This is a genomic window from Acidithiobacillus sp. AC3, from assembly GCF_050261095.1.
Lineage (GTDB): Bacteria > Pseudomonadota > Gammaproteobacteria > Acidithiobacillales > Acidithiobacillaceae > Igneacidithiobacillus > Igneacidithiobacillus copahuensis.
In genome coordinates this window covers 1,998,923-2,056,465 of the sequence record NZ_CP189838.1, presented here as the reverse complement: position 1 = coordinate 2,056,465, position 57,543 = coordinate 1,998,923, and the positions used below count along the sequence as shown (strand labels likewise).

Below are 57,543 nucleotides of genomic sequence, written 5' to 3'. Positions count from 1 at the left end.
CATGCCGCGCACCACATGACCAGCGGTGACGATGTAGCCGTTGGGGGAAATGATAAAGCCCGAACCAAGGGCCTCTTCCTTTTCTTTCTGTGGTGGCTGGGCGCCGGGAAAGTTGCGGAAAAATTGATAGAAAGGGGAATTCTTCGGGAACGGATTTTGTCCCTGATGGCCACCTACTACCTTGGTATCGGAATCATCGATCTTGACAATGGCATTGCCATACTTGTCGACGATCGGTGTGAAATCTGGAACCGGTACCATTTTTGGACCCGGCGCATGCAGAACTGGCTTGGGGATGGGCATTTCCTCGTTGGCGGCAAAGGAGACACCAACGGCTCCCAGACCCAAAGCAAATACGGCGCTGCTGACAGCGAGGAGCATTTTGCGAGATTTTGCGGTCATAATCGGCTGTTCCTTTTCTGTTTACCGAAAGCTATGACGGGCAGGCTACGAGGGAAGTTCCCGGGTACCCTGTGAACATCGATGAATATCCCTGTAGGCTCTGGGAACTCTTTGCCCTTTCTATCCTCTATCCCTTGCACATGGATACGCATCGGGACGAATCGCGCCAATTTCGCCGGCGCCTAGGGTGGGCGGCGCTGCTGTTGCTGGCGCTGCTGTTGCTTCTTGCCGCACGGGTAATCGACCTGCAGATCTTTCACTATCGGCGCTTTCGCCAGCTGGCGCGTGCCAATCACACGGCCATTGTCCCGCTGGCACCGCCGCGCGGTCTGATTCTGGCGGACCATGGGCAGGTTTTGGCGGCCAATCGGGCGCGCTATGTCCTCGAACTGTTTCCGGATGAAGTCCATCACCTGCATGCGACCTTACGCCGGCTGCAGCGGGACTTCCCGATCTCGCAAAAGACGGTGCAGCATCTCTTGCATACCATCGATGACAAACCGGCCTATTTGCCGCGCGTCCTGCTGACCAAACTATCGCCGGAACTGCTGGCGCGTTTTGCCGTACGGGAGGAAAGCTATCCCGGAGTTCGTCTTGCTGTGCGCTGGCACCGTTACTACCCTTATGGCAGCCTCTTTGCGAATACCATTGGTTATGTTGGGCCAGTCACCCAGAGAGATTTACAAGGGTTTGATCCGCAGCAGTATCTGTACCGGCACACCATTGGCGTCAGTGGCCTGGAGTACACCCTGGAACGGCAATTGCGCGGACATTTTGGCTATGACATCCGCAGCGTGAATGCCTTGGGGGACCCGGTGGCGCCTCTGCGCCGGGTGCCGCCCAAGCCGGGCGACGTTCTGCGCACCACCCTGCGTCTGCGGGTGCAAAAAGCCGTTGCCCACGTCATGAAAAAGGAGCACTACCGGGGTGCCCTCATCGCCATCAACCCCGATACCGGTGCGATCCTCGCCAGTGTCAGTAATCCCAGTTTCAATCCCAACTGGTTTGTCGGAGGCATCAGCAGCAAGCATTGGCAGGCGCTGTTGCATGATCCCGATCACCCCTTACTCAACCGAACCCTTGCTGGATTGTACCCTCCAGGCTCCACCATCAAGCCGTTTTATTCCCTGGAAGCTCTACAGAACGGTGTGATTGCTCCCAACTTCCATACCTACTGCCCGGGCTACATCAAGGTAGGAGGGCATGTCTTTTGGGACTGGTATCGCTCGGGTTTTGGCGAGACCGGACTGCGCAAGGCGTTGGCCTGGTCGGTCGATGTCTTCTTTTATAAATTAGCGCTGAAGATGGGGATTCAGCTGCAGGACCAGACCCTGTGGCGCTTTGGTTTTGGCAAACCGGCACCTATTGACCTCGTCGGCAGTGCCGCAGGATTCGTCCCTACACCCGCCTGGAAGGTCCGCCAACTCCATGCGCCTTGGTATACTGGTGATACGGTGATTCTGGGGATTGGTCAGGGGTATCTGTTGGTCACCCCGACCCAGTTGGTGCGCGGGGTCGCCGCCATTGCCAATGGGGGTAGTTTGCCCTATCTGCATGTACTGAGGGATGTGAAAAACCCGCAAACGGATCAGATCATCAAGCCGGATTTTCCGGCGGCACGCGAGTTACACCTTCCCGGATTTGCCCTACGTGCCGTGCGCGCGGGGATGCGCGCCTGTGTTACCTCAGGCACCTGCAAGACCGTCGCCTATCCGGGCCTGAGCGTGGCGGGCAAGACTGGCACCGCCGAGGTACCGGTGGGCTACAGAGACGGACGCACGATCTATAACGATGATTCCCTCTTTATCGGTTGGGCGCCTTACCATCACCCGAAAATTGCGGTAGCGGCGGTGGTAGAGGATGGCGGCGGCAATGCGTGGCAGGCCCTGCCACTGGCGAAGGCCGCGATCCTCTCCTATTTGCGTCCCAAGCTGAAATTGCATACGTTTACCAATATCGTCGTCAATCCGGCCCAGGCCTTCGGTTAAGCTCGATTGGAACTTGAGTCTACGCTTGTGTTCTAATATAGCCTCTAGTCAATAGTAAGAATGTAGGAGAGTAGCCATGTTTTATGCGTTGTTCATCGTTCTTAGCCTGCTCTGGGTCATCGCCATGGTCATGGGGATGAAGAGTACCTTCACCAGTGATGATGGTAGCGAGCGCTCCTAAAGGGACATTGGGTAGTGGGTATTCTGGTTCATGATGCGCGCTACTGAGCTGTTTCACTTTTCCCCCTGGCAGCGCTTGCGCCGTTGGGGTACGCGCATGCGTGCCGTTTTGCGTCTCGATCGCTGGTTCCCCCAAATTCCTTTGGCTTTGGCGGTGGCGGCGCTGGGCGCACTTTCTTTGCTACATGCCCTGCCTGCCTTGAAGTCGTTGATCCCGGAATTATCGGTGATCACTCCCAGCAGCAGTCTCACAGATCTGCCGATCATGTCGGAGCTTGGCGCTGTTCCAGCACTGGTCGTGGGTGCGGTGCTCCTGATCATGGCCTTTGGTCTGGTCTTCCGTTCCCGACTGTCCTGGGCTCTGACGCTGATGATTTCGGCCATCAGTCTGGCCCTCCTTCTGCACCGGTACCAGCATCTCAGTATCGCCATGCTGATATTCAACGGTCTGATTCTGCTCGGATTGCTGATCTTCCGGCGCCATTTTTCCCGGTCGAGTGTCGCCGCAGGTACCCTTTTTGCCTTTCTCTCCATCGTTTTACTGCTGAGCTATGCCGTCTTTGGTTCCTATGTCCTGGGAGCTGGTTTCAGTCCGCAAATCAAATCGTTGGACTCGGCTCTGTATTTTGCTGTGGTGACCATGTCTACCGTCGGCTACGGCGACATCGTGCCCAAAAGTCCGGAAGCGCGCTACTTTGTCATCTCCATCATCATCCTCGGGATCACCGTTTTCGCCACCTCGATCTCCGCCGTAGTCGTGCCGCTGATCAATGGGCGAATGCAACGCCTGCTGCTGGGCGAGAAAAAATCCGACTGGAGCGACCATTATGTCCTCATCGGTGACAATCTTTTCGCGCAGAATACCTACCGGGCCCTGCGCCGCCGCCACCTGCGCGTGTTGGTAGTAGCGCCGGCGCGACCGGAACCTCTGTGGCTACCAGAAGAAGACCTTTTCGTGGGTGATCCTACCGATCCCGAGATCCTTCGCCGCGCTGGTGCGATGCGGGCCCTGGGAGTCCTGGCGCTGCGCAACGATGATAGTGAAAACGCCTTCATCATTCTCACGGCCAAGGAGATGGCAGTTCCCGGCAAAACCGTGGCTCTGGTGGGAAACCAGCGGCACTTGCAACGTCTGCGTCAGACGGGCGTAGACCTGATCATTGCCCCGGAGGTTCTGGGTGGACAGCTACTCGTAGAAAGCCTCATGGGAGAGGAGTTTCACGGCGACGCGGTACTCGATACCATTTTCAGTACTGGCGCCAAGGTCTGATCAGTCAACTCCCTTCTGACTGAGCTGAAAATCGCCCAACTGCAGGCGGCGCAGGCTGTGCACGTAGCCCGCAGTGTCGTCGGTGCTTGCCAGCGGACCGATCTTAACGACATAGCCCTGGGCGGCGGGGACCAGATGCGCCGTCGTAATTCCGAAAGCCTGCAATTTTTGCTGTTCCGCACGGGCGCGCTGCAATTCCATGGGTTGGGTACTGATCAGGTAAATGACATCTTCCAGTTGGGGGGCGGAAAGCACCGGCCGTACAGTCGTCGTGACTGGCGTTGCGACTGGCTTTGCTGGAGCCGATAGCGGTTGCTGGGGACTGGCAAAAGCGCTGGCGACTACCGAGCGCAGTTTGGCCTGGGAATGCTGTACGCCAGAACCAGGCGACTGCAGGGTGGAGGGCACACTGGGTACGACGGCTCGAATGTTCTGTACCGGAACCAGTTGCTGCATTACCTGCGGACGATAGGGCGCTGGTGCGGGAACGCTACTTTGCACCGCCTGGATGTTCACTTGCGCCGTTCCCTGGTTGACGATGCCCAAGGCACGCGCACTGCCAATCGATAAATCCATGATTCGCCCAGCAACGAATGGGCCGCGATCATTGACCAGAACGAGAATGCTGCGACCATTTTGCAGATTGGTGACGCGTACGCAGGAGGGTAGGGGCAGCACCCGGCTTGCAGCAGTCAGGCGGTTGTCGTGAAAGGTGGTGCCCATAGCCGTGACGTGACTGGAGGAAGCGATGTCATACCACGAGGCGGTGCCCGTCTGGTTATACCCCTGGGCAATTTGCAGCGGGTGGTACCACTGCCCATTAATCTCGTAAGGCTGATTGTAGGCCGCCTGCAGATTGGGAGAAGGTGCGTAGCAGGTGGTGCCGGTGGAATAGGCCACTCCGGAACTCGAACTACGCGCCATGGAAGATGATGGCGGTGGTGTGGAGACGCTGGCACAGCCGGCCAGGGTCGCGAGCCCGGCGGCAACGCAAGACCAGCGCAGCAGACGGTTGGGTGCCCATTCCTGCATTCTTCTTTTCACCTCCATTTTTTCATGGCGAACTGGCGCGCCGCGATACCTATGGTAATACGCGAGATATGGATCTTAGTAAAATGAAAGATAGAAGAAAAAAATAGACTTGCCAAGGTGCTTGCAAGTATCGGCACGGATACGAGCGGGTTACCCGCTGACAGTCAGATATTTTTGTCGGCTCTGCAACCAGCCTTGCATGTTCTGCAGATCCCGCCGCAGCAGGCTGGCCATGATTGCCAGCGAAAAGCCGAGCACGCCGAGCGCCGTCCACCACAAAAAGGTAGGCATACCAAAGATGAGGTTTACCAGAAAAACCCCCAATATCGGTCCGAAGAGGAACAGGCTCAGCATCCATTCGCGCCGCAGTAATTCGATACTTGCCCCAAAACGATCGAGGCACAGGGGGTGCACCTCACCATCGGTGTTTTTCAGCGCAACGACTTCATTGCTGTGCAGCAGAATTTCACAATGCTCCTGCGCGGTTTTCTGCCCCGCTGAGGGAATTTGCATGACCATCTGTCGTCCATTGAGCTCAAGGCGCGCCCAGCGAAGCGGCCCAGAACCGGCAACGACGATCCCCTGTCGTTGCCAGAACGGAACGGCTTTCTGCCAGGTAAGGACGGCTCGCTGCCATATTTGTTGGTCAGGCCGCGCGTTGTCCCTTGCCAAAGCGTCGCCTGCTCTCAATTGGGGGTGCAGTTATAACCAGGGGGACAGCTGGGTGGCGTCTGATACTGTGGCGCGGTCGGTGTACAGGTATATCCTGGCGGGCACTGCACATTGTTGGCAGGCGGGGCGTAATAACTCGGCTGCGCTGGCTGGGGGGCCTGCTGTTCCTGCGACCGGGAAATGCCGTAGCCGGCCAGGCCACCGAGCCCTGCCCCGATGGCAGCGCCCGCCAATGGTGAACCGGTCTGATTGCCAATGACCGCGCCGGCAATGGAGCCCAGAAGTGCCCCGCCGGTGGCATTGGCCGTGGTCCCGTTACTGGCGTAGGGATTATTGGCACAGCCCGCCAGGACGGCAGGAACCATTGCGATGACTATCCAACGTATTGTCGTCATTGATAACTCCCTCTATCTATACCGTTACAATTGGCTTTACCCACAGTCAATATGGTAGCATTTTGTGACATGCGCAAGTAGGTGCCTTGGAGCTTCCCCAAGGTGATCCAGATCCCCTGCAGAGAGGATGTTTCCGTGAAGAAGAACATGATAATGGTGGCACTGTTGCTGGGAATGGCGGGTTCTCTCAGTGCCTGTAGTTCCACTGTTGCCCCGCAGATCAATCCGGTGCCGTACTACACCTACTATCCTGCCTCCCTTGCGACAGTCGTGAGTGCCACGGAGCGCGCCCTACCGGCCGCCGGTATGCGTTTTACCGGGACGAAGACCGTCAATGCGCAAACGGTGGAGTTGCGCGGATACACTGCAGGAGGGGACGCAATCCTGATCACCTTGCATGGACTTGGGGCGTCGGTCACAAAATTTGATGCGCGGATTGGCCTGTATGGTCACCTGCGCGACGTGCAGGACATTGAGCATTGGGTCGGTAAATATGTGGGAGAAGCGATCTCAGCTCCTGCCAATTAAAATGTGCAACGACTTGGACGTCGTCAGGCCGACACAAACCGTCAGGAAGATCCTGATTGCCGGTCATGTTGGGGCTGGCAAGACCACGGTATTGCAGACTCTCTTCGGCGATCAGGCCCTGACTACCGATGCGCTCCATAGTGAGGCGGTCTCGGATAGTAAAACCACGACCACGGTTGCTATGGATTACGGGGTGATCGATTGCCCGGTGAGCAATGACCGTTTGCACATCTATGCTATTCCGGGACAGGAGCGTTTCCAGTTCATGTGGGAAATTCTGAGCCGGAATGCCAGCGGGATACTGCTGCTGATGGATGCACGCATACCCAAACCGCTGCAGGCAATCCATCTCTACTTGGATCGGATTTTGCCCTATCTGCACCAGCCCTCCGGCGTAGTTGCGCTCAACAAGCTTTCCGGAGCGGAACGCGAAGAGCTGCGTCTTCCGCCCTATCTGCGACACGGAGACCTCCGCTTGCGTCTCACTACCACGGACGTCCGTGATCGCGAAGAAGTGCTGACATTACTGCGACTCCTCGTTGGTGAGATTGGACAGAGGAACGCTATGCACGACGAATTTTCTTTGGGCGGCATCCAACGCGGGGTGCCACAATCTCCTTCCCGGTAAATTTTCCATTTTCGACTAAGTGCCTACGCACAGAGTGGCAAGTCAGGAGCGTGATCCGTGCAGGGTTTGATGTTGATCCTGGAAATCGTTGTGGTGGTGCTGGTCGCTATTGAAGTGTACATCCGCTTCACGGGGCGACGTAAGGGTAAGAAACCGGCGCATAGCACCGAATTTCCCTTAGCCCCGCCTGCGCCCGAAGAGAAGCCCGTCGTCGCGGTGTCTCCTTCCGTCTCGGCGACGCCTGCGCCGCAGCAGGTCGTGCAGGAAGAAGCCCTGAGCGGGGAGGATCTGCTGCGGGAAGCGGACATCTATATGCAGTACGGCCATTATTCACAGGCCGCGACGGTCTTGCGTTGGTATGTGGATCTGCAGCCTGGCGATGGCCGAGCGATCAATCAACTCCTCGACGCTTACCTCGCCCTCGAGGATATGAATGCCTATACACAGTTGCTCGAGAGCCTTGGCGAATCGAGTGCCGTGCCCGGCGACGAGCTTTGGTGGAAGCAACGGGTGGGCGATGGCTTGCGACGCGATCCGGGAAATCTGGAATTGCTCGTCCTCGCGGAAAAGATGGGCATGCCCATTCCCTCGCCAGAGGCACAACTGCAGGAGCCAATGACGGCGGCCAAGGCACTAGCTTTGGTGTCACGCAATACCGATCCGCACTATGGCATTGCCATATTGCAAGCCGCCATCCAGGAAGAACCACTGCGTTTGCCGCTGTATGCAGAACTGCTGCGCATCACTCACAATCAAAGAGATATCGATGGCTATATCGACGCCCTGATCCTGATGAATCTAGCGCTCGCTAGTGGTGGCGGCGGCATTCGCGAGCGGATGTTGCGGGCCGGCATGAATCTAGGGCCTCACCCACTGTGGGAGCGCCTGGCCAGAGATGGCAAAAACCCGGCAGCCCTGCGGCAACTCGCCGCAGAGCGCTCACTCCGTTTATCGCCGAAGCTACCGGAATAAATTAGATCCGCGCACGCAAGACTGGGTTGTCGAAGTGCTGTTCGTGGACCTGAATCTGGCGCAACGGGGCGGATTCCTCGAAGTTGCGGATTACCTCCAGCACGTCATGGTCGACGAATGCCACTTGCGCACCGTCTAGGGTGAGTACGCTGCCGTTTGGTAGAGAGTCCAGCAGATGTGCCAGACGAGCCTTGTTCACAAAGGTCAATTCGCGTTTGAAGCGCAACAGATAGTGATTGGGATCTTCCTGACAGAGCTCCAATGCACTGCGATAGTTGGCGCGCAATACGAAAAATAGACCTACTACCAGCCCGACAGCGACGCCGATCAACAGATCGGTAAAAAGTATGGCAACAATGGTAATGACAAAGGGGAGCAGCTGTGTCTTGCCCAGCGAATACATGTGGCGAAAGACTTTGGGGTGGGCGAGCTTGAAGCCGACCATGATCAACACCGAAGCCAGGGCCGCGAGCGGGATCTGGTTGAGGAAAGACGCCAACAGCAGCACGGCAAGCAGCAGAAAGACACCGTGCAGAAATGCCGCCGCCTTGGTCCTGCCGCCGGCGCTGATGTTGGCGCTGGAACGCACGATGACCGACGTCACGGGTAGCCCGCCAATCAGTCCACTGATGATATTGGCCACTCCCTGGCCGTAGAGCTCGCCATCCAGAGGCGTACGCCGCTTGAAAGGATCGAGTTTGTCGGCGGCTTCGATGGACAGTAGGCTCTCCAGGCTCGCGACGATGGCGATGGTCACGCCAACGATCCACACCTGCTGCTTACCCAGGGCCGACCAATCGGGAAACTGCACGAGCTGGCCGAGTTCTGCCGTAGAGTGGATGACGGGCAGTTGCACCAGCTTGTCGGTGTCAAGTTGCAGCCATGGGAGTACAGCACCAAAAAGCAGGTTGAGTAGTGTACCGGCAAGTACGGCCATGAGGGGGCCAGAAAACCAGGTTTGTCTTTTCAGGACCGGAACCAAGTCCCAGAGCAGAAGAATGGTCAGGCAGACCACGCTGATCAATACTGCACCCCACTGCAGGTGCCCCAGCGCGCTGAAAATGCCGGAGAAAGTGTTTTCCGTTCCACCGCTACTGAATTCCTGGCTGCCAAATTGTCCGAGATCGAAGCCCACTGCATAGGGAAACTGCTTCATGATCAAAATGATGCCGATGGCTGCAAGCATGCCTTCGATGACTGCAGAAGGGAAAAAATAGGCAATGCCACCGGCGCGCAGAACGCCCATCAGGATCTGCAGACCACCGGCGATGATGACCGCCAGCAGGAAAATGGGAAAGCTGTGCAGGTCTTCGATGGCAACAACAATGATGGCCGTGAGTCCGGCAGCGGGCCCGCTGACCGAGAGGGGCGATTTGCTGAACAGCGGTACGATCAAGCCGCCGACGATGCCCGCCAGAATACCCGCCATCAGCGGCGCCCCCGATGCTAAGGCCACGCCCAGACAGAGGGGGATGGCCACTAGGGCGACGACCAGGGCAGCAGGAACGTCGAAACGCAAATTGGCAAGGGGTGAAAGATTGAGTTTCTGGACAGCAGGCTGCTGCCCGGCGGAGGAGGTCTGTGGCAGACTCATCCATTGGCTCCCTTTATCAGATATGGCGAGCCATTAGAGTAACAGCGGGCAAGCTAGTTCCCTAGCCATAAAAAACCCCCGCAGGGCGGGGGTTGTTGGGTTTGGAAAACCTCTGTGCTCAGGCCAGGCGCTGGCGAATTTCCTGGGTGGCCTTGACCATGTTCTCCAGGGCTGGGGTCACCTCGGCCCACTTGCGGGTTTTCAGGCCGCAGTCGGGGTTGACCCAAAGACGCTCGGCAGGGACCACCTTGGCGGCCTTTTCCATGAGCTGCACCATCTCTTCCACACTGGGTACCCGCGGAGAGTGGATGTCATAGACGCCCGGCCCGATCTCGTTGGGGTAGTTGAAGGTGGCAAAGGCATCGAGCAGCTCCATCTGTGAGCGGGAGGTCTCGATGGTGATCACATCCGCGTCCATCGCCGCGATGGCCGGCAGGATGTCGTTGAACTCCGAGTAGCACATATGGGTATGGATCTGCACGTCATCGGGGGCGATCTGCGCCGAGATGCGGAAGGCACGCGAGGCCCAGCCCAGATACTTGTCCCAATCCTTGCGCTTGAGGGGCAGACCTTCGCGGTAGGCCGGTTCGTCGATCTGAATGATGCCGATACCGGCATCGATCAGATCCTTGACCTCATCACGGATGGCCAGGGCGATCTGCAGCGCGGTGCGCTCGCGCGGTTGATCGTCACGCACAAAGGACCATTGCAGGATGGTGACCGGACCGGTGAGCATGCCTTTCATCGGCTTGCTGGTGAGGGACTGGGCGTATTTGGCCCATTCCACCGTCATTGGGTGCGGACGCGAGACATCCCCGAAGATGAGTGGCGGCTTCACATAGCGGGAGCCGTAACTCTGCACCCAGCCGTGACGGGTAAAGGCGAAGCCGGCGAGCTGCTCACCAAAGTATTCGACCATGTCGTTGCGCTCGGGCTCACCATGCACCGGCACGTCCAGGCCTAGACGCTCCTGTTCCTTGACGACCAGGGCGACCTCCGCCTCCATCATCTTGTGGTATTTGGCGTCAGACAGCTCACCCTTGCGGTTCTGCAGTCGTGCCTTACGAATTTCCGGTGTCTGCGGAAAGCTGCCGATGGTGGTGGTAGGGAAGGGAGGCAGTTTGAAACGCGCGGCCTGGGCCTGGGCACGGGCCGGGAAGGGACTGTGGCGTTGGCCATCATCGTTGCCCAGCTCCTGCAGGCGGGCGTTGACGGCGGCGTTGTGGATGCGTGGCGAACTCTTGCGCGAGGCGACGGCCTTGCGCGCCGCTTCCAGTTCCTGGGCAACCGCCGACTCGCCCTTGTCGATTGCGCGGGCGAGCACCGAAAGCTCGTCCAGCTTCTGCACGGAGAAGGCCAGCCAGGATTTGAGTTCGTCATCCAGTTCTGTTTCCTGGGCCAGATCTACCGGACTGTGCATCAGGCTGCAGGAAGGCGCGATCCACAGACGATCACCAAGGGCTTTGTGCGCTGGCGCCAACAATTCCAGAGCGGCGTCGAGATCGGTTCGCCATACGTTCCGTCCATCCACAACGCCCAGAGAGAGGATCTTGTCGGCTGGGTAGTTCTGCAAGAAAACGTCGCGTTGCGCTGGCGTCCGCCGCAGATCCAGATGCAGTCCCGCCACGGGCAGGGCCTTGAGCCGTGCGGCATGATCGGCGACGGACTCAAAGTAGGTGGCAAGCAGGATCTTGGGTGTCTTCCCCTGAGTCAGCTGTGCATAGGCCGTGTCCAGCGCGTCCAGCCACTCCTGCGGCAGATCAAGGACCAGTGCCGGCTCGTCCATCTGCACCCATTCGACGCCAGCCGCGGCCAGCTTGGCAAGGATTTCGGCGTATACGGGCAGGACTTTGGGCAACAGACTCAGGCGATCGAAGCCGCTGTGGCGGGGCGCCTCGCCGTGACCAGCGCAGCCCTCATCGTGGCGATGACCAGCCTCGCCATGGGCGATGTCCAAGTCTTTTTCCTTCCCGAGCCACAGGTAGGTCAGCGGACCCACCAGCACCGGCTTGGCCTTCACGCCCAAGGCCTGGGCCTCTTTCACCTGGGCAAAAATCCGCTCGCTGCTCAGCCGGAACTCCATATCCTCATGGAATTCGGGGACGATGTAATGGTAATTGGTATCAAACCATTTGGTCATTTCCATGGCCGGCTGCGTCTTGGACCCACGCGCCATGGCAAAGAAGGTGTCACGATCGACTTCGCCACCTGCAAAATCGTAGCGCGGCGGGATGGCGCCCAGGGTGCAGCTCATATCGAGCATTTGATCGTAAAAAGTGAAATCGCCCACAGGGACGAGATCGACGCCGCAGGTCTGCTGGATACGCCAGTGACGCTCCCGCAGCTGCGCACCTCGTGCCTCCAGCTCGGCGCCGTCGATTTCGCCAGACCAATAGGCCTCGGTGGCCTTCTTCAGCTCACGCTTGTGGCCGATGCGGGGAAAACCAAGATTGTGCACCCGGGTCATGTCATCACTCCTCTGCCAAAATTGCAGCCATCATGCCCCGCTGGTGGGTGCGGCTCAAGTGGGAAATTTTACGCCCGGGGATGAATCCCCTTCACTGGCCGGATCAGTCGAGACGAAAACCGCGGTGGATGGCGACGATGCCACCGGACAGATTATGCACGTCGACCCGCGCAAAACCGGCATCCTCCATCATCATGCGGAAGGTGTCCTGATCGGGAAAGCGGCGTATGGATTCCACCAGATACTGATAACTGTCGCGGTCCTTGGCGACGATTTCGCCAATCTTTGGCAGGATATTGAACGAGTAAAGATCGTAGATCTGCTGCAGGCCCGGCCAACGCGGATGCGAAAACTCGAGGATCAAGGCGCGGCCGCCAACCTTGAGTACCCGGTAGATCTCCGCCAGGGCGCGTTCGGGATGGGTCATATTGCGGATGCCGAAAGCCAGGGTAACGAGATCGAATTGTTGGTCGGGGAAGGGCAGCTCTTCGGCATTGGCCTCAACGAATTCGACGCCGGCGAGCATGCCTTTGTCGGCGAGGCGCTTTTCGCCGACCGCCAGCATCTCCGGGTTGATGTCGGAGACGACAATGCGACCATTTGGCTGTAGACGTTTATAGAGAAGCGCCGCCAGGTCTCCGGTGCCGCCGGCCAGATCCAGCACCTGCTGCCCTGGGCGGGGCCGAGCCAGGTCTACCGTGTAGCGCTTCCACAGCCGATGCACCCCCAGCGACATCAAATCGTTCATCAGGTCGTAGCTGCTCGCAACGCTGCTGAACACCCCGCGCACCAGCTTTTCCTTTTCCGCCTCCGGAACTTCCTGATAGCCAAAATGGGTGGTGGTAGACTCTTGCTCGTTTTCCGGCAGGTCGTGATCGGTCATCCCTCTCTCCATTAGATTGAACGCAGCAGTAAACTGCCTTTCTCGCTCAAATAGTTACGCAGCAGGCTGGCAAAATCCGCCCGCACCGAGCTGGCGACTTCCGGCAACTCCATGAGTTGCGCGGTCCACCGCCGTAGTTTGCCGAGACTTTCCCAGCTCGGCAATGGTCGCAGGGCATGGAGGATTTCCATGCGCATGAAGAGCGGGGCGATGGCGGCGTCGACTAGGCTGAAGCGCTCTCCTGCGAAAAAAGGTCCGTCGCCCATTGCCGTTTCCAGTCGCTGCAGTTTGTCGAAGAGCTGCCGGTGCGCCGCAGTAAAGCGTTCCTCTCCCTGCGCCACCATCATCTGAAACTGATCTCCCAGCGCCTCGCCCCCCAGGGCGATCCACGCCCGGTGCCGGGCCCTTTCCAGGGGGTCCGCAGGATGCAATGGCGGCGGCAGAGTCTCGTCGAGATACTCGTTGATGACCTGTGATTCAAAGAGCACGGTATCGTTATCGATACGCAGGCAGGGAACCTTACCCAGAGGCGAGATGGCCAGAAACCACTCAGGTTTGTGGGCTAGGTCGATATGGGTCAGGGTGAAGAGAACCTCTTTATGCAGCAGGGTGATGACCGAGCGCTGCACATAGGGGCATAGAGGAAAGCTGATCAATTCCAGGGTCATGGCTGGCTCCAGCGGCGTGCGCTCAGTCCGCCTTGGCGCATCGATAGAGTGCCACTTCTCCGAGAAGATTGGGCAGAATGCGGTTACTCGCGGTGTTGCGACGGCGATCGTCCAACACTACGCGCTCGCGCACCTCGATGCGATTTTTGTGGCACAGGGCGTCAAAGTCGCGAAGGGTACAAAGGTGGATGTTAGGGGTATCGTACCACGTATGTGGCAAAACGTCGGTCATGGGCATGTGCCCGCCGACCCCGAGTTGCCAGCGCGCGCGCCAATGGCCCATGTTGGGAAAGGTAACGATTCCCTCGCGGCCCACCCGCAACATTTCCAACAGAAGATCGAGTGGGTAATGCACCGCCTGCAGGGTCAACGACAAAACCACCGTATCCACGCTACCGCTAGCAAATTGCCGCAGGCCACTATCCAGGTCTTGTTGCAGGACCGGCACGCCCCGCCGCAAGGCCGCCGCCACCCGCTCATCGTCCAGTTCGATACCGTAACCCTTGACCTGTTTTTGCTGCTGCAGATGAGAGAGCAATTCCCCTTCGCCGCAACCCAGGTCGAGCACGCGACTCCCGGGACGAATCCAGTCGGCAATGATCCGCAGGTCGTGTCGCAATGTCTGGCTCATACGCCGAGCTCCTCTGCCATACGCTCCAGATAAGAGCGCATGACCCGTAAGTACTGGGGAATCGGTAGCAGAAACGAGTCATGCCCATGATGGGATTCAATTTCGGCATAGCTCACATGCGCGCCGGCGGTATATAGGGCCTGCACGATCTCGCGCGATCGCTCGGGCGAAAAGCGCCAATCGCTGCTGAAGCTGGCGACAAAAAATTTTGCTTGGACCTTGGCGAGGGCTGCCGCGAGATTGCCTCCGTAAGCGGCAGCGGGATCAAAGTAGTCGAGTGCCTTGGTGATGTAGAGGTAGCTGTTGGCATCGAAGTGCTCGACGAAGCGGGATCCCTGATAGCGCAGGTAGCTTTCGACCTCGAAATCAATGTCAAAGCCATAGGAAAGAGTCTTGCCTAGCCGTGTTTCCCGACCGAATTTCTGCCCCATGGCATCGTCGGAGAGATAGGTGATGTGGCCGATCATCCGCGCCAGGGCAAGGCCGTGGCGTGGCTTGCTTTCGTAGCGGTAATAGTGCCCGCCGTGAAAATCGGGATCGGTCATGATCGCCTGACGACAGACCTCGTTGAAACCGATGTTCTGCGCACTCAGATTGGGCGCTGCAGCAATGACCAGGGCATGTCGCAAGCGCTCCGGGTAATCGATGGCCCACTGCAGGACCTGCATGCCACCCAGACTTCCGCCAACGATTGCCGCCCAGCAATCGATGCCGAGATGATCGCTGAGGGTGACCTGGGTACGAACCCAGTCCGACACGGTAACCATGGGAAAGTCCATCCCCCAAGGCTCGTTGCTTGCCGGATTGATGCTCGCCGGTCCGGTGGAGCCCTTGCAGGAGCCAATGAAATTACTGCACACCACAAAAAAATGTCGCGTGTCGATAGGTTTGCCGGGCCCGATCATGCTGTCCCACCAGCCTGGTTTTTTGTCTGTTGGGGAATGGTAACCGGCAGCATGATGGTCGCCAGACAATGCGTGACAGATCAAAATGGCGTTGCTGCGAGCGCTGTTCAACGTACCATAGCACTCGTAGCGCAGAGTGTAGCCGGGCAGACTGCGGCCACATTCCAAGAGTAGATCTTCTGTGATGTGAAGGTCCTGGTACTCTACCAGTCCCACGCAATCATCGGGTATGCGCTCCGGCATCAACGTCCCGCCTGGCTTGTAAGAAAGGCTGAGTCTACTCAGGGGGCGCACGGCGGACAAGGACTCGATAGGCGTCCGAAGGAAAAACTCCGCGAGCCACAGGATCCGCCTCTGCATGGCGAGTTCTTCCACGGCCCACTCTTTGGAAGCAGCATCGCACCAGAGGATCGGGACTTCCTTCAGCAAAGAAAAGGGCCTGAACCTATGTTCAGACCCTTGCTTTGTATGGGGTGACTGATGGGGCTCGAACCCACGACAACCGGAATCACAATCCGGGGCTCTACCTGCTGAGCTACAGTCACCGAAGAATAAGAATGATAACGCCCGCAGGCCCTCCTCTGCAAGATCTTCGGCGGGGCCTCCGGGCGAGAGATCAGTCCCAGCTCAGGGCGCCACCGGTTTGATATTCGGTGACTCGGGTCTCGAAGAAGTTCTTTTCCTTCTTCAGATCCATCATCTCGCTCATCCACGGGAAAGGGTTTTTGACCCCCTCCCACTGCGGCTTGAGACCGATCTGGCTGAGCCGGCGATTACCAATGAAATGCACATAGTCCTTGAACATTGGCGCATTCAGCCCGAGCACGCCACGCGGCATGGTGTCGTCGGCGTAGGCGCATTCGAGTTCCACACCCTGATGAATCAGGGCGATGATCTCTTCCTGGAATTCCTCGGTCCACAGGTGCGGATTTTCGATCTTGATCTGGTTGATCATGTCGATGCCGAAATTGCAGTGCATCGATTCGTCGCGCAGGATGTACTGGTACTGTTCGGCGGCACCGACCATCTTGTTCTGCCGCCCCATGGCCAGGATCTGACTGAACCCCACATAGAAGAACATGCCTTCCATGATAGTGGCGAAAACGATCAGGGAGCGCAGCAACAGCTGGTCATTTTCTGGCGTACCGGTCTTGAAATTGGGGTCCGCCAGGACTTCGATGAAGGGGATGAGAAAATCATCCTTGGCGCGTACCGAGGGGACTTCATGATACATATTGAAGATCTCCCCTTCGTCGAGCCCCAGGGATTCGACGATGTACTGGTAGGCGTGGGTATGAATGGCCTCTTCAAAGCCCTGGCGCAGCAGATACTGGCGGCACTCGGGCGCGGTGATGTGACGGTAGGTACCGAGCACAATGTTATTGGCTGCCAGACTGTCGGCGGTCACAAAAAAGCCGAGATTCCGTTTGACGATGCGGCGCTCGTCCTCCGTCAAGCCCTTGGGATCCTTCCAGAGGGCGATGTCGCGGGCCATCTGGACCTCTTGCGGCATCCAGTGATTGGCGCAGGCCGCGAGATACTTGTCCCAGGCCCACTGGTACTTGAAGGGTACCAATTGGTTGACATCGGCCTTGCCATTGATGATGCGTTTGTCTTCGGCGCGCACACGGGCAAAGCTGCTGGCCTGGATGCCAATATCGGCGCCGGCCTGACCTTGTTCGTGGTAAGCAGGCAGGGTGATGGACTGCGGTTGTTCTTCTGCAAAATCTAGCATCGGTCTCTCCAGTTTTCGGCTGCCTTACTGGCAGGCCTCGCAGGTGGGGTCGTCAATGGCGCAGGCCTTGAGGCTGCCGGGCACCGCATTGAGGGTACCGGTCTGCACCGTGGATTTTTCTGCCGCGGTGGCTCCCAAAGAGCGCAGGTAATAGGTGGTCTTGATACCGCGCCGCCAAGCCAGGCGATAGGTATCGTCGATCTTCTTGCCCGAGGGCGTACCGAAATACAGATTCAGGCTCTGCGACTGATCCAGCCACTTCTGCCGCCTGCCGCCTGCTTCGATCAACCAGTCGGGATCGGTCTCGAAGGCATTGGCATAGAGGGGCTTCAGGGCAGCCGGGATGCGGTCGATGGGCGCGACCGAGCCATCGAAGTACTTGAGGTCGTTGACCATCACCTCATCCCACAAATCCAGGCGCTTGAGGTCCTCCACCAAATACTGATTGACCACGGTGAACTCGCCGGAAAGGTTCGATTTGACGTAGAGGTTCTGGTAGATCGGCTCGATCCCCTGGCTGACCCCAACAATATTGGAGATCGTCGCCGTCGGAGCAATGGCCAGGCAGTTGCTGTTGCGCATGCCACCGCGCACCTTCTCGCGCAGGCCCGACCAGTCGAGCTGCTGGCTACGGTCGAGATCGACCCCCTGACTGCGGCTCTGCGCCAGAATCTCGATGCTGTCGATGGGCAGCACCCCCTGGCTCCAGAGGGAGCCTGCGAAACTTTGGTAGGTACCGCGCTCGCGGGCGAGGTCGGCCGAGGCATCGATGGCATGGTAGCTGATCAGTTCCTGGCTGATATCCGCAAAGCGCACCGCAGCATCCGAGGCATAGGGAATGCGCAGGGCGAGAAGGGCGTCGGAGAAACCCATCAAACCCAGTCCTACGGGGCGGTGACGCAGATTACTATTGCGTGCCTTGCCGAGGGCGTAGTAGTTGATGTCTATGACATTGTCGAGCATGCGCATGGCCACCCGGATGGTGCGCGCCAACTTTTCGCCATCGATGGCGGCGAGGATCTGCTCCGCGCTCAGGTCAGGGTTCAGGGCTAGCGGATCCTGCCCCGCCGGCTGACGCAGATGCGCGACAAGATTCACCGACCCCAGGTTGCAGACGGCGATTTCCTTGTCGCTGGTGTTCAGGGTGATTTCCGTGCAGAGATTGGAGCTGTGCACCACGCCTACATGCTGCTGCGGGCTGCGCAGATTGCAGGGGTCCTTGAAGGTGATCCACGGATGACCGGTCTCGAAGAGCATGGTCAGCATCTTGCGCCACAGTTGCACGGCCGGCAGTCGTTTGTAGAGCTCGATCTTGCCCGCCAGTGCCTGCTCTTCGTATTCCTCGTAACGGGCGCGGAAGGCAGCGCCGGTCAGATCATGGAGCTCGGGGACGTCGTTGGGGCTGAAGAGCGTCCAGTCGGCGCCCGCCTCTACCCGTTCCATGAATAGGTCAGGGATCCAGTTGGCGGTGTTCATATCGTGGGTGCGGCGCCGATCATCGCCGGTGTTCTTGCGCAGCTCGAGAAATTCTTCGATGTCCAGATGCCAGGTTTCGAGATAGGCGCAGACGGCACCCTTGCGCTTACCACCCTGATTGACGGCAACCGCGGTGTCATTCACTACTTTGAGGAAGGGGACCACGCCTTGGCTCTTACCGTTGGTGCCCTTGATGTAAGAACCCAGGGCGCGTACCCGCGTCCAGTCATTGCCAAGGCCACCGGAATACTTGGAGAGCAGGGCATTGTCCTTGATCGACTCGTAGATGCCATCGAGATCATCGGCGACGGTGGTGAGGAAGCAGCTCGACAACTGCGGTCGTAGCGTACCGGAATTGAATAGGGTAGGAGTGGAGCTGACGAAATCGAATTGAGAAAGTACCTCATAGAAGGCGATGGCCTGCTCCTCGCGATCGATCTCCTCGATGGCGAGGCCCATTGCGACGCGCATCCAGAAGGCCTGCGGCAATTCGATGCGCCGCTCGCGCACGTGCAGGAAATAGCGATCATAGAGGATCTGCAGGCCCAGATATTGAAAATTCAGGTCACGCTCTGGGCGTAGCGCTGCGGTGATGCGATCGAGGTCGAACTGCGCCAGACGCGGGTCGATGAGTTCGTGCTCGATACCCGTGGCTAGATAATCGCGAAAATAGTCGCTGTAACGCTCTGTCATCTGCGCCTGGGTACATGGCTGCCCGACCACCTCGCGACGGATGCGGTCGAGGAGCAGGCGCGCCGACACGTAGGCATAGGCGGGGTCGCGCTCGATCAGGATGCGGCTGGCAAGAATGGGAGCTTGATAGAGTTCAGCCTCACTGATTCCATCGTAGAGATTTTTCAGAGTGGATTGCAGGATCAGTTCTGGGGAAACCGCTGCACCCAAACCGGCACAGGCTTCGTCGATGACGGCCCGCAAGCGCTCGCGATCGAGGGGCTGGCTGCTGCCATCGGCCTGACGCACCTGCAATTCCGTGCATAGCTCCTGCTCCTGCTGTTTCTGCCGAGCGCGTTCCCGTGCGCGCTCTTCCCGGTAGAGAACGTAAGCGCGCGCCACCTCATGCTCCCCGGCACGCATCAGCGCCAATTCGACCTGATCCTGGATATCTTCGATGTGGAAGGTGCCGCCGCCCGGTTGCCGACGCTCCAGTGCGCCGAGCACCTGTTCCGTGAGTTTTGCTACCTGTTCCCGGACACGCGCACTGGCGGCTCCGCCCGTGCCTTGCACCGCGAGGAAGGCTTTGGTCATGGCGACCTGAATTTTGCTGGCATCGAAGGGCACCACCGCTCCATTGCGGCGGATGACGCGGTGACGGGAATCGGACAGGTCCGGGACAACGGCTGTGGCAGTGCTGGGCATGGGCTCCTCCTTGGTGATAGCACAAAATATAGTTATCCCAGTGCCATTGTCAACACTATATATAGTGTTGACAAGCTGTGGATGACCTGGGGATAGGCAGTGCAGAAATTGCATAAAAAATTTAGACTTGTTCTATATCGCTGGCCGGCGCATACTCTTTCGCAACATTCAGTCGGAGAAGCACGTCATGACGAATAACGCCCTCGATCTCGCCCGGGAAAATTTGCTGCAGCCCGCAGGAATCGACGAGACGGCACTGGAGCGCACCTTTACGCAGTTGCGCCGCCGCGCCCTTGACGATGCGGATCTGTACTTTCAATACAGCCGTAGCGAGGCTTTCAGCCTGGAAGAAGGAGTGGTCAAATCGGGCAGTCACAGCATTCATCAAGGAGTGGGGGTGCGTGCTATCCAGGGAGAACGCCAGGGTCTGGCCTACTCCGATGAAATCGCGGTGGAGGCACTGCTGGGAGCAGCGGAAGCGGCGCGCAGCATCGTTCATCACCCGGGCGAGCAGCGGGCGCTGCAGTGGCGCTCCCGCAGCGGTCTGGATTTGTATCCAAACGTCGATCCTCTGGCGAGCATCGAAAATCGCGAGAAAATCGCCCTTCTCGAGCGTCTGGAAGTGGCTGCACGGGCAGCCGATCCGCGTGTGGTGCAGGTAATGGCCAGTCTGGCCGCGCGCTACGAGGTGGTATTGGTGGCGCGTCTGGATGGCAGTCTGGCTGCCGATTTGCGACCGTTGGTGCGACTGAACGTCACGGTGATCGCCGAGGAGAATGGTCGGCGGGAACAGGGAAGCGCCGGTGGAGGGGGACGCCACGACTATCGCGCATTTCTTGCCAGCGACGTGGCCGAGGAGTATGCCCGTGAGGCAGTGCGGCAGGCGCTGGTCAACCTCGAGGCGGAGGCCGCTCCGGCCGGCGGTATGGAAGTTGTCCTCGGGCCTGGTTGGCCGGGTATTCTGCTGCACGAGGCCATCGGTCATGGTCTGGAGGGGGATTTCAACCGCAAAGGCACTAGCGCTTTCTCTGGTCGCGTTGGGCAGCGGGTAGCCGCGCCCGGGGTCACGGTGGTGGACGATGGCACCCTGAGCGGCCGGCGGGGAAGTCTCAATCTTGATGATGAAGGGCATCCAACCCAATGTACCGTACTGATTGAAGACGGCATTCTGCGCGGGTATCTGCAGGACAGTCTGAATGCCCGGCTTATGGGGGTTGCCCCTACCGGTAACGGTCGGCGTGAATCCTATGCGCATCTGCCTATACCGCGTATGACTAATACCTACATGCGCAATGGTCAGCACGATCCGCAGGAAATTATCGCCAGTGTCAAGAAGGGGCTATATGCCGTGAACTTCGGCGGTGGGCAGGTCGACATCACCAGCGGCAAGTTCGTGTTCTCGGCCTCGGAAGCGTATCTGATCGAGAATGGCCGCATCACGCGTCCAGTCAAAGGAGCGACCCTGATTGGAAACGGGCCGGATGTGCTCACGCGGGTTGAAATGATTGGCAACGACCTCCAATTAGATCCAGGAGTGGGGACCTGTGGGAAAGACGGACAGAGCGTGCCGGTGGGAGTCGGTCAGCCAACATTGAAAATTCGTGATCTCACGGTTGGCGGTACCCAATGATGCTGGGTTATCCGCTATGCGCGGGGTGCGCTATTGTCAGTTTTTCTGCAGAGGTCTAAGATCGCACATGTTGGGGTATTTTGTACCCGATCTAAACTCCCGATGGGGGAGGTGAGGAAATGAATAACGTTTTCAAAAACGTACTCTTGTGGGTGGCGATTGGGGTCATTCTCATTTTCGTCTTCCAGAATCTCAATTCGTCGAGTTCGACGCCAGCTCAGGCAATGAACTTCTCGACCTTTGTCAATAGCGTCAAGCAGGGGCAGGTTGCCGATGTGACTATGGACGGCAACCATCTGACCGGTGCGCTCAGTTCCGGGCAGCAATTCAGTGTCTACACCCCGCCCAACGATACCCAGTTGGTGCCGCAGTTGCTGGCCGCCGGGGTCAAGATCTCGGTCAAGCCGCCGCAAGGCCAGTCGTTGCTGTTGGCTTTGCTGATCAACTGGTTCCCGATGCTGTTGCTTATCGGTGTGTGGATCTTCTTCATGCGCCAGATGGGGGGCGGCGGTGCTGGTGGACGGGGCGCCATGAGCTTTGGTCGCAGTCGGGCACGCATGCTGAGTGAGGAAAACAACAAGATCACCTTTGCCGATGTTGCCGGTGTGGAAGAGGCTAAGGAAGAGGTGGCCGAAATCGTAGATTTTCTGCGGGATCCCTCCAAGTTCCAGCGTCTTGGTGGCCGTATTCCCAAGGGTGTATTGCTCATGGGTTCGCCTGGTTCGGGCAAGACCCTGCTCGCACGCGCCATTGCCGGCGAGGCCAAGGTGCCCTTCTTCTCGATCTCTGGATCGGACTTTGTTGAGATGTTTGTCGGTGTGGGAGCCTCGCGCGTACGCGACATGTTTGAGCAGGCGAAAAAGCACGCCCCCTGCATCATCTTCATCGACGAGATCGACGCCGTTGGTCGCCAGCGTGGTGCCGGTCTCGGCGGTGGCAACGACGAACGCGAGCAGACCCTCAATCAGATGTTGGTGGAAATGGACGGTTTCGAGGGTACGGAAGGGATCATCGTCATCGCCGCTACCAACCGTCCGGACGTGCTCGATCCTGCCTTGTTGCGTCCTGGCCGTTTTGACCGGCAAGTAACGGTTCCGCTTCCAGACATTCGCGGTCGCGAGCAAATTTTGCAAGTACACATGCGCAAGGTGCCTTTGGCGCCAGATGTGGACGCCAGAGTCATCTCGCGCGGCACACCGGGCTTCTCCGGTGCTGACCTCGCCAACCTCGTCAACGAGGCGGCCCTCATGGCGGCGCGCAAGAGCAAGCGCTTGGTCGATATGCACGACTTCGAGGACGCCAAGGACAAGGTGATGATGGGTGCCGAGCGCAAGTCGGTGGTGATGAGCGACAAGCAGCGGGAGACCACGGCCTATCATGAGTCGGGCCATGCGGTGGTTGCCAAACTGCTGCCGGGTACTGATCCGGTGCACAAAGTCACCATCATCCCACGTGGCCGTGCCTTGGGGCTAACCATGCAGTTGCCGACCGAGGATCGCTTCAACTACGAGCGCCAGGAGATCCTGCACAACATCTCTATCCTTATGGGTGGGCGGATTGCCGAAGAGGTATTCCTCAATCAGATGACCACTGGCGCGGGCAATGACATCGAGCGAGCCACGGATCTGGCGCGCAAGATGGTTACGCAGTGGGGCATGTCCACCATCGGACCCATGGTGATTGGCGAGAAAGAGGAAGAGATGTTTCTCGGGCGTGAAGTCACCAAACACAGCAGCGTGTCCGAGCGCACTGCGCAGACGGTGGACGAAGAGGTACGGGGGATCATTCAGGAACGCTATCAGGTGGCGCGCAAGCTCATCGAAGATAACCGCGACATTGTCGAGCGTATGGCCCATGCGTTGCTCAAGTTCGAGACCTTGGATGCCGGCCAGGTCAACGACCTCATGGCTGGGCGCGATCCGCGTCCGCCGCAGGACAACAACCCCGGCACACCAGCGGTCAGTGGTAACAGCGGCGTCGGCAATTCTGAGCAGGTTCCCAATAACCTGCCCAAGCTTAACCCCGGGGAACACCCCGTTTGAGTTCTGCTGTGCTGCAGCAAAGACGCCCCTGGCTGCAGGGGCGTTCTTGTATCATGGGGATCATCAACCTGACCCCAGACTCTTTTTCTGATGGTGGTCGCTATGTCTCGGTGACTGCGGCCTTGGCTCATGCACGTCGTTTGTGGGCGGAGGGGGCGGACATCCTTGATCTCGGTGCGGAGTCGACGCGGCCGGGAGCGATGGAAGTTTCGGTAGAGGAGGAACTCGAACGCCTCCTGCCCGCCTTGGAGGCGATCCGCGCCGAGATTCCCCTACCCATTTCTGTGGATACCCGTAAGGCAGCGGTGATGCGTGCCGCCCATGCGTACGGAGCTAGCCTCATCAACGATGTCAGTGCCCTGAGCTTTGATCCCGATGCGCTGGCGACGGTGGCAGAATTAGGGCTTGATGTTTGCCTGATGCATATGCGTGGAACTCCAGCTACCATGCAGACCCTCACCGCCTACGAAAATGTGCTTACCGAGGTACATGACTATCTTGCCCAGCGGCGCGATGCGTGCCTGCAGGCGGGTATCCGCGCGGAGTCCATCGTGCTCGATCCGGGCATCGGTTTTGCCAAGGAACAGGCTGATAATATTCGCCTGCTGCGGCATCTCGACCGCTTGGCGACGCTTGGGCACCCCATTCTGCTCGGCGTGTCGCGCAAAAGGTTTTTGGGGGAGATTGCCGGCGTGGAAAACCCCGGTGAGCGTGTGGTAGCGAGTGTGGCGGCCCTCCTCTGGACCCGACAGCGGTGTCGCAGCGCGATCTATCGGGTGCACGATGTTGCCGCTACGCGGCAGGCACTCAACATTTGGGAAGCGATGGAAGCGACAGGATAAAGCGAATATGGCCAGAAAATTTTTCGGAACCGACGGCGTGCGCGGTCGGGTGGGAGAAATGCCCATGCGTGCGGATTGGATCCTGCAGCTCGGCTGGGCTGCGGGTAGGGTGCTCACCAGGGGGGTAGCCGGCAGGCCGCAGGTGCTGATTGGTAAAGACACCCGCCTTTCTGGCTACCTCCTCGAATCGGCCCTGGAATCCGGGCTGGCGGCGGCAGGCGTCGATGTATTGTTGGTTGGCCCGCTGCCGACGCCCGCCATCGCTTACCTGACGCGTACCCTGCGGGCCCATGCCGGCATCGTCATCAGCGCTTCGCACAACCCTTACGAAGATAACGGCATCAAGTTTTTCTCTGGCGATGGCTACAAGCTCCCGGATACGGTGGAGGAAGCCATTGAGGCCGAGCTGGAAGGACCCATGCGCTGTGCTGCTGCAGACTCTTTGGGGAAGGCACGCCGCGTGGAGGATGCCGCCGGTCGCTATGTCGAATACTGCAAGACGACCTTTCCGGCGTCCGCCGATCTGCGCGGCGTGCGGATCGTTGTCGATGCCGCCCACGGTGCCGGCTATAAGGTCGCGCCCATGGTGTTCAGCGAGCTGGGTGCGCAGGTGGAGAGCATCGGAGCGCGACCCAACGGTGTCAATATCAATGATGGGGTCGGTTCGACGGCGCCGCAGGCGCTCATTGCTGCAGTGCGCGAGCGACAGGCCGATCTGGGGATCGCCCTGGATGGCGATGGCGATCGCGTCCTGCTCGTGGATGCGCGAGGTAATACCTGGGATGGCGATGCCGTCCTGTGGCTGCTGGCGCAGGCCTTCCGGGAACGGGGCGCCTTGCCAGGGGTCGTCGGTACGGTGATGAGCAATCTCGCCTTGGAAAAGGCGCTGACAGAGCAGGGAGTGCCTTTCGTGCGCAGCGCTGTGGGAGACCGATATGTGCTGGAGACGATGCGCCGTCTGGGCTATCCCTTGGGTGGGGAGAATTCCGGTCACCTCATCACTCCCGCAAATACCACGGGCGATGCCATTCTTGCGGCGTTGCAGGTGCTTGCCTTTTTGCAGCAGAAAGGCAGGAGTCTGCATGAGCTGGCCGCTGGTCTGAAACTGTATCCGCAGGTTTTGCTCAATTTGCGCCTGCCAGACGCGCGCCAGCACTTGGACCGCCCCGATGTGCAGCAATTGCTGCAGGCAGCGGAGGCACAGCTCGCCGGACGCGGGCGACTTCTGGTGCGTGCCTCGGGTACCGAACCACTGTTGCGTATCATGGTAGAGGCGGTTGACTGTGGGCTGGCGCAAAAGGTCGCTGAGGAGTTGCGGGCGCAAGTGGCCGCCGGTGTGACCGAATCTGTGGCGGTCTAGAGCGTGCGAACAGGGTAAATTGACCCTCGTCAGCGGACTCTTTACACTGCCCGTCCTATTAGCAATTGATGACAAATGTGAGGAAAGGCGACGTGCGGTCGATCATGGTAGCGGGCAATTGGAAGATGAATGGCTTGAATGCGGATGCCGAGCACCTCACCCAAGCCATTCTCGATGCGGGTCTGGCGCCAGCCTCGCCGGAGGTTGTGGTATTTCCGCCCTTCACGCTATTGCCGACGGTGCATCAGTTGGCCAAGGGCAGTTCCTTGCGTTGGGGCGGACAAAATCTCTTTTGGGAAGCGCACGGTGCCTATACGGGTGAGATCTCGGGACCGATGCTGCGCGATCATGGCTGTCGTTATGTTCTGGTTGGACACTCGGAGCGCCGTCAGATTTTTCAGGAGTCGGATGAAATCGTCCTGAAAAAAGTGAAGGCCGCCCTCCTGTCTGGTCTGATTCCCATGGTCTGTATCGGTGAAACCGAGCAGGAAAGGGTGCAGGGCCAAACGGAACAGGTGTTGCGGCGTCAGATAGATGCCGTTCTCCCGGCCTTGGGCAGTAGCGGACAGCAGGCCAACATGGTCCTTGCATATGAGCCAGTCTGGGCCATCGGTACCGGCAAGACGGCCAGCCCAGAGCAGGCGCAGGAAGTGCATGCCTTTGTGCGTGGCCTGGTCGCTGCAAAGAATCCCGATATTGCCCGCAAAATCCTCATTCTCTATGGCGGTAGTGTCAAGGCCGGCAACGCCCAGGTCCTGTTTTCCCAGCCGGATATTGATGGTGGTCTGGTCGGTGGAGCCTCATTGCAGGCAGTCGAGTTTTTGCAGATCTGTCAGGCCGCCCATGCGGTAGCCCGAGGTATTTGAGCATGTATACGGCGTTATTGATTTTTCAGGTACTGATTTGTGTCGTGCTGGTAGGTCTGGTACTGATTCAGAAAGGACAGGGCGCGGATATTGGCGCAGTCTTTGGCGGTGGTGGTTCGCAGACCGTTTTTGGTGCTGCGGGGGCGGGCAACTTTCTCAGCCACGTCACTGCAATTCTTGCCGCGATTTTCTTTCTCAACAGCCTGGCGTTGGCCTATCTGTCAGAACATGAGGCACACCAGATGGGGACGGGTATTGCGCTGCCAAGCTCGACGGCAGCGCCCTCTGCTGCCGCACCGGCAACGGCGTCGACCGCATCTGTAGCTGCAGGCGTGGCGAGCAGCGGGAGTCCAGTTTCCGCCTCGGCAAAATCCGCTGTGTCCGGAAAGAGCGTGGCCACCGGGAATTCCTCTCCAGGCAAGCCTTGACGTCCTGGGCGGGGCATGAGAAAGTTTTGATTCACTTGCCGAAGTGGTGAAATTGGTAGACACACCGTCTTGAGGGGGCGGCGGCGCAAGCCATACCGGTTCGAGTCCGGTCTTCGGCACCAAATTACAGCCCGCGTGGCTGTTTTTTTGTCTCTGTAGATTTGCAGAGATTTGATTATATAGAAAAAAAGTTTTTTATGGCGACCCTGATGGGTGCGTAATGACTTTGACGGAGGGGCCGGGTGCTCGGACATTATTTGCCTGTGCTGATATTTCTGCTGATCGCCTTGGTGGTTGGCATCGTGCCCTTGATTCTGGGCAGCAAGCTCGGTCCTAATCGGCCCGACAGCGAAAAGCTGTCTCCCTATGAGTGTGGATTCGAGGCCTTCGAGGACGCCCGCGTCAAGTTCGATGTGCGTTACTATCTGGTGGCGATTCTGTTCATCCTGTTCGACCTCGAAATCGCATTTTTGTTTCCCTGGGCCGTCGTCTTTGACTCCGTCGGCATGACCGGGTTCCTCGCCATGATGGTGTTTCTCGCCATTCTGGTGGTCGGCTTCATCTATGAATGGAAGAAGGGGGCTCTGGAATGGGAATAGAAGGGGTTCTCGAAAAGGGTTTCGTCACCACCAGTATCGATACGGTGGTCAACTGGAGTCGTACCGGGTCTTTATGGCCAATGACCTTTGGCCTTGCCTGTTGTGCCGTGGAGATGATGCACGCGGGTGCCGCGCGCTACGATCTCGATCGCTTTGGCATCATTTTTCGTCCCAGCCCGAGGCAATCCGACGTCATGATCGTTGCCGGTACCCTGGTCAATAAAATGGCCCCGGCCTTGCGCAAGGTCTACGACCAGATGGCCGAGCCGCGCTGGGTGGTATCCATGGGCTCTTGTGCCAATGGTGGCGGGTATTATCACTACTCTTACAGTGTCGTGCGCGGTTGCGACCGGATCGTACCGGTGGATGTCTACGTCCCAGGCTGTCCACCCACCGCCGAAGCACTTCTTTTTGGGCTGATCCAGCTGCAGAAGAAGATCCGCCGTACGCACACAATAGCCCGGTAACGCAAAAATGGACGATCTGGAAATGGTATCCCAGCAGATCGAGGCTGGGCTCGGGCAGCGGATACGCCGTCGGCAGATTGCCCGCGGCGAGCTGACCCTGGAACTCGCGTGTGACGACTTTCTTGCCAGCTGCACCTGGTTACGCGATGAGGCGGGTTTTGATCAGTTGATCGACATTTGTGGAGTGGACTATGCCGAGTACGGTGATGGTACCTGGGAGGGCGAGCGTTTCGCCGCCGTCTACCATCTGCTCGGTATTCAGAGTCGGCAGCGTCTGCGCCTGCGCGTGTTTCTCGACGAAGATCTTCCGATCATCGCCTCGGTGAATGCGATCTGGCCGGCGGCCAATTGGTTTGAGCGGGAGACCTTCGATCTCTTTGGTTTTCTCTTTGAGGGGCATCCCGATCTGCGGCGAATTCTCACCGATTACGGCTTTGTTGGCTATCCCTTCCGCAAGGATTTTCCTCTGGTAGGAACCGTTGAGATGCGCTACGACCCAGATCAGCGGCGGGTAATTTACGAGCCCACCCGTACCGAGGAGCGGGTGGTCGTGCCGCGCATCGTGCGCAGTGACGAAGAGGGGCGATACGATGCCAGAAATTAGTAACTTCACCATGAACTTTGGGCCGCAGCATCCCTCTGCCCATGGCGTGCTGCGGCTGGTGCTGGAGCTCGATGGTGAGGTGATCGAGCGCGCCGATCCGCATATTGGCCTTCTGCACCGCGCCACGGAGAAGCTCGCCGAGCACAAGACCTTCCTGCAGAACCTACCGTACATGGACCGGCTCGACTATGTATCGATGATGTGCAACGAGCACGCCTACTGTCGCGCCGTCGAGGGGCTGCTGGGGATCGAGATTCCCCAACGTGCCCAGTATATCCGTACCCTGTTCGACGAAATCACGCGGGTACTCAATCATCTGCTGTGGCTCGGCGCCTATGCCCTCGATGTCGGAGCCATGTCGGTATTTCTCTATTGCTTCCGTGAGCGCGAAGATCTCATGGATGTCTACGAGGCGGTCTCGGGGGCACGCATGCATGCTGCGTACTACCGGCCCGGTGGCGTGTACCGCGATCTTCCCGCGCAGATGCCGCAATATGAAGCGTCTCCTTACCGCGATGCGAAGCGGCTGGAGGAGCTCAATGCCAACCGTGGCGGTTCTGTCCTCGATTTCATCGAGGACTTTACCCGCCGTTTCCCTGGCTATGTCGACGAATACGAAACCCTGCTTACCGACAATCGCATCTGGAAGCAGCGCACCGTGGGAATTGGTGTGGTCGCGCCGGAGCGGGCCATTGCCCTGGGTTTCACCGGGCCGATGTTGCGCGCCTCCGGGGTCGCCTGGGATTTGCGCCGTACCCAGCCCTATGCGGCCTATGCCGATCTGGATTTCGAGATCCCGCTGGGCAAGGAAGGCGACTGTTATGATCGCTACCTGGTGCGCGTGGCCGAAATGCGCGAAAGTAACAAGATCATTGCGCAATGCGTCGACTGGTTGCGAAAAAATCCCGGCCCGGTCATGGTTGACGATTACAAAGTTGCGCCGCCCCCACGGGAAGAAATGAAGACCAGCATGGAGGCCTTGATCCATCACTTCAAACTCTTTTCCGAGGGCATGATTGTGCCGGCTGGCGAGATCTACGCCGCAGTCGAGGCCCCGAAGGGGGAGTTTGGTATTTACCTGCTTTCCGATGGAGCCAATAAGCCCTATCGCATGAAGATCCGGGCGCCGGGCTTTTCCCACCTTGCCGCCATGGACGAGATGGCCAAGGGGCACATGATTGCCGACGTGGTAGCGATTCTGGCGACCATGGATATTGTGTTTGGGGAGATCGACCGATGAGCGAATGGCTGTCGCAAAGCTCCCTCGATGCCATTGCGGCGGAGCGCAGCAAGTATCCCCCGGAGCAGGCGCGCTCGGCGCTCCTCGCGGCCTTGCGCATTGCGCAAGAGGAGCATGGCTATCTGCCCGAGCCCCTGATCGAGCATGTGGCGGCCATCCTTGGCGTACCAGCGATCCAGGCCTTCGAGGTGGCTACTTTTTATACGATGTATGACTTGCAGCCCGTCGGTAGACACCAGTTCTGTGTCTGCGGCAGCGTGTCCTGCTTTCTCAATGGCTCTGATGAGATCCTCGCCCATTTGCAGGAGCGCCTGGGCATTGGCATTGGCGAGACGACTGCCGATGGTCTCTTCACCATCAAAGAAGTGGAGTGCCTGGGGGCCTGTAAAGATGCGCCGATGATGCAATTAGGAGATCGCTATATCGAAGATCTCACGCCGCAGAAACTCGATGAGCTGATCGCGCAATTGCGCAAGGAGGCGGAGCAATGACGACGGAAACGTATGTGAATGGTGTTACCCTGCGTAACCGCGGTCTGCCGGATTCCCATCGTTTGCAGGTGTATCAGGACACTGGTGGCTATCAGGCCCTGCGCAAGGTCTTGCTGGAGGGGATGACGCCCGAGCAGATCATCAACGAAATGAAGACCTCGGCCCTGCGTGGTCGCGGTGGTGCAGGTTTTCCGACGGGACTGAAGTGGAGCTTCATGCCGAAGGGAGTTACTGGCAGGAAGTATCTGCTCTGCAATGCCGATGAGGGGGAACCTGGCACCTGCAAGGATCGGGATATCATGCGTTATGAGCCGCACCGGCTCATCGAGGGGATGATCATCGGCGCCTACGCCATGGGTGCGCGGGCCGGGTATATCTTCATTCGCGGGGAGTTCATCGAACCCATCCGTATTGTCGAGGCGGCCCTGGCCGAGGCCTATGCTGCTGGTCTGCTCGGCGAAAAAATCCTGGGAACCGATTTTTCTTTTGATCTTTACGTATACCGTGGTGCGGGGGCCTATATCTGTGGTGAGGAAACTGCCCTGATGGAGGCCCTGGAAGGGAAAAAGGGGCAACCGCGTTTCAAACCCCCTTTCCCGGCGAGCTATGGCCTGTATGGCCAGCCGACTACCATCAACAATGTCGAGACCTTCGCCTCGGTGCCTGACATTATCACACGTGGCGGACAGTGGTTCCTCGATCTGGGCAAACCCAACAATGGGGGAACGAAAATCTTCTCGGTGACCGGGCATGTGCAACGACCGGGAAACTTCGAGGTACCCATGGGTACCCCCTTTGCCGAATTGCTGGAAATGGCTGGCGGATTGCGTCCGGGACGGAAGCTCAAGGCGGTGATCCCCGGTGGTACCAGTACCGCCATGGTGGCCGGCGCGCAGATGATGGAAGTGACCATGGACTACGACAGCATCTCCAAGGCCGGTTCGGCCCTGGGTGCAGGCTCGGTGATCATCATCGATGACAGTGTTTGCATCGTCAAGGTAGTGGAGCGCATCGCTCGCTTCTACATGCACGAATCCTGCGGCCAATGTACCCCCTGCCGCGAGGGCATGGGCTGGCTGTGGCGGGTCATGCACCGGATCGAGAACGGACAGGGTCGCGACTCTGATCTGGAGTTGTTGCAGAATGTTGGGTCGCGCATCGAGGGGCGCACGATCTGTGCGCTGGCCGACGGCGGGGTGGCCCCGGTGACCAGCTCCCTGCGTCTGTTCCCGGATGAATACCTGCACCATGTCCGGCACAAGACCTGCCTGGTCGGTGCCGATGCCGCACGGAGAGTTGCCTGATGCCACGCATCGAGATTGACGGGCAGGAGATCGAGGTGGCTGCCGGCACCACATTGATGGAGGCCGCCGAGCAGCTCGGTATCTACATCCCCTTCTTTTGCTACCACCCCAAGCTGTCAGTGGCAGCCAACTGCCGTATGTGTCTGGTGGATGTCGAAAAGCAGGCCAAGCCCCTGCCCGCCTGCGCCACCCCGGCGAGCGATGGAATGAAGGTTTCCACCCGCTCGAAACGGGCGAAGATGGCGCAACAGGGCGTGCTCGAATTCCTGCTCATCAATCATCCCCTGGATTGCCCGATCTGTGACCAGGGCGGCGAATGTCCGTTGCAGGACATCACCATGGGCTATGCGAATCCGCACAGCCTCTACACCGAAGAAAAGCGGGTAGTAGAAGACAAGGACATCGGACCACTGATTGCCACCGAGATGACGCGCTGTATCCAATGCACTCGTTGCGTTCGCTTTGGCACCGAGATTGGCGGTATCAGTGAACTGGGCGCCACCGGACGAGGCGAGAAGATGGCCATTGGTACCTATGTTGCCAAGGCGGTACGTTCCGAGCTGTCCGGTAACATGATCGATCTTTGTCCCGTCGGTGCCTTGACCAGCAAGCCCTTCCGCTACAAGGCCCGCTCCTGGGAGCTCAAGCACAGCCAGAGTCTCTGTCCGCATTGCTCGACGGGTTGCAATACCGATGTGCAAAGCCTTGGCAAGGAAGTGTTGCGGGTCAAGCCGCGGGTCAACGAGGCGGTCAACGAAGAATGGCTCTGCGACAAGGGCCGCTTTGCCTATGCCGGATTGCAGGCAGCCGATCGCGTGCAGACTCCTCTCTTGCGTATCAACGGTTCTTTACAGCCAGTGTCCTGGGCCGATGCCCTGGAGGCGGCGGCGACAGCCTTGCAAAAGACCATCGGCCGTGCGGGACCCGACGTCGTGGCCGGAATCATCTCGCCGGCGGCCAGCAACGAGGAGCTCTATCTCTTCCAGGCCCTGTTACGGGGCCTCGGGGTGCGTGCTATCGAGCATCGCCTGCGGCAGACGGACTTCCGTGCCGACCCGGCCATGCCCTTATATCCGGCCCTGAACATGAGCCTGGAACAGTTGGAGACAGAGCGAAACATTATTCTCTGTCATGCCTACCCGCGGGAGCGGCAACCGCTGACCAACCACCGTCTGCGCAAGGCGGCCCTGGCGGGGGCGCAGATCTGGGCGCTGGATAGCACCGAACGGGAGTTCAATTTTCCTTTGCGGCAGATCCGCGCGGCAGCGGGAGCCGATCTGGCGGTCTATGAGGAGCTCTTGGCGCTTTTGCGCGATGGGACGCCAGCATCGAATCCTGCCTTGGCGGATTTGGCAGATACTGTGCGGGCAGCCGATAAGCCGCTGTTTCTGTTGGGTAGCGGTCTCTTGCAGCAGCCCCGGGCAGCGGAGCTGCTGGCCGTTATCGCTGAAATCGCGCAACAGACTGCCGCTCGCGTCTCCTGGCTGGCGGAGTCCGCCAATAGCGCTGGTGCTTGGCTACTCGGCTGTGTACCCGGACGTAAACCGGGAGGCGTGCAGGTCGAGGATGCGCCGCAGATCTGGGACGAGAAAAAGGCGTTCCTGCTCTATGGTGTCGAGCCTGAGGCGGATTCCATGGATGCGCCCGGGGTCCGCGCAGCTCTCGATGCTGCCGATGCGGTCATCAGTATCAGCAGCTTTCTGGGCGCCGCTGAGTCCTATGCCGATATCGTTCTACCTCTGGCGAGCTGGGCGGAAAGTAGTGGCAGCTTTTTCAATAACGAAGGGCGCTTGCAACAGTATCGTGCGGCGGTGCGGCCGGCAGGAGAGTCGCGCCCCGGCTGGAAAATCCTACGTGTGCTGGCCGATCATCTGGAACTGGCTGGCCTCGATTTCGATGATCTCGAAGCGCTGCAGGATACTTGGCAGAAACAGCTGGGGGATTTTCCCCTCGATGTCCCGGGTTTTGGGGTAATGCCAGAGATTGCCGCACGTCAGCAAGAAGGCGCCGAGGGGCTCCAATTGCTGGGCGACTGGCGTATCTATCAGCAGGACCTGCTCGTCCGACGTGCCCAGCCCCTGGAGCAGGAGCCGGTTTGTCGCTTGCACCCGGATACGGTTGCCGAACTGGGAATCAGCGGTGGCGCGGTAGAATTGCTGGCGCGCAATGGCGCGCAGGTGCAGTTGCCCTTCGTTCTCGATGCCGGAATTCCCCACGGCGCCGTCTGGCTCGATCTTGGTCATCCCGAGACGCAGGCGTTGGGAGGAGTCGGGACGACTCTGCGGGTACAGATGCCGAGTATTCGGGTGCGGGCGTAGGGAGGAAGGATGCACGATCTCGTCAATGCGGCCTGGTGGCCACCCGTTTGGGCCTTGATCAAAATCATCATCGTCCTAATCCCTCTTTTGCTCGGCGTCGCCTATCTGACCCTGGCCGAACGCAAGGTGATCGGCTACATCCAGATTCGCCTCGGGCCGAATCGCGTTGGTTTTCGCGGTATGCTGCAGCCGATTGCCGACGCCCTGAAGCTGCTGTTCAAGGAAGTTCTGATTCCCAGTACCGCCAACCGCTTTCTCTTTCTGGCGGCGCCGGTCTTGGCTTTCGTTCCCGCCATGCTGGTCTGGGCGGCGGTCCCCTTCGGTCCAGGTGTGGCCATCAGCAACATGAACGCGGGGCTACTCTACGTCCTGGCCATAGCCGGTCTGGGGGTGTACGGGATCATCATTGCCGGCTGGGCCTCGAACTCCAAATATGCATTTTTGGGGGCGATGCGCGCAGCTGCGCAGTTGGTGGCCTACGAAATTGCCATGGGCTTTGCCCTGGTGGGCGTGTTGATGCTGGCGCAGACACTGAATCTGAGCAAGATCGTCGAGGCGCAGGCAGGTGGAGGCTTCTGGTCGTGGTACTGGTTGCCGCTCTTTCCTTTTTTTCTGGTGTATTTCATCTCTGGCGTGGCCGAAACCAACCGCGCCCCCTTCGACGTGGCGGAGGGCGAGTCGGAGATCGTTGCCGGGTTTCATGTGGAATATTCGGGGATGGGCTTTGCGCTGTTCTTCCTGGCCGAATATGCCAATATGATCTTTATCTCGATCCTGACCACCGTGCTTTTCCTCGGGGGCTGGTATCCGCCCTTCAATGTCGCGCCTTTCACCTGGGTGCCGGGCCTCATCTGGCTCTTGTTGAAGACCGCCTTCCTGCTCTATGTCTTCCTCTGGATCCGCGCCACTTTCCCGCGCTATCGCTATGACCAGATCATGCGTTTGGGCTGGAAGGTCTTCATTCCCATTACCATCGCTTGGATCGTGGTAGTAGGTATTGCCCTCGAGACCCCGTTGCGGGCTATCCTGCGCTGAGGAGATTGTCATGGCCAATCCTGTCAAACGCTGGTTCCAGTCTTTTTTCCTGCTCGAAATGCTGCGCGGTATGCGGCTCACTGGACGCTATTTTTTCGCGCGCAAGTTTACCGTGCAGTATCCCGAGGAAACGACACCGCAGTCGCCGCGTTTTCGCGGTCTGCATGCCCTGCGCCGCTATGAGAATGGGGAAGAGCGCTGCATTGCCTGCAAACTCTGCGAGGCCGTTTGTCCTGCGCTGGCCATTACCATCGAGAGCGAGGAGCGTAGCGACGGGACGCGCCGCACCAGCCGCTATGACATCGATCTGAGCAAGTGTATCTTTTGCGGACTCTGCGAGGAGTCTTGCCCGGTGGATTCCATTGTCGAAAGTCGGGTGCTGAGTTATCACGCCGAGACCCGTAGTGAACTGCTCTACGACAAGATTCGTTTGCTGGGTAATGGTGATCGTTTGGAAGGCGAGTTAGCCCGCGATCGGCAGGCGGACAGTAGCTACCGTTAGGAGAGAACGAGAAAACGCATGATGCTCACCACCACCATCCTTTTTTATGTTTTCTCGGCCATTCTGCTGGTATCGGCCCTGTTGGTCATCACCGCGCGCAATCCGGTCTATTCGGCGCTTTATCTGGTACTCGCCTTTTTCAATGCGGCAGCTTTGTTTCTTTTGCTGGGCGCGGAGTTTCTCGGGCTGATTTTGATTCTGGTATATGTGGGTGCGGTGATGGTGCTGTTTCTCTTCGTGGTCATGATGCTGGATATCAACCTGGAGCGTCTCAAAGAGGGCTTTCTGCGCTACCTGCCCCTCGGTTTGGCGATTGCGATCGTTGGCGTGCTGGAGATGGTGGCGGTGTTCTGGACCGCGCCGATCGGTAGGGTGCCGGCACCAGGGCCGATCCCGGCGAATGCCGACAACACCCGCGCCCTCGGTGAGTTGCTCTACACCCACTATCTCTATCCCTTTGAAATCGCTGCGGTGATCCTGCTCGTCGCCATCATTGCCGCGATCGCCCTGACCTTGCGCCGACGGCCCGACACCAAGTCGCAGGCGGTCGGCAAACAGGTCGCGGTCGCCGTACGCGAACGGCTCCGCATGGTCGATCTGCGGGGGCCGAAGCCATGATCCCGTTGTCGCACTGGTTGATCCTGGGGGCGCTGCTGTTTTCCATCGGCGTCGTGGGAATTTTCCTGAATCGGAAAAATGTCATTATTCTGCTGATGGCGATAGAGATTTTGTTGTTGGCGGTAAATATCAATTTTGTCGCATTTTCCCGTTATTTGGGGAACCTTCAGGGACAAATCTTTGTGTTTTTTGTCCTTACCGTAGCGGCCGCTGAGGCGGCCATTGGCTTGGCGATCCTGGTGGTCTATTTCCGTAATCGCCGCAGCATCAATGTAGAAGACATCGACGACTTACGGGGCTGATATGTGGATCTTTGACTGGCTGCATGGCCTGCCACCCATCTGGGTCTATTTGCTCATTCCCCTGGCACCGCTGGCGGGCTCGCTAGTTGCTGGCCTAGGGGGATGGTTTCTGCGGGAGAGGGCGCATTGGGCACCCATCGCCGGTGTTGCCTTTGCCCTGTATCTGGCCATTTTTGTACTCTTGCAGGTGCTGCATGGGCAGACCTTCTATGGCAATGTCTATACTTGGGCGGTGTTTGGGAATCTACCGGTACACATCGGTTTCGATATCGACAGTCTGACCGCGGTGATGCTGGTGGTGGTCACCTTCGTTTCCCTCTGCGTGCACGTCTATACCATTGGTTATATGCATGACGATCCGGGTTATGCCCGCTTCTTCAGCTATATCGCCTTGTTTACCTTCAGCATGTTGATGCTGGTGATGGCCAACAACTTTCTGCAGCTCTTTTTTGGCTGGGAAGCGGTGGGGCTGGTGTCCTATCTTCTGATCGGTTTCTGGTTTACCCGCGAAAGCGCCAATCAGGCCTCGCTGAAGGCCTTTCTCGTCAATCGTGTCGGCGATTTCGGTTTTCTGATCGGCATCGCCGCTATCTATCACTACTGTGGCAGCCTGGATTATCGCACCGTTTTTGCCATGGTCCCCAGTCTGGTCGGGCAGACCGTTACCATCATCCCTGGGCATCCCTGGTCGGTACTGACCTGGATTGCCATCCTGCTCTTTATCGGGGCCATGGGAAAATCGGCGCAAGTACCCTTGCATGTCTGGCTGCCGGAGTCGATGGAGGGTCCGACGCCGATCTCGGCACTGATCCATGCCGCGACCATGGTCACCGCCGGAATCTTCATGGTCTCGCGCATGTCGCCGATTTACGAGCAGTCGGCAACGGCGCTGAGCGTCATTCTGATCATTGGCGCGATTACCGCGTTGTTTATGGGACTGATTGGGCTGGTACAGAACGACATCAAGCGCATCATCGCCTACTCCACCCTTTCCCAGTTGGGCTATATGACCGCGGCCTTGGGTGCGTCGGCTTTTTCTGCGGCCATATTCCACCTGATGACCCATGCCTTCTTCAAGGCATTACTCTTCCTGGCCGCCGGATCGGTCATCCATGCCATGCAGAATGAGCAGGATATCCGCAAGATGGGGGGGCTGCGCGCGCACATGCCCATTACCTATCTCACCTTTTTGGTGGGCGGGTTGGCGCTTTCCGGAATCCCGCCCTTTGCTGGCTTTTTCAGTAAGGACCTGATCATCGAGGCGGTCGGCGAATCGAGTTTGACCGGCGCGACCTTTGCCTATGTCCTGTTGGTGCTGGGTGCGCTGGTCACGGCGCTGTATACCTTCCGCATGTTTTTCTTGGTCTTCCATGGCAAGAAACGCATGGACGAACACACTCAGGAACATTTGCATGAATCGCCTTGGGTGATTACCGCCCCTCTGATCGCTTTGGCCATTCCCTCTTTGCTGGCGGGCTGGTTCTTTATTGCCCCGGTGGGCCTGGGCGCTTTTCTGGATAGCTCGCTACAGATTCGGGCGCAGTGGAATACCATCGGAGAAATTGCGGCGCACTGGCAGGGGACTGGCGCCTTCCTTGTCCACGGCCTGGAGTCCTGGCCCTTCTGGTTGGCCATTCTCGGCATCGCTTTGGCGGCATGGTTCTACCTGCTGCATGACGGCGTACCAGCGGCACTGAATCGCCTGCTTGCACCCTTCACCTGGGTTCTGCGCAAGAAATATGGCTTTGATGCCTTCAACCAGCTGGTATTCGTCCAGGGTGCCTTGTTGCTCGGTCGGCGCTTCTGGCATTGGGGGGACGAGGCAATCATCGACGGCGGAATGGTCAATGGCAGCGCCCGGCTGGTGGCGCGCGCGGCCCTTTCCTGGCGGCGCCTGCAGACCGGTTATATCTATCACTATGCCTTCGTCATGATCATTGGGCTCGTCCTCTTCATGACCTATTTCATGATCTGGAGGGGCTGATCGATGCATTCCTTTGGCCTTCTGAGCGCAGCGATCTGGGCGCCGATCCTTGGTGGCTTTCTGGTCCTTGCCGTGGGCGATCGCGCCGGCGGCAACCCGGCGCGCTGGCTGGCGCTGTTGGTCTCACTACTGACCTTTGCCATTACCTTGCCGCTATTCACGAGCTTCGATACCCATACGGCAGCAATGCAGTTTGTCGAACGCGTCCCGTGGATTCCGGCATTTCACATTGCGTATTTTCTGGGTATCGATGGGATTTCGCTCTGGTTCATCCTGCTCACCAGCTTCCTGACGGTGCTGGTGGTGATTGCCTCCTGGCGCAACGTCTCAATGCGTATTGCCCAGTATCTGGCCGCTTTTCTGATCATGGACGGGTTGATGATCGGGGTCTTCTGTGCCCTCGATGCCATCCTCTTTTATGTGTTTTGGGAGGCGATGCTCATTCCCATGTTCCTCATCATCGGGGTCTGGGGCGGGCCACGCCGGGTCTATGCCACCATCAAGTTCTTCCTCTATACCTTCCTCGGTTCGGTGTTGATGCTGGTGGCCTTTCTGTACCTGTATTTTCACAGTGGCGACAGCTTCAGTCTGCTGGCTTTTCAGAAAACGCCCCTGGGCGCGAACGCGCAGATCTGGATTTTTCTCGCCTTCCTGATCGCCTTTGCGGTGAAAATCCCGATGTGGCCGGTACATACCTGGCTACCCGACGCCCACGTCGAGGCCCCGACGGGGGGCTCGGTGATTTTGGCGGCGATCATGCTGAAAATGGGTGCCTACGGTTTCTTGCGCCTGAGTCTGCCGATCACCCCGGATGCCAGCCATCAACTCGCGTGGTTGATGATCGTGCTATCGCTGATCGCCATTGTTTATATCGCCCTGATTGCCATTGTGCAGCAGGATATGAAGAAGCTGATCGCCTACTCCTCCATCGCGCATATGGGTTTTGTCACTCTCGGCTTTTTCGTTTTTACGCAGACGGCGATAGAGGGCGCGATCATCCAGATGCTCTCGCATGGTTTTGTGAGTGCGGCGATGTTCCTGTGCGTGGGTGTGCTCTATGACCGCATGCATACCCGCGATATTCAGGCCTACGGTGGCGTGGCTAACGTGATGCCGATTTTTGCCAGCCTGATGATGCTCTTTGCCATGGCCAATGTCGGTCTACCCGGGACCTCGGGCTTTGTCGGGGAGTTTATGGTGGTGCTGGGCACCTACCAGGTACATCCGTGGCCGGCGATCATTGCCGCCACCGGGCTGATTACCGGCGCCGGCTATACCCTCTGGCTCTTCAAGCGGGTGATCTTTGGCGGCATCATCCATGCCGAGGTGGCCGCCCTCAGTGACCTCAATGGCCGCGAGATTCTGGTCCTTGGGTCTTTGGCAGTTTTTGTGTTGCTGCAGGGTGTGTGGCCGGCCCCTTTCCTCGACATCGTTCATCAATCCGTGGCGCATCTCTTACAGCAGGTCGCCACCAGTAAAATTCCTGGTTGAGGAGGCGCCATGCAGAACGCTCTGTTTCATTGGTCCTTTGCCATTCCTGAAATTTGGGTTCTGGCAATGGCCTGTGTGGTGCTGCTGGTTGACGTGTTTGTTGGCGAGCGCCAACGTGATGTCGCCTATGTGCTCAGTATTTTCACCTTGCTCGCGGCTATGGCCCTGACCTGGTCGCAGATGGGCCAGACAGGATTTGCCTTCTTCGGGCAATTCCATCTCGATCCCTTTACCAGCATCGCCAGTTTCTTCGTCGAGCTGCTGAGTCTGCTGGTGCTTTCGTATTCGCGCAAGTATCTCCTGCGTCGGTCCTTGTATCGCGGGGAGGTCTTCGTACTATTGCTCTTTGCCTTGCTAGGGGCGTTGATCCTCATCTCTGGGGCCAACCTGCTGATCCTGTATCTGGGGCTGGAGCTGCTTGCCCTCAGTCAATATGCCCTGGTCGCTTTTCAACGCGGCAATCTGCGCGCAACGGAGGCGGGACTGAAATATTTCATTCTTGGCGCGTTGGCCTCGGCCCTGTTGCTCTACGGCATGTCGTTGCTCTATGGCCTCACGGGAACCCTGGATTTGCACCAGATTGCCATTGCCCTGGTCAATGTGGGCAGTGCCAACTATCTGTTGATGCTCGCGGTGGTCTTTCTGGTGGCGGGAATCGCCTTCAAATTCGGTGCGGCACCCTTCCACATGTGGTTACCGGATGCCTATCAGGGCGCGCCAACGCCAGTCACCCTGTTTATGTCTTCCGTTCCCAAGATTGCAATCTTTGCCCTGTTTCTGCGTATCCTGGTGGACGGCGGCTATGGCAGCATCGAGATCTGGCGGCAGCTTTTCGTTGCGTTGGTGGTCGTCTCGCTGGTGATCGGCAATGTGGTTGCCATTGCCCAGACCAACCTCAAGCGCATGCTGGCGTATTCGACGGTGGGCAACATGGGCTTTCTCGCCTTGGGTATCGTCGCCGGTACGCAGAATGGCTTGGCCAGCGCCTTCTTCTATGCGGTCGTCTATGCCTTTATGGCAACCGCGGCCTTCGGTCTGATCGTCTATCTCAGCCGCGAAGGCTTCGAAGCCGAAGAGATCAGTGATCTCCGGGGTCTGGTCCGTACCCGTCCCTGGGCAGCCTTCCTGTTGCTGATCATCATGTTCTCTCTTGCCGGCGTACCGCCGACCATTGGTTTTTACGCCAAGCTTGCGGTCTTCCAGGCGCTCATCGAGGCCCATTTCATCTGGCTGGCGGTGTTTGGTGTGCTGATGGCGGTGGTGGGCGCGTTCTACTATCTGCGGGTGCTCAAGGTTGCATTGTTCGATGCACCGGCGGAAGATCTGGCGTATGGTGCCGATGATCCGTTGGCGGCTTCTGTGCTTACTGTCAACAGTCTTGCCCTGCTGATTCTCGGCATTGTTCCAGGCGCCTTGGTGGCGTTCTGTTATCATGCCTTACAGGGAGTGCTCTAATGGCCTTGCAACAATGGGCGATGATCTACATCCTGGTAGCGTTTATCGCCGCGAATCTGCCCTGGCTGAGTGGAAAGCGTTTTGTCTTTGGCAGTCGCAATCCGGTGAAGACCTTGCCCTGGTACCTTGGCGAGTGGTTTGTCATGTGCCTGATCATGGGACTCATCGGTATGGGCGTAGAGCGCCTGCTCGATGGTCATAATCATGGGCAGGGCTGGGAATTTTATGTGATTGCCCTGTGCATGTTTGCGGTTTTCGCCATTCCCGGTTTTATCTGGCGCTTCAATATCGTGCCGATGCTGCGCCGATCTTGACGAGTCCCGGCAAACACTGATACTTTTGCCCGACTTAGGCGCGTAGCTCAGGGGGAGAGCGCTACCTTGACACGGTAGAGGTCGGCGGTTCGAAACCGCCCGTGCCTACCAACACCCGCACCAGAGGGGCCTGGCTCACTGGTGCTTTTTCTTTGGAGAGGATATGCCCGAGATCCGTCTGCCGGATGGTTCTATACGTTCCTTTGCAGCGCCGCTGACGGGCGCGGAACTGGCGCGCGACATTGGCGCTGGTCTGGCCAAGGCAGCGCTGGCGTTGCGTGTTGATGGGCGCCTCTGTGATCTCGGTACTCCTATCGACCACGATGCCGAGGTGAGTATCGTCACCAAAGACAGCCCGGAGGGGCTGGAGATTCTCCGGCACTCCACCGCGCATCTCCTGGCACAGGCGGTCAAGGAACTGTCTCCCGATGTGCAGGTAACCATCGGTCCGGTGATTGACAACGGCTTCTATTACGATTTTGCCGCACCCAAACCGTTTACGCCGGAAGATCTGGAGGCCATCAGTGCCAAAATGCGGGAGCTGGTGCAGGCCGATCTGCCGGTGCGACGGGAAGTCGTCGGTCGTGACGCGGCAATCGAGCGCTTCCACGCCATGGGTGAGGAATACAAGGTCCAGATCATCCAGGACATTCCCGCGGGAGAGGAGCTGAGTCTCTATCATCAAGGGGATTTCGTTGATCTCTGCCGCGGTCCGCATGTGCCGCGCACCGGAATGCTCGGCGCGTTTGCGCTGCGCAGTGTGGCGGGTGCCTACTGGCGCGGCGACTCGCGTAATCCGATGCTGCAGCGGATTTACGGGACCGCCTGGGCAACGCAGAAAGATCTCGATGCCTTTTTGTTGCAGCAAGCTGAGGCCGAACGTCGCGATCATCGCAAGATTGGAACCGAACTCGAGCTCTTCTCGATTCAGGAAGATGCCGGCGGTGGCCTGGTCTTCTGGCACCCACAGGGATCGCGGGTGCGGCGGGTGATCGAGGATTTCTGGCGTGCCGCGCATATCGATGCTGGCTACGAACTTCTCTTTACCCCCCACATTGCGCATGAGGATCTCTGGTATACCTCTGGGCACAAGGACTTTTACGCCGAGTCCATGTTCCAGCCCATGGAGGACGAGGGTCAGCCGTATCAGCTCAAACCGATGAACTGTCCTTTCCATATCCTGGTATACAAGAGCAAGCTACGCTCCTATCGCGAATTACCAATCCGTTGGGCGGAGCTCGGGACCGTATATCGCCACGAAATGTCGGGAGCCCTGCACGGCCTGATGCGGGTACGCGGTTTTACCCAGGATGACGCGCATATCTTTTGTCGGCCGGATCAGATCGAGGCGGAGATCGCCGGGGTGCTGGCATTGACTCAGCGCATTCTTGGCACTTTTGGCTTCGATCGCTACGAGATCAATCTCTCGACGCGGCCAGAGGGTTCCGTCGGTAGCGACGAGATTTGGGAAAGCGCTACCAAGGCGCTGGAAGCTGCGTTGCAGCGGGCCGGTCTCGATTACCAGATCGACGCCGGTGGCGGCGCCTTCTATGGCCCCAAGATCGACCTCAAGATCGAAGACGCGATCGGCCGCAAGTGGCAATGCAGTACCATTCAGCTCGACTTCAATCTGCCCGAGCGCTTTGGTATGGAATATGTCGCGGAGGACAGTAGCCGGCAGGTGCCGATCATGATCCACCGCGCCATCTTGGGTTCGGTCGAACGGTTTTTTGGTGTGCTCATCGAGCATTACGAGGGCAAATTTCCCTTCTGGCTGGCGCCAACGCAGGTAGTGGTGGCGCCGATCAGCGAGCAGCACAGCGACTATGCCGAGCATGTGACCAGTCAATTGCACGCGCAAGGCCTGCGCGTAGAATCGGACTTGAGAAGCGAGAAGATCGGCTATAAAATACGCGCCCACACTTTGCGGCGGGTGCCATTCATGGCTATCGTCGGCGAGCGGGAAAAGAGCGAGGGTACGGTCAGCCTGCGGGATCGGAATGGCAAGGATCTTGGCGCCATCCCGCTGGAAATGTTGGGGAAGACTTTGCAACGCTTGGATACACGACGGCAGCAGGCCTTGGAACTGGCCTAGGGGGAGGGTAGGGCAATCGCGACGGAAAAAGAGATCCGCATCAATCGGGAAATTCTTGCGGCAAAGGTTCGGTTGATTGGGGACGAGGGAGAGCAGTTGGGTATCGTTCCCTTGCATGAGGCTCTTGCCGCTGCCGAAGAGGCGGATCTTGATCTTGTAGAGATCGCCCCGCAGGCCGTCCCCCCGGTCTGTCGGGTCATGGATTACGGAAAGTTTCGCTTTCAGGAAAGCAAGCGGCAGCACGAGGCGCGCAAGAAGCAGAAACAGAGCCAGGTCAAGGAGATCAAGTTTCGACCGCGCACGGACGATGCCGATTACCAGATCAAGCTCCGCAACATCATCCGCTTTCTTGAGGATGGTGATCGAGCAAAGGTTACCCTGCGGTTTCGCGGGCGAGAAATGAGTCACCCGGAATTGGGTATGGAATTGCTCAACCGGGTGGAAGCAGATTTGCAGGAAATGGGTGTGGTCGAGCAGCGGCCACGTATGGAAGGGCGGCAGATGGTCATGGTCATCGCCCCCAAGAAGAAATAGGAGAGGCAAGATGCCGAAGATGAAGACCAATCGCGGGGCCGCCAAGCGTTTCAAGCGCACCGGCTCGGGGAAATTCAAGCACCGGCAGGCGTTCTTGAATCACATCCTCACCAAAAAAAGTACCAAGCGCAAGCGTCATCTGCGCCACACCCTGGTAACGTCTGGCAGTGAGCAGGCCGCATTGCGGCGTATGCTGCCCTACGTCTGAGTCAAAAGGAGTACCCAGATGCCAAGAGTAAAACGGGGCGTTACCGCCCACGCCCGCCACAAGAAGGTTCTGGCGCGCGCCAAGGGCTTCCGTGGCCAGCGCAAGAGCAATTTCCGTATCGCCAATCAGGCGGTGATGAAGGCTTTGGTCTACGCCTATCGCGATCGCCGCACCAAGAAGCGCGATTTCCGTAGTCTGTGGATCGTGCGTATCAATGCTGCGGCGCGTTCCGAGGGTTTGAGCTACAGCCGCTTCATCAACGGGTTGCAGCGGGCTGGTGTGAGTCTGGATCGTAAGGTCCTGGCCGATCTCGCTGTGCGGGACAAGGCAGCGTTCTCTCGCCTCGTTGCTGTCGCGAAGGGTCAGCAAGACGCTGCTTGAGTCTGCGCAAGGAGGCTATGGTGGAAAATGCAGTGTCCCCGGCCTCTGGCGCGGAGGTGGCGGAAGCCATCGCCAAGGTTCAGCAGCTCGCCGAGCTGGAGCAGCTACGCGTACAGTGGCTCGGGAAAAAGGGTTACCTGACCCGGGCAATGCAGGGCTTGGGAGCCCTGGATCCGGAGCAGCGGCGAGCGCGTGGAGCGGAGCTCAACGCGCAGAAAGAGGCGATCCAACAGCTGCTGGAGCAGCGGCGAGCGCAACTGGAAAATGAGCTGCTGCAGCAACGTTTGGCAAGCGAATCCGTGGATGTCAGCCTGCCCGGTCGTGATGCCGGGCGGGGCTCTCTGCATCCGGTACGCCAGACCCTGAACTGGATTGAAGACTATTTTTCTCGTCTCGGTTTTGAGGTTGCCGATGGGCCGGAACTCGAAGACGACTTTCACAATTTCACCGCCCTCAACATTCCCGAAGACCACCCGGCGCGGGCGATGCATGATACCTTTTATCTCCAGGACGGACGGGTACTGCGAACCCATACCTCGCCGGTACAAATTCGTTATCTGGAGACGCATCAGCCGCCTTTGCGGATGATTGCGACGGGACGGGTTTATCGACGTGACTCGGACATTACCCATACACCGATGTTCCATCAGGTGGAGGGCCTCTATCTGGATGAGGGCGCGAGTTTTGCTGACCTGCGCGGTCTGTTGGCCGACTTCCTGCAGGAATTCTTTGACAACGGCGCTTTGCCGGTACGATTTCGCCCCTCTTATTTTCCCTTTACCGAACCCTCGGCCGAGGTGGATGTGGGTTGTGTCATCTGTCACGGGAAAGGATGCCGGGTCTGCAAGGATACGGGCTGGCTGGAGGTTCTTGGCTGCGGCATGGTGCATCCAGCGGTGCTGACGGCGGTAGATGTGGATCAGGAACGCTTCACGGGCTTTGCCTTTGGTCTGGGAGTGGAACGATTAACCATGCTGCGCTATGGCATTAACGACCTGCGCCTCTTCTTCGAAAACGACTTGCGCTTTTTGCGCGAGTTTGTCTAGGGTACGTCATGCGCGTTGCATTGGAGTGGTTGCGGGACTATCTCGACACCGAGCGCTCGGCGGCAGAGCTGGCCGATATCCTCAGCATGATTGGCCTTGAGGTCGAGGCGGTGGAGGACGCGGCCCCGGACTTTTCCGGAGTGCTGGTGGGTCACGTGCAGCGCGTCTGGGCGCATCCTGCCGCTGACAAGCTGCGAGTAGCGGAAGTCGATGTTGGTGCTGGGAGCAGCAGCCAGATTGTCTGTGGCGCAGCCAATCTGCGGCAGGGAATGCGGGTTGCCGCGGCGCTACCCGGTGCAACGCTCCCGCACATGGAGATTGCTGAGGCCGAACTACGCGGTGTGCGCTCGTCAGGGATGCTCTGCTCGGCTGTAGAGTTGGGCATTGACGATGGCAGCAGTGGCATTCTTGAACTGGATGCTGATGCCCCGGTTGGTATGGACCTGCGCGCTTACCTGCGTCTCGATGATCCGGTCTTTACCCTGGGCATCACCCCGAATCGGGGCGATGCCTTCTCAATTCTTGGGGTAGCGCGGGATCTGGCGGCGCGGTGTGCCGGTCGTTTCCTAGCACCGACCTTGCCGGTCGCTTCCTGGACGCCCCACGCGGGCAGCGCGCAGTTGGCGAATTCCTTGCCGATACGCATCAGCGATGCGGCTCGGGACGCCTGTGGCAGCTATTCTGCATTGCAGCTAGACACGCTGCCGCAGCGCCTGCCAGACCGTTGGCGTGAACGCCTGCGGCGTGGCGGGCAAAAAAGTATTGCGCCTATGGTAGATTGGCTGAATGTGTGGATGCTGGCGCTAGGACAGCCCATGCATGCCTTTGATGCCGAAAAAATTCAGGGGGGGATCGAGGTGCGTTGGGCGCGCTCGGGAGAAATACTCGATGCCCTCGACGGCCGTGATCTTCCTCTCGACGATGACATGCTGGTGATCGCCGATGCGGCTGGCCCCGTGGCCCTGGCGGGGATCATCGGCGGGCGTCGTACAGCTGTATCCGCCAGCACTCGCTCGGTATTGTTGGAGGCGGCGTATTTTGCGGCGCGCGCCGTGCAGGGGCGTGCCCGTCGCTTGGGATTGCAGACCGAAGCGGCGCAACGCTATGAGCGGGGTGTGGACTTTCGCCTGGCGCTGCCGGCGGCCCTTGCGCTGGTCGAGCAGTGCGACGTGCGCTGTGCGGCGGGGGCGACGGCGCTGGGCACAGAACCCAGGTTGTCGGAAATTCGCCTGCGGCCACAGCGCATTGCTCGGGTCTTGGGTACGGTGATCGCCGCAGAGACGGTGGTCCAGCAGCTCCAGGCTTTGGGCTGCGGGCTCCGCAGCGAGGGCGAGGATCATCTGGTACTGCCCCCCAGCCATCGCTACGACCTGCGCATCGAGGCGGATCTCATCGAAGAGCTCGGTCGCCTGACAGGCTATGAACATCTGCCAACCCGGCGACCGCAAGCCATCCTTCGTCCTTTGCGGAGCACAGGTAGGCATCGGCGTGCCTTGATGGCTTTGCTCAGTGCCCGTGGATACAGCGAGATCATCAGCTATAGCTTCATTGCTCCAGAACTGCAGGCGCAGTTCTACCCTGGAATAGGGTCTCCGGTGCTGCAGAACCCCATTTCCGCCGATATGGCCGTCATGCGTGCGGGAATCTGGCCGGGACTTTTGCAGACCTTACACTTCAATCGCAACCGGCAGCAGGATCGCCAGCGCTTCTTTGAGATCGGGCGAGTCTTTACGGATCAGACGCAGCGCCTGCAAATAGCCGGTGCGTTGTTGGGTGCAGCCAAGGCAGAGTCCTGGCTGGAGAAAGCCCGAGCCAGTGATTTCTTCGATCTCAAGGGTGACGTCGAGGCCGTGCTCGGACTCTGGCCGCAGCGCCGCTTCCGTTTTGCCAAGGTTGCCGACCCAGCCTTGCACCCCGGGCAAAGTGCCGAGATTTTCTGGGGCGAGCGTGCGGTAGGACGCCTTGGCGCCCTGCATCCCCAGCTTGCAGAGCGCTATGATTTTGCGGAGTCCGTTTGGCTCTTTGCCCTGGATCTCGAAATATTGTTGGAAGCATCAGAGTTGCCGCGTTTTCAGCCGTTGTCTCCATTTCCTTCAGTGCGCCGCGACCTCGCCTTGTTGGTGCCCGAGAACTTGACTGCGGGCGATGTTCTGGCAGTTTTGGCTGCGGCGGAATCGTCTATATTGCAGGAAGTGTCCGTGTTTGACAGGTATATTGGCAAAAACCTCCCGGAAGGGCAGGTTGGTTTGGGGATACGTTTGCAGTTTCAGGGGCAAACGAGCACTCTGACAGAAGCACAGGTACAGGAAGAAGTGGATCGGCTTTTGCGTGCGCTGCAACAGGTCGCTCCCATTGCGTTGCGCAACTAGAGGTGAAAAATGGCAGTAACAAAAGCAGAAATCGTCGACATGCTCTTTTCGACCATGGGTCTCAACAAGCGCGAGGCCAAAAGTGTCACGGAGTCCTTTTTTGAGGGTATCCGCGAGACCTTGGCGAAAGGGGAAGAGGTTAAACTCTCAGGTTTTGGTAATTTTTCCCTGCGTGAAAAGAATCCGCGTCCGGGCCGCAATCCGAAGACGGGCATCGAAATCACCATTACCGCACGGCGCGTGGTGACCTTTCATCCCAGCCAGAAGCTCAAGGCGTATGTAAATGGCGATGGAGCCAGGGAGTAGGTCCAAACTAGCTAAGACCCTGCCGGCGCTGCCTGAAATCCCGGAAAAACAGTATTTTTCCATCAGTGAGGCAGCGACGCTCTGCGGGGTCAAAGCGCATGTGCTGCGCTATTGGGAGCAGGAATTTCCTCAGCTCCGTCCCCTGAAGCGACGGGGCAATCGCCGCTACTACCAAAAACATGATCTACTCCTGGTGCGGCAGATTCGCTCCCTCCTATACGGAGAGGGTTTTACCATCCACGGCGCGCGCGAGAGGATTGGCCAAGCAGTGCGCAACGATGGTCATTCTCCGCAGCTCGTCTTGGATATCGAGGTGGAAGACGATGCCCGCGAGTGCTCTCCGCAGCATTGGCGGCAGCGCCTCCAGACTTTGCGGCGGGAGCTGGAGCTGCTACGGAACCTCTGCGTGCGCAGCGATTGACCGCTGCGAAGAATCTGCGTACTCTGTGCAACTCGCGGGGCGTAGCGCAGCCTGGTAGCGCACCTGAATGGGGTTCAGGTGGTCGGAGGTTCAAATCCTCTCGCCCCGACCAATTTGCCTATAATGGTCAACGATAGTAACATTTTCCCTTTCGGCCACCATTCTGGTGGGCCAGCTGTCCATACATGCATCGGAAAAGCGAAGCGTAAGTCGACTGATCAACGTCAACTCATACAGCTATTCTTGCCGGTGGCGCAAGCATTCTCCGGAATGTGTCTCGTAAATCAGCCTCAAGATGGTCCAATAGTACTTTGGAAGCGGACTTCGCTGGCGGGCTATAGCTCGGCTTGGAAATGCTCCGGGTTGGAGACAACGGATTACTGCGGCCAGGGCCAGGGAACCCTGAGGTAGGAGCCTGCCAGATCTGAGCCAACGTCCAGGGACCATATTCGTGCATGCACTGTTATAGTGCATCATCTGCACCGAATTACAGCTATACGCATTACATCTATGCGCAAATCTGGAAACGTATGCTCTCGATAATTTCTATCAATGCATTGTTTTCGCCTTATCTTACTGCAAGATCTGGCGTATGGGTTGTTTGGGTACGAACTTTGCTTTGTCGCAACAGATGTATTCAATGCCAACCAAAGGAATCCCTATGTCGCACGATCGCTCAAGCCATCTCCGTACTCCACAGTTGGCGGCTATCTCCGCCCTATTCTTGGCTTTGCCTATGGCAAGCGGCTTGGCACTCGCCAGCCCTTTGTCACTGCCCAGTCCCCTGACCTTTTGCGCCGGCCCTCTGGGGCAATTGGACGCGCAAGGGATTGCCAGTGGCATGGCCTTCTACCAGGACAATCCCCAGGGCGCTCCAGGAACTTTGGGTGCTAAACGGGTTGGCGCGGGTGTCACCAATGGTATGGTGATCATTCAGAAAGAAAATGGTCCGATCCAGTTTTACCTGCAAGCGGGCGCCTATAGCTTCCCCACACTGGCCGCAGCCATTCCTTCCGCCTCCAGCAATATCCAGGAATTTGGGGCCCTTCCGGTGGCCTATTTGAAGGTTGCGCCTTCGTCTGATTATTCCGTCGAAATTGGGCAATTGCCGACCCTGATCGGTGCGGAGAGTGGATTCACCTACCAAAACATCAACATTGAACGGGGATTGCTCTGGGATATGGAGCCGATCATCAGTCGTGGCGTGCAGTTCAATGGCAGTGCAGGCCCTCTGAGCGCCTCGATTTCCTGGAATGATGGCTACTTCTCCAATCGATATAACGTCGTCAGTGGACTGCTGAGTTACGCGATCAATAGCGCCAACACGCTGAGTGTCTATGCTCAAGGGACGCTGGGCAAGTCACGAACGATTGCTAACGACACTGCCTACAGCCCTATCGGTAACGAGAGCCAGATTTACGGTGTAGAATATGAGTTCAGCTCGGGTCCTTGGATGATCGAGCCCTACTTCCAGTACATGCATACACCCGAGTCGCAGCGCCTGGGTATTCCGCACTCCTTTGACAACTACGGTGGCGCCGTGCTGGCAGATTACAGCTTTACCAATACGGTATCTTTGGGTGCTCGGGTCGAATACCTCCACGTCGGTGGACCACTGGGCGTCGGTTTGAACACCGGCAGTATTGCGTCAACGCTGACCGATTTGCCTGCCGATTCTCACGCCTGGTCGATTACCCTGACCCCAACCTATCAGGATGGAGCTTTCTTCGCGCGTGCGGAATTGTCGTATGTGACCGCATCTACTCCCGCAGGATTGGGATTTTCGGGAGCATATCCGCAGCTTCCCAATACCAACCAATTGCGCGGCATGGTCGAGACGGGCTTCATGTTTTGAGCAGGTATATCACACTCGCGGTTTCATTCGTGCGGTCCCAAATCTCATTCTGAATGCAGGAGACCTCTATGAAATATTCCACACAGTTTACCAAGCTGATGCTGCTGGGAGGAGCGGTAGCGCTTTCCGGTTGCGGCTTGTATGAAGTTACGCCTTGTCCAGCCGGACCAGCCCCTGTCGCGCCAGTAGCGTCTGTTATGCCACCTCCGCCGCCGCCACCGGCACCGATCGCTCCTGTGGAACGCACTGTGCTGGAAAGTAAACCGATTACCATCACCGGCATCAATTTCCAGACCAACTCAGCAAAATTGATGTCCCGGGACATCCGTACCCTGGATGAGGTGGCGGATTTTTCGAAGAAGCATCCTGAGGCGGTGCTTCATGTGAACGGATACTGCAGCAAGACCGGCAGTTATGCCTACAATTACAAGTTATCGAAGGCCCGCGCCGCAAGTGTGGCCGCCTATTTGGCGAAACATGGGGTGTCGCCCAGCAAAATGTCGGTAACCGGCCACTCCTACGAAGACCCCATCGCGTCCAACGCAACGCCAGCGGGGCGCTTTGCGAACCAGCGAGTGGAGATCAATTCCAGCATCATGGTGAAAACCACCGTCAAGTAGCTACACCACTGTGGACCGGGCCCTGCATCTCTGCATGTCGGGCTCTTTTTTTTGCCCGTTCTGCTAATTGTCCAGGCGAGGCATCGGTTCTAAAGCCGCAAAGCTTTGCGCACGGAAACGCCTTCCTGTCTGTATTGGTTGCACTATCCCTCTTCCGCTATCCACCGGTAGTAACACCCACCCCCATTCCCCTTTGGCGCTCGGAAAATCCTGGGGTGAAATTCTTCGATAGATGCTTCAATCAGGAAAGACGTCACAATAGTGTCATGAAAAGTTCATAAAACTGTCACATTGCTGCGCTATGATGCAGGTCCCAAGAAAATATTTGTGGACCGCCGACCATGCGCAATCGCCATCTTCTATGTTCCGCCCTAGCAGGCTGCGGAAAAACCCCGCAATAAAATCTGCGAGGTCCCTGTTTTTCTCGAAAATGGCTGTCTGAAGGCATCTCTGTACGGGTTTTTTGCGATTTTCCTAGCCATTTTTGTCGATTTCCCGAATTCTGGGCGCAGTGCTCCCATCACACCACCCCCAGTCGCGCCATTCGGATCAGATTGTAGGCGGTGGACACCAGGGTGAAGTGCAGACCTACACGATCCAGGCCACGGAATCGGGTTTTGCGCATCCCGCCCACGGTCTTCATCCAACCGAAGATCGATTCAATCCGCTTGCGCACGCGGATACTGACGGCATAGCCGACGTGCCGTGTGGTGCGCCCATCTATGGCGGACCCTTTGCATTTGCGCGCCACATGGGGCGTGACATTGCGGTCACGCAGATCCTGCACAAATTCGTGCCGGTCGTAGCCCTTGTCGGCTCCCAAGGTAATGCGATCAGCGCCGCCCAGTTCATCAATGAGCTGGACTGCAGCATCCACCTCTGCCGTGCCGTCTGCCGTGGTAACCTGCTCTCCAGCAATCAACCCATGCCGGTTATCCATCAGCACATGCCCCAGGTAGGCCAGCCGTGAGGCATCTCCCGACGCCTTCTTGTAGAGGCGGGAATCGGGGTCGGTGATCGACTCATGGGTGTCATTGCTCCGCTTCTGCCCACGGAAATCAGAGCCATCGCCCTGCCGATCCTCGGGGTCTTTGGGCTGGAAGGATTTCTGCGAAGCCCAGGCTTCCAGCAACGTACCGTCGACAGAGAAGTGCTCCTCGGAGAGTAGCCCCTGATTCCGTGCCTGCTCCACGACCCTCTGGAAAAAACGTTGCACCGTTCCATTGTCCAGTAAGCGATCCCGGTTCTTGGTGAACACGGTAGGCACCCAAATCGGGGCATCCATTCCCAGGCCCACAAACCAGCGGAACAAGAGATTGTAATCGAGCTGTTCCATCAGCTGGCGTTCCGAGCGAACACTGTAAAAGACCTGCAAAAGCAAAGCGCGGAGCAGGTGCTCTGGAGGAATCGAGGGACGGCCAAGGTCCGAGTAAATCTGGTTGAAGTGTCCGTCAAGTTCAACCAAGGATCGGTCCACAATCACCCGGATGGCACGCAGGGGATGGTCTGCCGGCACACGCTCCTCCGGGGACAGATAACTGAACATCGCACCTGTCTCCGCCTTGGCTCCACGCATGATCGAATCCCTCCTTGCCTATTCCGGCAATTATACCACGGACTTTTTCAGCAAGCTGCTAGCCCTGCTACCGCTGTATGGTCACGCCGATACCCTGGCGCAGATCATCCGGAATGGTTCGGTGAGTGGGGACATTCGCTCCTATTACTTCAGCAAACTGTACGGTGCGCCGACAAAGGCAAACGAGGATGCCTACAGTCTGGGCGGTATTCTCAATGCCCGGACCGGGAGTCTCGACGGTTTCAGCGCTGGGGCGAGTTTTTTTACCGCCAATAGCCTGGGGACCCACGGCAGCGACGGCAAAAACGTGGATACCACCCTGATGGGTATTGCGCCATCCATCAATGCCTTGGGGCAGGCCTATTTGCAGTATCAGATGCCCAAGCGTCTGCTCATCCGGGTCGGCAATCAGGTCATCAATACCCCGTGGATGGGACCGCGAGACTCCCGCATGCTGCCCCAGACCTTCCAGGGTGTTTTTGCCGAGCTACAGCCTTTGCCGGGCTTGAAGATCGAGGGCATGCGCATCTTCCGCTGGAAGAGCCGGACCTCCGATAATTACTATCGCGATAATCTCTACTACCCGACAAATTACGACGAAGACCCTCTGTACGGGGTAAAAAAAGTAGGTCTCAAAGCGGATACGCCGGCCAGCAACGGTACGTTGGCGTTCGGTGCCCAATATTCTGTCATGGGCGCCAAATTGGCGGCCTGGTATTACAACTTCTATCAGTTCGCCAACCTGTTCTACGGCAGCGCTCAATACGGTCTGAAGATGGGCGGTGTTACTCCCTACCTCGCAGGACAGTTTTTGCGGGAGTGGGAAAGTAGCGGGATTCTGCAAAATTACCACGCGAAGCTCTTTGATCAAGAAGGGACGGTGAACACCACTCTCTGGGGCCTGAAGGCGGGCGTGAAGATTTCTCATGCCAATCTTTTCTTTGCCTACAACCAGCTCAACCCGCACGCCGACAGTTTCGGCGGGGGTGCCATCGTTTCCCCCTACGGCAATTATACCGCCATGTATGCCTCCTTCATGACGAACAATCTTCTGGCCTTTGGTCCCGGGCATGCCTGGCGCCTGGGTGCAGCCCTCGACGCGTGGCAAAAACAGATCCGTTTCCTGGCCGGCTTTGCCCATTTCAATACCAATTACGAGCGCAAAACCGATGGTGTGTATCTGGATTTGACCTATTTCCCCATACAGGTCAAGGGCCTGAGCATCCGCGACCGGGTGGCCATCGACAATGGTCTGGCAGCCTACGACGGACATTCTTACATCTATAACCGCCTGATGCTGCAGTATGCCTTCTGACGCGCCGGCGGGGCTGCAGATCGAGGGCTTGCAAGTCGAATTGGGTGGGCGGCCCGTACTCGCAGACGTCCATTTGCAGCAGGCGGCGGGGAGCTACGCCTGTCTGCTGGGGGAGTCCGGGTCGGGCAAAAGTACTTTGCTGGCGGTCATTGCGGGTCTGTTGCGTCCGCAACGCGGAACGGTTTCAGTCCATGGTCAGCAGGTGAACGGGGATAGCATCTTCATCGCTCCAGAGCGACGGCAGATTGGCATGGTGTTTCAGGATGCTGCCCTCTGGCCGCACCTAACCGTGCTCGAGAATGTACTCTACCCGCTGCGCGCGCGCCGGCAATCGGTAGATAAAACCCGCGCCATGACCCTGCTGGAGCGCATGGCCATACCTGTTGCCGCCGCTCGCCGGCGACCCCACGAGCTTTCGGGGGGGCAACAGCAGCGTATCGCCATTGCCCGGGCCATCATCGCCAAGCCCCGCATCGTGTTGTTGGACGAGCCGCTCTCGGCGCTGGATCACGGCGTGCGCGAGAATTTGCGCGAATTTCTCCACGAGCTCTTTGCCGAGGAAGGCATCACGGCCCTGCACGTCACCCATGATCCGAGCGAGGCCTTTTATCTGGGACACCGGGTCGGCGTTTTGCATGCCGGCCATCTGGAACAGTGGGACAGTCCGGAGAGCTTATACCAGCAGCCGGCGAGCCTGGTGGTGGCGCGCCTGGGTGGTTCGGTGCGCGCCCTGCATGTGCCGGTTTTGCAGCATGCGGGAACGCAGGCCCTGATCCAGTGGGAAGACCGCCGCTGGCCGGTACCGGCATCTGCGGGGCTGAATGGCGCGACGCGCGCCACCCTGCTGTTGCGGCCAAACGATCTGGAAATCGATGCAGCACCTAGCGATGCCCCCGAGGCAACGGTGCGCCATTCGCACTGGCACGAAGGCCGTTATCTGCTGACGTTGCAGGCCGCCGATGGTCAGGAGTTTCTCGCCCAGTCCCGCCGGGGGGATCTGGGGCCGCGCCGGTGGCATCTGCGCCCCGATCACGGTTGGTGTATTCCCGTGCAGTCTTCCGCAAACGACCGATAGGAGTGCTTCGATGAAACGTCTAGTGATTGCCCTGCTGGGTCTGGGTCTGGCCAGTGCCGCCCATGCCGCTACCCTCACCCTCTACAGTGCCGCCCCGGCTACCCTGGCCAAATCCCTTGCCGCCGCCTTCGAAAAGAAGACTGGGGATCATGTCGAGGTCTGGACCTCTAGCACCGGCAAGGTCATGGCGCGTCTGGCCGCCGAAGCCAATCATCCCCATGCCGATGTCGTGATGGTCGCCGGCTGGTCGGCAGGACTGGATCTGGCGAAGCAGGGAATGGTCTACCCCTACCACCCAGCGGCCATTGAGAAGACCCTGGTCAAGCCTGCACAGGTGTCCGCACCTTTCCTGCCCTATGGCCTGGATACGGTGTCGATGGTCTTCAACACCAAGGCCCTGCCTGCAGGTGCCAAGCTGCCCGATAGCTGGTTTGCCCTGACCCAGCCCGAGTGGAAAGACCGGATTACGGCACCGAATCCGTTGCTCTCCGGCACTGCTTCGAGCTGGTTGGTGGCGTTTGTGGATCGGTATGGCAACAAGGCCTGGCAGTTTTTGCAGGATCTGAAGGCCAACGGCACGGTCTGGCCGGGTACCAATCATGCGGCGTTATTGCCAGTACTCTCGGGCGAGCGCAGCGGTATGCTGGAGTGTGTGGGGCATGCCGCCGTCGCCGCCAAGGCGCAAGGCAATTCGGTCTCTCTGGTCTATCCCAAAGAAGGCACGATCGTCATCCCTCGGCCGATCATGATTCTCAAATCTGCCCCGGATAAGAAGTTGGCAGAGCAGTTTGTCGACTTTGCGATGTCTCCGGCGGGGCAAAATCTGGTCGCCAAGAACAACCTCTATCCTGCCCTGCAAGGCGTTCCCGCCAAGCCCATCATGGCCAAGATGGGCAGTTTCAAGGTGACCCCCGTCGACTGGGCGAAACTGGCGGCGACGCAGCCTGCCGTGTTGGCGCGCTTCAAGAAGGACATTCTGGATCAGTGAGCCGCCTCTTCAACCATCTGTTGGTCTATGTCATCCTGGGGGTGCTGGTCTTAGCCCCCCTGGGGGCCATCATCTACGAGGCGCTACAGCCGAGTGGTGGTCAGACGCACGGGATCGCCCTGCTGCAACTCGGGGTCGACCAGCAGTTTCTGAAGTCCTTGTCCGGAACTCTGGGGATGGCCGCTCTGGCCGTCCTCTTTTCCCTGCCTATGGGGCTGGGTCTGGCCCTGCTCTTGTATTTCGTGCCACCGCGTCTCAGCCCCCTCTGGGAGGCGCTGATCCTGATTCCGTTCCTCATTCCTCCGTATCTGACCGCCGAGGCCTGGAGCCTCTTGACCGGACCCGTAGGAATGATCGAGCAGCTGACTGCCTGGCAAGCGTTGGGCACAACGCTCGAAGAGTTTTTGTTCTCGCTGGCCGGCATGGGCATGGTGATGGCCCTGCATCTCACTCCCTTGGTCTATATCCTGCTGCGAGCCGCCCTCGAGAATGGTAATCCGCGCTTGCTACAGGCAGCGCGGGTACATGGATCCTCGGCCCTGGGTGCCTTTCGTTTGGGCATTCTGCCGCTACTGCTGCCCGCGCTGGCCGCAGCAGGACTGTTGGTCTTTCTCGATACCTCAGCAGAGTTTGGCGTGCCGGCCCTGCTGGCCGGCTATGCCGGAGTGCAGGTGCTCAGCACCAGCATCGAGGCGGCCACCAACGTCTGGCCGGTGGATCTACCCAAGGCCTCGGCCATTGGCCTGATCCTCTGTGCCCTGGGGGTATTGGTCTGGTTTCTCTACCGGCCACTGGTGCGGAACAACGAGGGACGCATCCAGCGCCGTGCGCCAGCGCGCCGGGTATGGTGGAGTATCTTGCCGATTTCGATCTTTGCGCTGATCGGGGTGATTCTGCCGCTGGCTGCAGTGCTTGCAGTTTCCCTGGAAAAGGCCTTGAGCGTGGGACTACAGGCGGGCAATTTCACCTGGCACCATTATCACCATGTGCTCTCCCACAGCTCTTCTGGCCTCTCGGCCCTGGAGACCAGCCTCAGACTTTCCGCCCTGGTCGCGGTGT

53 protein-coding genes and 4 tRNA genes (2 of these 57 only partly in view) are annotated in these 57,543 nt (G+C 58.5%); 43 read left to right on the top strand and 14 right to left on the bottom strand.

Annotation, left to right across the window (positions count from 1 at the left end):
• Positions 1-402, bottom strand: the beginning of a protein-coding gene (locus ACQAYK_RS10320; protein WP_483167550.1) for a Do family serine endopeptidase. Its footprint begins 1,062 nt before the window's first position; the window shows 402 of its 1,464 coding nt (coding positions 1-402); it begins with the start codon at positions 400-402; its stop codon lies off the left edge, out of view.
• A gap of 71 nt (positions 403-473) precedes the next feature.
• On the opposite strand from ACQAYK_RS10320, the gene mrdA reads away from it, so the two are divergent.
• The gene (gene mrdA / locus ACQAYK_RS10315) at positions 474-2,390 is read left to right on the top strand and encodes a penicillin-binding protein 2 (RefSeq protein ID WP_255789738.1); all 1,917 of its coding nucleotides are present in this window, start codon (positions 474-476) and stop codon (positions 2,388-2,390) included.
• A 211-nt stretch (positions 2,391-2,601) separates the two neighbouring features.
• A complete protein-coding gene (gene kch / locus ACQAYK_RS10310) occupies positions 2,602-3,840 on the top strand; it encodes a voltage-gated potassium channel protein (RefSeq protein WP_226827780.1) in 1,239 nt (412 codons plus the stop codon).
• On the opposite strand, the gene ACQAYK_RS10305 is transcribed toward kch, so the two are convergent.
• The 3 genes from ACQAYK_RS10305 to ACQAYK_RS10295 all read right to left on the bottom strand — a co-directional run bounded on the left by ACQAYK_RS10305 (position 3,841) and on the right by ACQAYK_RS10295 (position 5,939).
• A complete protein-coding gene (locus ACQAYK_RS10305; RefSeq protein WP_215871650.1) occupies positions 3,841-4,872 on the bottom strand; it encodes a septal ring lytic transglycosylase RlpA family protein in 1,032 nt (343 codons plus the stop codon).
• A gap of 150 nt (positions 4,873-5,022) precedes the next feature.
• Positions 5,023-5,544 carry a hypothetical protein gene (locus ACQAYK_RS10300; RefSeq protein WP_215871649.1) on the bottom strand — a complete coding sequence of 174 codons (522 nt, stop codon included), beginning with the start codon at positions 5,542-5,544 and terminating at the stop codon, positions 5,023-5,025.
• A gap of 14 nt (positions 5,545-5,558) precedes the next feature.
• Positions 5,559-5,939, bottom strand: a complete 381-nt coding sequence (locus tag ACQAYK_RS10295) for a glycine zipper domain-containing protein (RefSeq protein WP_215871648.1) — start codon at positions 5,937-5,939, stop codon at positions 5,559-5,561.
• Positions 5,940-6,074: 135 nt separating this feature from the next.
• Here ACQAYK_RS10295 and ACQAYK_RS10290 point away from each other — a divergent pair, with 135 nt between their 5' ends.
• Genes ACQAYK_RS10290 through ACQAYK_RS10280 form a run of 3 tightly spaced genes read left to right on the top strand, consistent with a single transcriptional unit; the run spans position 6,075 to position 8,067 of the window.
• Entirely contained in the window at positions 6,075-6,467 is a 393-nt protein-coding gene (locus ACQAYK_RS10290; RefSeq protein WP_255789737.1) for a DUF3568 domain-containing protein, read from the top strand.
• Positions 6,468-6,480: 13 nt separating this feature from the next.
• Entirely contained in the window at positions 6,481-7,095 is a 615-nt protein-coding gene (locus ACQAYK_RS10285; RefSeq protein ID WP_226827777.1) for a GTP-binding protein, read from the top strand.
• Positions 7,096-7,152: 57 nt separating this feature from the next.
• Entirely contained in the window at positions 7,153-8,067 is a 915-nt protein-coding gene (locus ACQAYK_RS10280) for a type IV pilus assembly protein FimV (protein ID WP_215871646.1), read from the top strand.
• A gap of 1 nt (position 8,068) precedes the next feature.
• Here the strand turns inward: ACQAYK_RS10280 and ACQAYK_RS10275 are convergent, their stop codons facing one another.
• From ACQAYK_RS10275 to ACQAYK_RS10235, 9 genes are all read right to left on the bottom strand, one after another.
• Positions 8,069-9,661, bottom strand: coding sequence for a SulP family inorganic anion transporter (locus ACQAYK_RS10275; RefSeq protein ID WP_215871645.1), 1,593 nt, complete (start codon positions 9,659-9,661; stop codon positions 8,069-8,071).
• Between the two features lie 118 nt (positions 9,662-9,779).
• The gene (gene metE / locus ACQAYK_RS10270) at positions 9,780-12,128 is read right to left on the bottom strand and encodes a 5-methyltetrahydropteroyltriglutamate--homocysteine S-methyltransferase (protein WP_215871644.1); all 2,349 of its coding nucleotides are present in this window, start codon (positions 12,126-12,128) and stop codon (positions 9,780-9,782) included.
• A gap of 103 nt (positions 12,129-12,231) precedes the next feature.
• Complete coding sequence (gene ubiE / locus ACQAYK_RS10265) at positions 12,232-13,011, bottom strand: bifunctional demethylmenaquinone methyltransferase/2-methoxy-6-polyprenyl-1,4-benzoquinol methylase UbiE (RefSeq protein WP_215871643.1); 780 nt, start codon at positions 13,009-13,011, stop codon at positions 12,232-12,234.
• An 11-nt stretch (positions 13,012-13,022) separates the two neighbouring features.
• Positions 13,023-13,679: a glutathione S-transferase family protein gene (locus ACQAYK_RS10260; protein ID WP_215871642.1), complete on the bottom strand. Its 657-nt coding sequence runs from the start codon at positions 13,677-13,679 to the stop codon at positions 13,023-13,025.
• A 22-nt stretch (positions 13,680-13,701) separates the two neighbouring features.
• Complete coding sequence (gene metW / locus ACQAYK_RS10255; protein ID WP_215871641.1) at positions 13,702-14,310, bottom strand: methionine biosynthesis protein MetW; 609 nt, start codon at positions 14,308-14,310, stop codon at positions 13,702-13,704.
• On the bottom strand, positions 14,307-15,590 hold the full coding sequence (gene metX / locus ACQAYK_RS10250; protein ID WP_215871640.1) for a homoserine O-succinyltransferase MetX: 1,284 nt from the start codon (positions 15,588-15,590) through the stop codon (positions 14,307-14,309). Before metX ends, metW begins: the two co-directional genes overlap by 4 nt.
• 94 nt (positions 15,591-15,684) lie before the next feature.
• Positions 15,685-15,760: transfer RNA gene (locus ACQAYK_RS10245), tRNA-His, on the bottom strand.
• 71 nt (positions 15,761-15,831) lie between these two features.
• Positions 15,832-16,950 carry a ribonucleotide-diphosphate reductase subunit beta gene (locus tag ACQAYK_RS10240; RefSeq protein WP_215871639.1) on the bottom strand — a complete coding sequence of 373 codons (1,119 nt, stop codon included), beginning with the start codon at positions 16,948-16,950 and terminating at the stop codon, positions 15,832-15,834.
• 24 nt (positions 16,951-16,974) lie between these two features.
• Positions 16,975-19,803 (bottom strand): ribonucleoside-diphosphate reductase subunit alpha, encoded by a 2,829-nt coding sequence (locus tag ACQAYK_RS10235; RefSeq protein ID WP_215885651.1) that lies wholly within the window; start codon positions 19,801-19,803, stop codon positions 16,975-16,977.
• 187 nt (positions 19,804-19,990) lie between these two features.
• Here ACQAYK_RS10235 and tldD point away from each other — a divergent pair, with 187 nt between their 5' ends.
• The 34 genes from tldD to ACQAYK_RS10065 all read left to right on the top strand — a co-directional run bounded on the left by tldD (position 19,991) and on the right by ACQAYK_RS10065 (position 51,530).
• A complete protein-coding gene (gene tldD / locus ACQAYK_RS10230) occupies positions 19,991-21,433 on the top strand; it encodes a metalloprotease TldD (protein ID WP_215871637.1) in 1,443 nt (480 codons plus the stop codon).
• A gap of 119 nt (positions 21,434-21,552) precedes the next feature.
• On the top strand, positions 21,553-23,475 hold the full coding sequence (ftsH, locus tag ACQAYK_RS10225; RefSeq protein ID WP_215871636.1) for an ATP-dependent zinc metalloprotease FtsH: 1,923 nt from the start codon (positions 21,553-21,555) through the stop codon (positions 23,473-23,475).
• Entirely contained in the window at positions 23,472-24,317 is an 846-nt protein-coding gene (folP, locus tag ACQAYK_RS10220; RefSeq protein ID WP_319643712.1) for a dihydropteroate synthase, read from the top strand. Before ftsH ends, folP begins: the two co-directional genes overlap by 4 nt.
• Positions 24,318-24,324: 7 nt before the next feature.
• Entirely contained in the window at positions 24,325-25,677 is a 1,353-nt protein-coding gene (gene glmM / locus ACQAYK_RS10215) for a phosphoglucosamine mutase (protein WP_215871635.1), read from the top strand.
• A 68-nt stretch (positions 25,678-25,745) separates the two neighbouring features.
• Positions 25,746-26,543 carry a triose-phosphate isomerase gene (gene tpiA / locus ACQAYK_RS10210; RefSeq protein ID WP_255789736.1) on the top strand — a complete coding sequence of 266 codons (798 nt, stop codon included), beginning with the start codon at positions 25,746-25,748 and terminating at the stop codon, positions 26,541-26,543.
• A 2-nt stretch (positions 26,544-26,545) separates the two neighbouring features.
• Positions 26,546-26,971: a preprotein translocase subunit SecG gene (gene secG / locus ACQAYK_RS10205; RefSeq protein ID WP_215871633.1), complete on the top strand. Its 426-nt coding sequence runs from the start codon at positions 26,546-26,548 to the stop codon at positions 26,969-26,971.
• 37 nt (positions 26,972-27,008) lie between these two features.
• A tRNA-Leu gene (locus ACQAYK_RS10200) sits at positions 27,009-27,093 on the top strand.
• 120 nt (positions 27,094-27,213) lie between these two features.
• Complete coding sequence (locus tag ACQAYK_RS10195; protein WP_215871632.1) at positions 27,214-27,570, top strand: NADH-quinone oxidoreductase subunit A; 357 nt, start codon at positions 27,214-27,216, stop codon at positions 27,568-27,570.
• Complete coding sequence (locus tag ACQAYK_RS10190; RefSeq protein WP_215871631.1) at positions 27,561-28,037, top strand: NuoB/complex I 20 kDa subunit family protein; 477 nt, start codon at positions 27,561-27,563, stop codon at positions 28,035-28,037. Before ACQAYK_RS10195 ends, ACQAYK_RS10190 begins: the two co-directional genes overlap by 10 nt.
• A gap of 7 nt (positions 28,038-28,044) precedes the next feature.
• Positions 28,045-28,641, top strand: a complete 597-nt coding sequence (locus ACQAYK_RS10185) for an NADH-quinone oxidoreductase subunit C (RefSeq protein ID WP_215871630.1) — start codon at positions 28,045-28,047, stop codon at positions 28,639-28,641.
• Positions 28,628-29,881: an NADH-quinone oxidoreductase subunit D gene (locus ACQAYK_RS10180; RefSeq protein WP_215871629.1), complete on the top strand. Its 1,254-nt coding sequence runs from the start codon at positions 28,628-28,630 to the stop codon at positions 29,879-29,881. Before ACQAYK_RS10185 ends, ACQAYK_RS10180 begins: the two co-directional genes overlap by 14 nt.
• Positions 29,878-30,372, top strand: coding sequence for an NADH-quinone oxidoreductase subunit NuoE (nuoE, locus tag ACQAYK_RS10175; RefSeq protein ID WP_215871628.1), 495 nt, complete (start codon positions 29,878-29,880; stop codon positions 30,370-30,372). Before ACQAYK_RS10180 ends, nuoE begins: the two co-directional genes overlap by 4 nt.
• Complete coding sequence (nuoF, locus tag ACQAYK_RS10170; RefSeq protein WP_215871627.1) at positions 30,369-31,676, top strand: NADH-quinone oxidoreductase subunit NuoF; 1,308 nt, start codon at positions 30,369-30,371, stop codon at positions 31,674-31,676. Before nuoE ends, nuoF begins: the two co-directional genes overlap by 4 nt.
• Positions 31,676-33,994: an NADH-quinone oxidoreductase subunit NuoG gene (nuoG, locus tag ACQAYK_RS10165; protein ID WP_215871626.1), complete on the top strand. Its 2,319-nt coding sequence runs from the start codon at positions 31,676-31,678 to the stop codon at positions 33,992-33,994. Before nuoF ends, nuoG begins: the two co-directional genes overlap by 1 nt.
• A gap of 9 nt (positions 33,995-34,003) precedes the next feature.
• Entirely contained in the window at positions 34,004-35,029 is a 1,026-nt protein-coding gene (nuoH, locus tag ACQAYK_RS10160; RefSeq protein WP_215871625.1) for an NADH-quinone oxidoreductase subunit NuoH, read from the top strand.
• A gap of 10 nt (positions 35,030-35,039) precedes the next feature.
• Positions 35,040-35,531 (top strand): NADH-quinone oxidoreductase subunit NuoI, encoded by a 492-nt coding sequence (nuoI, locus tag ACQAYK_RS10155; RefSeq protein ID WP_215871624.1) that lies wholly within the window; start codon positions 35,040-35,042, stop codon positions 35,529-35,531.
• 18 nt (positions 35,532-35,549) lie between these two features.
• Positions 35,550-36,149 carry an NADH-quinone oxidoreductase subunit J gene (locus ACQAYK_RS10150; RefSeq protein ID WP_226827394.1) on the top strand — a complete coding sequence of 200 codons (600 nt, stop codon included), beginning with the start codon at positions 35,550-35,552 and terminating at the stop codon, positions 36,147-36,149.
• Positions 36,146-36,451 (top strand): NADH-quinone oxidoreductase subunit NuoK, encoded by a 306-nt coding sequence (nuoK, locus tag ACQAYK_RS10145; RefSeq protein WP_215871623.1) that lies wholly within the window; start codon positions 36,146-36,148, stop codon positions 36,449-36,451. Before ACQAYK_RS10150 ends, nuoK begins: the two co-directional genes overlap by 4 nt.
• Position 36,452: 1 nt before the next feature.
• Positions 36,453-38,435 (top strand): NADH-quinone oxidoreductase subunit L, encoded by a 1,983-nt coding sequence (gene nuoL, locus ACQAYK_RS10140; protein ID WP_215871622.1) that lies wholly within the window; start codon positions 36,453-36,455, stop codon positions 38,433-38,435.
• A 3-nt stretch (positions 38,436-38,438) separates the two neighbouring features.
• Positions 38,439-39,926 carry an NADH-quinone oxidoreductase subunit M gene (locus ACQAYK_RS10135; RefSeq protein ID WP_215871621.1) on the top strand — a complete coding sequence of 496 codons (1,488 nt, stop codon included), beginning with the start codon at positions 38,439-38,441 and terminating at the stop codon, positions 39,924-39,926.
• 9 nt (positions 39,927-39,935) lie between these two features.
• Positions 39,936-41,381: an NADH-quinone oxidoreductase subunit NuoN gene (nuoN, locus tag ACQAYK_RS10130; RefSeq protein ID WP_215871620.1), complete on the top strand. Its 1,446-nt coding sequence runs from the start codon at positions 39,936-39,938 to the stop codon at positions 41,379-41,381.
• A complete protein-coding gene (locus ACQAYK_RS10125) occupies positions 41,381-41,695 on the top strand; it encodes a DUF2818 family protein (RefSeq protein ID WP_215871619.1) in 315 nt (104 codons plus the stop codon). Before nuoN ends, ACQAYK_RS10125 begins: the two co-directional genes overlap by 1 nt.
• 36 nt (positions 41,696-41,731) lie before the next feature.
• A tRNA-Val gene (locus ACQAYK_RS10120) sits at positions 41,732-41,806 on the top strand.
• A 52-nt stretch (positions 41,807-41,858) separates the two neighbouring features.
• Positions 41,859-43,790, top strand: coding sequence for a threonine--tRNA ligase (gene thrS, locus ACQAYK_RS10115; RefSeq protein WP_215871618.1), 1,932 nt, complete (start codon positions 41,859-41,861; stop codon positions 43,788-43,790).
• Positions 43,791-43,805: 15 nt separating this feature from the next.
• Positions 43,806-44,324, top strand: coding sequence for a translation initiation factor IF-3 (infC, locus tag ACQAYK_RS10110; protein WP_255790297.1), 519 nt, complete (start codon positions 43,806-43,808; stop codon positions 44,322-44,324).
• A 10-nt stretch (positions 44,325-44,334) separates the two neighbouring features.
• The gene (rpmI, locus tag ACQAYK_RS10105) at positions 44,335-44,532 is read left to right on the top strand and encodes a 50S ribosomal protein L35 (RefSeq protein WP_215871617.1); all 198 of its coding nucleotides are present in this window, start codon (positions 44,335-44,337) and stop codon (positions 44,530-44,532) included.
• Positions 44,533-44,550: 18 nt separating this feature from the next.
• The gene (gene rplT, locus ACQAYK_RS10100) at positions 44,551-44,913 is read left to right on the top strand and encodes a 50S ribosomal protein L20 (protein ID WP_215871616.1); all 363 of its coding nucleotides are present in this window, start codon (positions 44,551-44,553) and stop codon (positions 44,911-44,913) included.
• Between the two features lie 17 nt (positions 44,914-44,930).
• Positions 44,931-45,959, top strand: a complete 1,029-nt coding sequence (pheS, locus tag ACQAYK_RS10095) for a phenylalanine--tRNA ligase subunit alpha (RefSeq protein WP_215871615.1) — start codon at positions 44,931-44,933, stop codon at positions 45,957-45,959.
• An 8-nt stretch (positions 45,960-45,967) separates the two neighbouring features.
• Positions 45,968-48,328, top strand: a complete 2,361-nt coding sequence (gene pheT / locus ACQAYK_RS10090) for a phenylalanine--tRNA ligase subunit beta (RefSeq protein WP_215871614.1) — start codon at positions 45,968-45,970, stop codon at positions 48,326-48,328.
• Between the two features lie 9 nt (positions 48,329-48,337).
• Complete coding sequence (locus ACQAYK_RS10085; protein ID WP_215871613.1) at positions 48,338-48,634, top strand: integration host factor subunit alpha; 297 nt, start codon at positions 48,338-48,340, stop codon at positions 48,632-48,634.
• Complete coding sequence (locus ACQAYK_RS10080; RefSeq protein ID WP_226827390.1) at positions 48,612-49,055, top strand: MerR family transcriptional regulator; 444 nt, start codon at positions 48,612-48,614, stop codon at positions 49,053-49,055. Before ACQAYK_RS10085 ends, ACQAYK_RS10080 begins: the two co-directional genes overlap by 23 nt.
• 35 nt (positions 49,056-49,090) lie before the next feature.
• Positions 49,091-49,167, top strand: a tRNA-Pro gene (locus tag ACQAYK_RS10075).
• Positions 49,168-49,716: 549 nt separating this feature from the next.
• The gene (locus ACQAYK_RS10070; protein WP_215873013.1) at positions 49,717-50,910 is read left to right on the top strand and encodes an outer membrane beta-barrel protein; all 1,194 of its coding nucleotides are present in this window, start codon (positions 49,717-49,719) and stop codon (positions 50,908-50,910) included.
• A gap of 68 nt (positions 50,911-50,978) precedes the next feature.
• Positions 50,979-51,530 (top strand): OmpA family protein, encoded by a 552-nt coding sequence (locus tag ACQAYK_RS10065; RefSeq protein ID WP_215873012.1) that lies wholly within the window; start codon positions 50,979-50,981, stop codon positions 51,528-51,530.
• A gap of 520 nt (positions 51,531-52,050) precedes the next feature.
• On the opposite strand, the gene ACQAYK_RS10060 is transcribed toward ACQAYK_RS10065, so the two are convergent.
• The gene (locus ACQAYK_RS10060; protein WP_483167549.1) at positions 52,051-53,106 is read right to left on the bottom strand and encodes an IS5 family transposase; all 1,056 of its coding nucleotides are present in this window, start codon (positions 53,104-53,106) and stop codon (positions 52,051-52,053) included.
• Between ACQAYK_RS10060 and ACQAYK_RS10055 the strand changes: the two genes are divergently transcribed.
• The 4 genes in view from ACQAYK_RS10055 to ACQAYK_RS10040 are tightly spaced (at most 10 nt apart) and all read left to right on the top strand, a layout consistent with a single transcriptional unit that may run on beyond the window.
• Positions 53,105-54,421, top strand: coding sequence for an OprD family outer membrane porin (locus ACQAYK_RS10055; RefSeq protein ID WP_483167548.1), 1,317 nt, complete (start codon positions 53,105-53,107; stop codon positions 54,419-54,421). The genes ACQAYK_RS10060 and ACQAYK_RS10055 overlap by 2 nt on opposite strands.
• On the top strand, positions 54,411-55,496 hold the full coding sequence (locus ACQAYK_RS10050; RefSeq protein WP_215873010.1) for an ABC transporter ATP-binding protein: 1,086 nt from the start codon (positions 54,411-54,413) through the stop codon (positions 55,494-55,496). The genes ACQAYK_RS10055 and ACQAYK_RS10050 overlap by 11 nt, the downstream gene beginning before the upstream one ends.
• Positions 55,497-55,506: 10 nt before the next feature.
• A complete protein-coding gene (locus tag ACQAYK_RS10045; RefSeq protein ID WP_215873009.1) occupies positions 55,507-56,484 on the top strand; it encodes an extracellular solute-binding protein in 978 nt (325 codons plus the stop codon).
• On the top strand, positions 56,481-57,543 hold the 5' portion of the coding sequence (locus ACQAYK_RS10040; protein WP_215873008.1) for an ABC transporter permease. Its footprint extends 560 nt past the window's final position; only the first 1,063 of its 1,623 coding nucleotides appear in the window; its start codon is at positions 56,481-56,483; the stop codon falls past the right edge of the window. Before ACQAYK_RS10045 ends, ACQAYK_RS10040 begins: the two co-directional genes overlap by 4 nt.

Bases quoted from the DNA above. Each gene is read 5' to 3' on its own strand.
- nuoG (WP_215871626.1), top strand. From the start codon at position 31,676: ATGCCACGCATCGAGATTGACGGGCAGGAGATCGAGGTGGCTGCCGGC.
- ACQAYK_RS10080 (WP_226827390.1), top strand. From the start codon at position 48,612: ATGGCGATGGAGCCAGGGAGTAGGTCCAAACTAGCTAAGACCCTGCCG.
- ACQAYK_RS10125 (WP_215871619.1), top strand. From the start codon at position 41,381: ATGGCCTTGCAACAATGGGCGATGATCTACATCCTGGTAGCGTTTATC.
- tldD (WP_215871637.1), top strand. From the start codon at position 19,991: ATGACGAATAACGCCCTCGATCTCGCCCGGGAAAATTTGCTGCAGCCC.
- ACQAYK_RS10065 (WP_215873012.1), top strand. From the start codon at position 50,979: ATGAAATATTCCACACAGTTTACCAAGCTGATGCTGCTGGGAGGAGCG.
- nuoK (WP_215871623.1), top strand. From the start codon at position 36,146: ATGATCCCGTTGTCGCACTGGTTGATCCTGGGGGCGCTGCTGTTTTCC.
- nuoE (WP_215871628.1), top strand. From the start codon at position 29,878: ATGAGCGAATGGCTGTCGCAAAGCTCCCTCGATGCCATTGCGGCGGAG.
- ACQAYK_RS10180 (WP_215871629.1), top strand. From the start codon at position 28,628: ATGCCAGAAATTAGTAACTTCACCATGAACTTTGGGCCGCAGCATCCC.
- metW (WP_215871641.1), bottom strand. From the start codon at position 14,310: ATGAGCCAGACATTGCGACACGACCTGCGGATCATTGCCGACTGGATT.
- ubiE (WP_215871643.1), bottom strand. From the start codon at position 13,011: ATGACCGATCACGACCTGCCGGAAAACGAGCAAGAGTCTACCACCACC.
- ftsH (WP_215871636.1), top strand. From the start codon at position 21,553: ATGAATAACGTTTTCAAAAACGTACTCTTGTGGGTGGCGATTGGGGTC.
- ACQAYK_RS10135 (WP_215871621.1), top strand. From the start codon at position 38,439: ATGCATTCCTTTGGCCTTCTGAGCGCAGCGATCTGGGCGCCGATCCTT.
- ACQAYK_RS10055 (WP_483167548.1), top strand. From the start codon at position 53,105: ATGATCGAATCCCTCCTTGCCTATTCCGGCAATTATACCACGGACTTT.
- rplT (WP_215871616.1), top strand. From the start codon at position 44,551: ATGCCAAGAGTAAAACGGGGCGTTACCGCCCACGCCCGCCACAAGAAG.
- ACQAYK_RS10050 (WP_215873010.1), top strand. From the start codon at position 54,411: ATGCCTTCTGACGCGCCGGCGGGGCTGCAGATCGAGGGCTTGCAAGTC.
- metE (WP_215871644.1), bottom strand. From the start codon at position 12,128: ATGACCCGGGTGCACAATCTTGGTTTTCCCCGCATCGGCCACAAGCGT.
- ACQAYK_RS10190 (WP_215871631.1), top strand. From the start codon at position 27,561: ATGGGAATAGAAGGGGTTCTCGAAAAGGGTTTCGTCACCACCAGTATC.
- tpiA (WP_255789736.1), top strand. From the start codon at position 25,746: ATGACAAATGTGAGGAAAGGCGACGTGCGGTCGATCATGGTAGCGGGC.
- ACQAYK_RS10185 (WP_215871630.1), top strand. From the start codon at position 28,045: ATGGACGATCTGGAAATGGTATCCCAGCAGATCGAGGCTGGGCTCGGG.
- rpmI (WP_215871617.1), top strand. From the start codon at position 44,335: ATGCCGAAGATGAAGACCAATCGCGGGGCCGCCAAGCGTTTCAAGCGC.
- nuoN (WP_215871620.1), top strand. From the start codon at position 39,936: ATGCAGAACGCTCTGTTTCATTGGTCCTTTGCCATTCCTGAAATTTGG.
- nuoI (WP_215871624.1), top strand. From the start codon at position 35,040: ATGGCCAATCCTGTCAAACGCTGGTTCCAGTCTTTTTTCCTGCTCGAA.
- ACQAYK_RS10045 (WP_215873009.1), top strand. From the start codon at position 55,507: ATGAAACGTCTAGTGATTGCCCTGCTGGGTCTGGGTCTGGCCAGTGCC.
- ACQAYK_RS10070 (WP_215873013.1), top strand. From the start codon at position 49,717: ATGTCGCACGATCGCTCAAGCCATCTCCGTACTCCACAGTTGGCGGCT.
- ACQAYK_RS10085 (WP_215871613.1), top strand. From the start codon at position 48,338: ATGGCAGTAACAAAAGCAGAAATCGTCGACATGCTCTTTTCGACCATG.
- pheT (WP_215871614.1), top strand. From the start codon at position 45,968: ATGCGCGTTGCATTGGAGTGGTTGCGGGACTATCTCGACACCGAGCGC.
- glmM (WP_215871635.1), top strand. From the start codon at position 24,325: ATGGCCAGAAAATTTTTCGGAACCGACGGCGTGCGCGGTCGGGTGGGA.
- thrS (WP_215871618.1), top strand. From the start codon at position 41,859: ATGCCCGAGATCCGTCTGCCGGATGGTTCTATACGTTCCTTTGCAGCG.
- nuoF (WP_215871627.1), top strand. From the start codon at position 30,369: ATGACGACGGAAACGTATGTGAATGGTGTTACCCTGCGTAACCGCGGT.
- ACQAYK_RS10240 (WP_215871639.1), bottom strand. From the start codon at position 16,950: ATGCTAGATTTTGCAGAAGAACAACCGCAGTCCATCACCCTGCCTGCT.
- ACQAYK_RS10305 (WP_215871650.1), bottom strand. From the start codon at position 4,872: ATGCAGGAATGGGCACCCAACCGTCTGCTGCGCTGGTCTTGCGTTGCC.
- nuoH (WP_215871625.1), top strand. From the start codon at position 34,004: ATGCACGATCTCGTCAATGCGGCCTGGTGGCCACCCGTTTGGGCCTTG.
- pheS (WP_215871615.1), top strand. From the start codon at position 44,931: ATGGTGGAAAATGCAGTGTCCCCGGCCTCTGGCGCGGAGGTGGCGGAA.
- secG (WP_215871633.1), top strand. From the start codon at position 26,546: ATGTATACGGCGTTATTGATTTTTCAGGTACTGATTTGTGTCGTGCTG.
- ACQAYK_RS10060 (WP_483167549.1), bottom strand. From the start codon at position 53,106: ATGCGTGGAGCCAAGGCGGAGACAGGTGCGATGTTCAGTTATCTGTCC.
- ACQAYK_RS10150 (WP_226827394.1), top strand. From the start codon at position 35,550: ATGATGCTCACCACCACCATCCTTTTTTATGTTTTCTCGGCCATTCTG.
- ACQAYK_RS10275 (WP_215871645.1), bottom strand. From the start codon at position 9,661: ATGAGTCTGCCACAGACCTCCTCCGCCGGGCAGCAGCCTGCTGTCCAG.
- ACQAYK_RS10295 (WP_215871648.1), bottom strand. From the start codon at position 5,939: ATGACGACAATACGTTGGATAGTCATCGCAATGGTTCCTGCCGTCCTG.
- nuoL (WP_215871622.1), top strand. From the start codon at position 36,453: ATGTGGATCTTTGACTGGCTGCATGGCCTGCCACCCATCTGGGTCTAT.
- ACQAYK_RS10260 (WP_215871642.1), bottom strand. From the start codon at position 13,679: ATGACCCTGGAATTGATCAGCTTTCCTCTATGCCCCTATGTGCAGCGC.
- ACQAYK_RS10235 (WP_215885651.1), bottom strand. From the start codon at position 19,803: ATGCCCAGCACTGCCACAGCCGTTGTCCCGGACCTGTCCGATTCCCGT.
- kch (WP_226827780.1), top strand. From the start codon at position 2,602: ATGATGCGCGCTACTGAGCTGTTTCACTTTTCCCCCTGGCAGCGCTTG.